Below are 57,513 nucleotides of genomic sequence, written 5' to 3' on the forward strand. Positions count from 1 at the left end.
GTCAGGGCATTAACGCCGCCTTTTGCAGCCGAATACGGCACGCGATTCACCCCGCCGGTCGCCACTGAAGAGATATTGACGATGCTGCCTTTGCCCTGCGCCAGCATATACGGTAGCACCGCACGGCACCCCCACAGCGTCGGGAAAAGCGATCGGCGCACTTCCGCTTCAATTTGCGCGGGTTGATACTCGGCGAAGGGGCGTGCCCAGATGGTACCGCCGACATTGTTCACCAGCACATCAATCCGGCCAAAATGCGCGACGCCGGCGGCAAATACCTGTTCCGTACTTTCCCACTGTTCAAGATCCGCTTCCAGCGCCAGCACGTGGTGCCCGGTAGTAGACAATTCTGCCGCCAGTTCATGAACGTATTGCGAGCGGTCGATAAGCAGCAGCGCCGCGCCCTGTTCTGCCGCCAGCTCCGCCGTGCGGCGGCCGATACCCTGCGCCGCACCGGTAATCGCCATCACTTTATTGCTAAATCGCATGATTGCTCCTTATGCCGCCGCGCTCTGGCTGGCGATAAATTTCTCATACCAGAATCCCGCCGGGTTAACGCCCAGTGCCTGCAACGTAGAGGTGACGGCGTTCACCATCGGCGGCGGCCCGCAGAGGTAAATATCAACATCGCCCTCGTTGAGCATTTTGCTGGTAAAGTGTTCAGTCACGTAGCCTTTTTGCGGGCAGGCGCTTTCGCTGGCAGCCACCACCGGCAGCCAGCTAAAGCCCGGTAACTGCGCGGCGAAACTGTCGAGCAAGTCGCCCAGCACCAGGTCGTCGTCGCCATTCACGCCGTAAAGCAGGGTTATGTCTCGCGCGCTTTGCTGCTGCACCAGGGTATGCAGCATCGCCAGCATCGGCGCCAGCCCGGTGCCGCCCGCCAGCATCAGCAGCGGGCGTTCGCCGTTACGTAGATAAAAACTGCCCATCGGCCCGGTCAGGTTTAGTGGCGCACCTGCCACCGCTTTATGACTTAACCACTGGCTCATCAGGCCACCCGGCACGTTACGAATCAGGAAACGGCCTTCGTTACAGCCCGGTAATGAGCTAAAGGAATAAGCACGTACCTGCGGCGAACCCGGCACCTGAATATTGATGTACTGGCCTGGCAGGAAGTTCAGGTTTTCGGTAGTTTCCACCACCAGTTCAATGGCGCTGGCAGACAGTGCTGTGACGCGTTTCACCGTGGCATTAAACGAGGCGATCCCCGTTTTACACGCTGCCGACGCGACGGGCACATCGAGCACACAATCGCTGTCCGGGATCATCTGACAGGTCAGCACCTGACGCGCCTGCGCTTCGTTTTCATCCAGCGCCTCTTCCAGATAATCCTCGCCCAGCGAATAGTTGCCGCTTGGACAATGACACTTACAGGTGCCGCACACACCGTCGGAACAATCCATCGGCAGATTAACTTTCTGGCGATACGCGGCGTCGAGCACCTTCTCCCCGGCGTTACATTGAATAAATCGGGTGACGCCGTCTTCAAAATTGAGCGCTATGGTATAGCTCATAAGCACCTCTTAAATATGGTAAACATCGATAACCTGACGGATGTAATCGTTATTAAGTTGTACGGTTTTGCGCACAATTTGTGGCTGACCGTCGCCCGCCACCAGCGTGCAGAAAGTGGTGCCGAAATAACAATCCGTTTGCTGATAGCGGTGGCTGTAAGTTACCCAGTTGTAGCGCACATCTACGCCCTGATCGCTCTGGCCGAGGATCTCAATATTGCTGATCATATGGGTGGTGCGCGGCTCCGGCGTACTGGCGCCAGAACGCTCAGTTTTGATGCGGTAAACCCTGTCTTCCAGCCCCTCGCGGTTCGGATAGTAAATCAGTGAAATTTCACGCTGCGGGTCGGTGGTCAGCTTGTCATCATCGCCCCAGGCGGGCATCCAGTAGACCACTTTTGGGCTGTAGCAGGCGATCCACTCATCCCATTGACGGTCGTCCAGCAGCCTGGCCTCGTGATACAAAAATTGTTTTACCTGATCACACGTCAGCATCGGCCACCTCCACACGCTGGGTAATTGACGCATCGTAGCGCTGCTGTTCTTTCTCCAGCGCGGCCAGCATCACCGTTTGCCAGTGATGATGATGAGCGATATACAGCGCCTCATCTTCCGATTTCACGCCGCTTAAAATGGGTTTGAAACCTGACTCGCTGGCGTGCTCATCGGGGCCATCAACCCAGTGCAGCGCACCGCGGCTGAGGTCGCTCCAGGCCAGATTTTCCCCCAGATACCCGCGCTGGCAGGCGCTGAACTCTTCGAGGTCGTCCGGTGTGCCCATGCCGCTGACGTTGAAAAAATCTTCGTACTGACGAATACGCAGCGCACGGGCCTGATCCGGCTCGCCTTTCGGGCCGAAACACCAGATAGTGACTTCTGTTTTATCGACGGAAATGGGCCGAATCACGCGGATCTGCGTGGAGAACTGATCCATCAAATAAACATTCGGGTAAATACAGAGATTGCGCGTTTCGTTGACCATCTGCCCGGCACGGTTGTCACCGAATTCTGCTTTAAGACGCTCGTAATGCGCAAAGACCGGACGCACTTCCGGGTTCAGGGCGCGCGTCCACAGCAGCATATGGCCGTTTTCAAAGCCGTAACCACCGCCTACGCTTTTCGACCAGCCGTTCGCATCCACCGCGTGCGTCCCTTCCGCTTCGTAATTTCGGCGTGACATGGTAGAGGCATAGTTCCAGTGCACGACGCTCACGTGATAACCGTCGGCACCGTTTTCAGCGCCCAGTTTCCAGTTGCCTTCGTACACATAGCTTGAAGAGCCTTTCAGCACTTCCAGGCCTTCCGGGGCCTGGTCAACGATCAAGTCGATAATTTTCAGCGTTTCGCCCATGTAATCGGCCAGCGGTTGTACATCGTCACTCAGGCTGCCAAACAGGAATCCGCGATACGACTCAAAACGCGGCAGTTTTTTCAGGTCGTGCGAACCTTCATGTTTGAACGTCTCCGGATAACCGCCGGTACTCTCATCTTTCGCTTTCAGCAGCTTGCCGTTATTGCTGAAAGTCCAGCCGTGGAACGGACAGGTGAAGGAGCTCTTGTTACCTGTTTTACGGCGGCACAGCATCGCGCCACGGTGAGCGCAGCTGTTGATCATCGCATGCAGCTCGTTTTTCTTGTCGCGGGTAATAATCACCGGCTGGCGGCCCAGCGTTAAAGTGTAATAATCACCCGGCTCCGGGATCTGGCTTTCATGCGCCAAAAATACCCATTTACCTTCAAAGATATGTTTCATTTCAAAATCGAACAAAGCCTGGTCGGTAAATATAGACCGATGGCAGCGATAAATATGATTTTCACGATCGACAATCAGTGCATTGCTGATTTTATTTTTTAGCGATGTCAGTGTTTTTTGCATAACGGTTTCTCCCGTAATTGCAAGGATAAAAATAGTGCAGGTGAACAGCGAGCGTTAAATATTATTCTTTTGCACGCGAGCGAGTAATTCGACCTTCTTCATCGGCAGATAACGCTTTGCAGATTGTAAAATCAAAGCGGATTTCCGTATGTGGGCCTTCGAGGTCACGCTCGCGAATTTTCTGTTCATCATTAACTTTAATCGGGTCAGCAATTAAGCCATCGCGCGTGGCGAAAGCAAAGTCATCCCACAAATATTCATCACCGTTAAAGTTAATCTGGCTGGTTAAATGTTTATGACCCGGTGCGGAAACAAAGAAATGAATATGCGCAGGGCGGTTGCCGTGGCGACCTAACAGATCCAGCAATTTTTGGGTTGGGCCATCTGGCGGGCAGCCATAGCCTGAAGGCATGATGGTACGCACGCTGTAGCGCCCGTCCGCGCCAGTTTGAATACGACGGCGCAGGTTGTATTCGCTCTGACTCTGATCGAAGAAGGAATAGTTGCCCAGCGTATTGGCGTGCCAGATATCAACAATGGCATTCGCAACCGGCTGGCCTTTGGTGTCGGTGACCACGCCGTGTAGCCACAGAGTTTCACCGGGATCTTTACCATCGTCCATTCGGTCATATCCCTGCGCCAGCGGTGCGTTAGCCACATACAGCGGGCCTTCAATGGTACGTGGCGTGCCGCCAGTTTCACGCTGCTGCGCGGCATCAATGGCGTCCTGGCGTAAATCGAGGAAATGCTCCAGACCCAGGCCCGCCGCTAATAATGCCGCTTCCTGACGACCGCCCAGTTCATGCAGATAATTAATGGCGTGCCAGAACTCTTCCTGGGTGACATTGTAGTCATCAATTAAACCACAAATATTTTCCAGCAGACGGTGGGTAATTGCCTTAAAACGTTCATTGCCCTCAGGGGAATTTAAACCGGCACTTTCACGTAATAAAGCCTGTACTTCGTCTTGTTGTACGAATGAGTTAGTCATATTGTTATCTCACTTGTTATTGCTTGCAGGGTAAAGAGAATGCCGGGGAATTACCCCGACATGAGGTTATAATTTTATTTATCGTCGTCGCGAATGGATGAAGGATGACGACACAGTGCATCAACCTGAATATCCATAAATGGATATAGCGGTAAACCCATTAAAATTTGATGCAATTCATCAGCATCCTGTACATCGAAAATACTGACGTTGGAATATAAACCGGCTACGCGCCAGATGTGTCGCCATTTGCCATCACGCTGTAATTGCTGCGAGTAGGCTTTTTCTTTTTTCTTAATTTCATCCGCCTGCTCTACCGGAAAGTCCAGCGGAATATTAACGGTCATTTCAACTTTAAATAACATGCTCTACCTCATCCTTTACGCGTATAAAAACGCAATTTATCTTCATCCAGTTCAATGCCCAACCCAGGCGTCTGCGGCAGCGTAACGTGCCCATCGGCAAAGGTCAGCGGTACGCTGATGACGTCGTCTTTTAGCAGCAGTGGGCCAAACATTTCGCTACCCCAGGCCAGCGGAAGCGTTGACCAGGCATGCAGCGACGCCACCGTCCCGACGCTGCCTTCCAGCATCGTTCCGCCATACAAACCAATGCCCGCCGCCTGGGCCACGTGCGCCAGCTTAAGGACGCTTTGCGGTCCGCCCGCTTTGGCAATTTTCAGCGCATAAGCCCCGGTAAAACCCTGCTGCGCCAGCTGATAGCCGTCGAAATGCGTGGACACCGCTTCGTCGGCCAGAATCGCCGTCTCGATGGTCTGGCTTAAACGTACCAGCGCGGCGTTATCGCGCGCTGAAACCGGCTGTTCAATCAGGTCAACGCCCATCGCCGCCAGCTCACGGCAGCCTTTCGCCCCGGTTGTCGCATCCCAGGCCTGGTTTACATCGACGCGAATACTGGCGCGATCGCCCAGTGCATCAACAATCGCCGCAGTATGTTTAAGATCGGTCGCCAGCTCACGCGCCCCGATTTTCAGCTTAAACGCCTGATGACGACGTGAAGCCAGCAGGTTTTCCCCTTCAGCAATGTCTTTTGCCGTATCACCGCTCGCCAGCGTCCACAGCACCGGAATAGACGTTTGCAATGCGCCGCCCAGCAGCGCCGACACCGGTACGCCCAGTGATTTACCCTGCGCATCCAGCAGCGCGGTTTCTATCGCTGATTTGGCAAAGGTATTGCCCTTGACGCTCTTTTCAATGCGATAGAGCAGCGCCTGCAAATTGTCCGCTGGCTGCCCCTGTAATAAGGGGGCAAGGTAGCCATCAATAGTGAGTTTGATCGCCTCCGGGCTCTCTACGCCGTAGCTCAGCCCACCAATGGTGGTCGCTTCACCTATCCCGGTAATGCCGTCTGATCGGGTAATGCGAATGATCACCAGCGTCTGGCAGCCCATGGTGGTCATCGATAATTTGTGCGGGCGAATAGTCGGAACATCCACCAGCCAGCTTCCAATATGTTCAATCGTGGCGCTCATCTCTCTTCCTTTTACTTCTTATTGTTTTGGTCTAATCCCCACAGGGTGGCGATAACCTTGCTTTTGACAATAGATTTTCATAACAGGGGTGGTCAACGACGATAATCGAAATGTTGTGCGATTATCGACACGTTTGTTATAAGGCAGTTAATAATGTGATCTTCGTGGGATATTGGGGAGATTCCTGCCTGCCGTTGCACCCACAAGGTATAGTGACGCAGTGAGCATCGTTACCCCTGAATGGAGCGGGTTAAAATGAGCAATGAAATCAATGACTCCCTTACGGCCAGGCAGGCTGAGCGGGACCCCAACTTTATGTTGTCTCTGGCCCGTGGCCTGGAGGTGCTGAGTGCCTTCACCCCACAACGTCAGCGATTAACAATCTCACAACTTAGTCAGAAAACCCAGATCTCCCGCGCGGCCGTTCGCCGCTGTTTGTATACCCTTGCGGCGCTGGGCATGGTGCATACGCCAGATGGCCGCAGCTACGAGCTTTTACCCCGCGTGCTGGCGGTCGGTCATGCATACCTCGCCGGAACACCGCTGGCGAAAGCGGCTCAGCAATCTCTCGACACGCTCGGTCAGCAACTCAATGAATCCTGCTCAGCCGCGACGCTTGATGGTGATAATGTGCTGTACATTGCGCGAACCGCTGTAAATAACCTGCTAAGCATTGATTTAGGGCGCGGCAGTCGTTTGCCCGCCTGGGCGACCTCTATGGGCCGCGTGCTGCTGAGTGCGCTGCCGGAAGAGCAACTAGAGGTGACACTGTCACGTGCAACATTAATTCGCTACACGCCGCATACACTGTGCAATATAGAGTCCCTGCGCACGGAGATTGCCAAAGTGCGTATTCAGGGTTATGCCCTTGCTGATCGGCAGATAGAGGTGGGGCTTTGCTCGCTGGCGGTTCCTTTGCTGTCGCGCAGTGGTCAAATCGTGGCGGCGATGAATGTTGGTGTCCCGGCCTCCAGCATGGACGCCCAGGCGTTGAAGGAGAAAGCACTGGCTCCCTTAAGGCGGGCGGCGATGGAGCTGTCGTTGCAGTTGTGAGAAGAGCGCCCCTCTCCCTGGCCCTCTCCCACAGGGAGAGGGTACAGGTTGTGCACATCCTAAATCTGGGCGCTTGTTTTCTCCCTCTCCCTGTGGGAGAGGGCCGGGCTGAGGGCATCCCAACCAATACTTTAGTTTCCCTGACGTTTCCAGAATCCCCCGAAAAAACCGCGCATGAACAACCAAACATTAACTTAATCGTTACATTTAGTAACAATTGTTATCCCTGATAATACCCATGTCCTTCTCGTGGCGGGCTTTTCTTATCTATCCTTCATTCGAGACTCCAATAATACCGATTATTTGACGGCGCCCTGATTTGTGGAAATCAGCCGCCGTTATTGCTTGTTTTTCATTAATTACTGGCGCGTCGAGGGTAATATGTCACAACAAAATGAGAAAAATAATCATTATCTTTTAACTACGTGGAAACCGGAAAATGCGGCGTTTTGGGAGAATAAAGGGCATAAGATAGCACGAAAAAACCTCGTCATTTCAGTAAGTTGTTTATTACTCGCCTTCTGTGTCTGGATGCTCTTCAGTGCCGTTGCGGTCAATCTCAATAAAGTCGGCTTTAATTTCACCACCGATCAGCTCTTTTTATTAACTGCGTTACCTTCTCTCTCCGGGGCTATTTTACGCGTCCCCTACTCCTTTATGGTGCCTATATTGGGTGGGCGTTACTGGACGGTATTAAGCACGGTAATTCTCATTATTCCCTGCGTTTGGCTGGGCATTGCCATTCAGAACACCAATACTCCTTTCGAAGTATTTATCATTATTTCACTACTGTGTGGATTCGCAGGTGCGAACTTCGCCTCCAGCATGGGAAACATCAGTTTCTTTTATCCAAAAGCGAAGCAAGGTAGCGCACTGGGCATCAACGGCGGCTTAGGGAATCTGGGCGTTAGCGTCATGCAGTTGGCTGCGCCGCTGGTGATTTTCCTGCCAATATTTACCTTCCTGGGAGTTCATGGTGTCACGCAGGAAGACGGCTCTTCAATGTGGCTCACCAACGCCGCGTGGATCTGGGCTCCCCTGTTATTCATCGCGACCGTTGCCGCCTGGTTTGGCATGAATGATATCGCAAGCTCGAAGGCCTCGATAGCCGAGCAACTGCCCGTGCTGAAAAGCGGGCATATGTGGCTGTTAAGTCTGCTGTATCTCGCCACCTTCGGCTCATTCATCGGCTTCTCGGCAGGCTTTGCGATGCTGGCGAAAACGCAGTTCCCGGATGTGAACATCCTGAAGCTCGCCTTCTTCGGGCCGTTTATCGGCGCGCTGGCGCGTTCCTTTGGTGGCGTTATCTCTGACCGTCTCGGCGGCGTGCGCGTCACGCTGGTGAATTTTATCCTCATGGCAGTGTTCAGCGCCCTATTGTTCCTTACCCTTCCCGGTTCCGGGTTGGGTAGTTTCCTGGCATTTTATGTAGTCTTTATGGGACTGTTCCTGACCGCCGGATTAGGCAGTGGATCAACTTTTCAGATGATCGCCGTTCTCTTCCGTCAACTGACGATCGATAAAATCAAAAAACGCGGCGGCAGCGATGAAGAGGCCCAACATGCTGCGGTTACTGATACCGCCGCTGCGCTGGGCTTTATCTCTGCCATCGGTGCTGTCGGTGGTTTCTTCATACCGAAAGCCTTTGGCACCTCGCTGGCCCTTACCGGTTCCCCGGTCGGCGCGATGAAGGTATTCCTCGTCTTTTACATCGTTTGTGTGCTGGTGACCTGGCTGGTTTATGGTCGCCGTAAAGCGTCATCTCAATAATCAAAAATACCTGAGCAGTGCAACCACGGGGAAGCCGCTTTCCCCGTCAGGAGAAATGTCATGAGTAAGTTGCTGGATCGCTTTCGTTATTTCAAACAAAAAGGCGAAACCTTCGCCAATGGCCACGGCCAGGAGTTTCATACCAACCGTGACTGGGAAGACAGCTATCGCCAGCGTTGGCAATTCGACAAAATTGTGCGGTCTACCCACGGCGTCAACTGTACTGGCTCCTGTAGCTGGAAAATCTACGTAAAGAATGGCCTGGTCACGTGGGAGACCCAACAGACTGACTATCCACGAACCCGTCCTGATCTGCCGAATCATGAACCGCGCGGCTGCCCGCGTGGCGCGAGTTACTCATGGTATCTCTACAGTGCCAACCGCCTGAAATATCCGCTGGCGCGTAAAAAGCTGATTGAACTGTGGCGCGAGTCGTTAAACCAGCACAGTGACCCGGTCCTGGCCTGGGATGCCATCATGTCTGATAAGCAAAAATGCCTGAGCTACAAGCAGGCGCGCGGCAAAGGCGGATTTGTTCGCTCATCGTGGAAAGAGTTGAACCAGCTTATCGCCGCCGCCAACGTGTGGACCATCAAAAACTACGGCCCGGACCGCGTGGCGGGCTTCTCGCCGATTCCGGCGATGTCGATGGTGTCTTACGCTGCGGGGACGCGTTATCTCTCACTGATTGGCGGCACCTGTCTGAGTTTCTATGACTGGTACTGTGACCTTCCTCCGGCATCGCCGATGACCTGGGGTGAGCAAACGGATGTGCCGGAATCCGCTGACTGGTACAACTCCAGCTATATCATCGCCTGGGGCTCTAACGTGCCGCAGACGCGTACACCTGACGCCCACTTCTTTACTGAAGTACGCTACAAGGGCACTAAAACCATTGCGATTACCCCGGACTATTCGGAAGTTGCCAAACTCTGCGACCACTGGCTGGCGCCAAAACAGGGCACCGATAGCGCCCTGGCGATGGCGATGGGCCATGTGATCCTCAAAGAGTTTCATCTCGATAACCCAAGCGAATACTTCCTTAACTACTGTCGTCGCTACAGTGATATGCCGATGCTGGTGATGCTCGACGCGCGTGAAGATGGTTCGTACAGCGCAGGCCGAATGCTGCGCGCCTCCGACCTCGTGGATGGTCTGGGTGAAAGCAATAATCCGGAATGGAAAACCGTGGCCTACAACACCACAGGCGAACTGGTGGTGCCGAACGGCTCAATTGGCTTTCGCTGGGGCGAGAAAGGCAAATGGAATCTGGAATCACTGGCAGCCGGTCAGGAGACCGAACTGACGCTGTCGCTGATGGACACCCGTGATACGGTGGCAGGCGTGGCGTTCCCCTACTTTGGCGGCAATGAAAACCCGCATTTCCGCAGCGTCAAACAGGAACCGATTCTGGTACGCCAGCTTCCGGCAAAACAGTTGACCTTCGCCGATGGTCACAGTGGCCTGGTGGTGAGCGTCTATGACCTGATCCTGGCAAACTACGGCCTCGATCGCGGTCTGAATGACGAGCACGCCGCCACAGACTATGATGATGTCAAAGCCTACAGCCCGGCCTGGGCCGAGCAGATCACCGGCGTACCGCGCAGAAACATTGAGCTGATTGCTCGCGAGTTTGCCGACACCGCCAACAAAACGCACGGTCGTTCAATGATTATTCTCGGTGCCGGGGTCAACCACTGGTACCACATGGATATGAACTACCGTGGGATGATCAACATGCTGGTGTTCTGCGGCTGTGTGGGGCAAAGTGGCGGCGGCTGGGCGCACTATGTCGGCCAGGAGAAACTGCGTCCGCAAACCGGTTGGCTGCCGCTGGCCTTCGCGCTGGACTGGAACCGTCCGCCGCGCCATATGAACAGCACCTCGTACTTCTATAATCACGCCAGCCAGTGGCGCTATGAGAAACTCACCGCGCAGGAACTGCTCTCCCCGCTGGCCGATCCAGGGAAATACACCGGTCATCTGATCGACTTTAATGTTCGCGCCGAGCGTATGGGGTGGCTGCCGTCTGCCCCGCAGCTCAATCTGAATCCACTGCACATCAAAGGCATGGCGGAAGCCGCAGGCGTGTCGCCAACGGACTATACCGCACAGTCCCTGAAATCCGGCGATATTCGCATGGCCAGCGAGCAGCCGGACAGCGGTAAAAACCACCCGCGAAACCTGTTTATCTGGCGCTCTAACCTGCTGGGCTCTTCCGGTAAAGGACATGAGTATATGCTCAAGTATCTACTGGGCACGGATAGCGGTATACAGGGTGAAGAGCTGGGCTCCACCAATGACGTAAAACCGGAAGAAGTGGAGTGGCAAACCGCCGCCATTGAGGGCAAGCTGGATCTGCTGGTCACGCTCGATTTCCGTATGTCCAGCACCTGTTTGTTCTCCGATATCGTCCTGCCAACCGCGACCTGGTATGAAAAAGACGATATGAACACCTCGGATATGCATCCGTTTATCCACCCGCTCTCCGCCGCGGTCGATCCGGCCTGGGAATCGAAAAGCGACTGGGAGATCTACAAAGGTATCGCCAAATCCTTCTCCGACGTATGTCAGGGCCACCTGGGTCAGGAAACAGATATCGTCCTGCTGCCGCTGCAACATGACTCTCCGGCAGAGTTATCGCAACCGTTTGATATTAAAGACTGGCGTAAAGGCGAATGTGATCTGATTCCCGGCAAAACCGCCCCAAACATTATTGCCGTGGAACGTGACTATCCGGCAACTTACGAACGCTTTACTTCCCTTGGCCCGTTAATGGACAAACTCGGTAACGGCGGGAAAGGCATCAGCTGGAAGACGCAGCAGGAAGTCGATTTCCTCGGCAAGCTGAACTACGTCAAGCTGGATGGCCCGGCCAAAGGTCGCCCGAAAATCGAAACCGCGCTGGACGCCTCGGAAGTGATTCTTTCTCTGGCCCCGGAAACCAACGGCCAGGTGGCGGTAAAAGCCTGGGAAGCGCTGGGCGAATTTACCGGGCGCGATCACACCCATCTGGCCTTGAATAAAGAGGATGAGAAGATCCGCTTCCGCGATATTCAGGCCCAGCCGCGCAAAATTATCTCCAGCCCAACCTGGTCTGGACTGGAGAGTGAACATGTTTCCTATAACGCCGGTTACACCAACGTGCATGAATTGATCCCATGGCGCACGGTTTCCGGGCGACAACAGTTGTATCAGGACCACGCCTGGATGCGCGATTTCGGTGAGGCTCTGGTGGCTTATCGTCCGCCAATTGATACCCGCAGCGTCACCCACATGAAGGAAGTGCCACCCAACGGTTTCCCGGAGAAAGCGCTTAACTTCCTGACGCCGCACCAGAAATGGGGCATCCACTCTACTTATAGTGAAAACCTGCTGATGCTGACCATGTCACGCGGCGGGCCGATTGTGTGGATAAGCGAAACCGACGCCAAAGAGCTCGGCATCGCCGATAACGATTGGATTGAAGCCTTCAACGCCAACGGCGCACTCACCGCTCGTGCTGTCGTCAGCCAGCGTGTTCCACCGGGCATGACCATGATGTACCACGCTCAGGAACGCATTATGAACATCCCGGGCTCGGAAGTGACCGGGCTGCGCGGCGGTATTCACAACTCGGTCACCCGCGTCTGCCCGAAACCGACACACATGATAGGCGGCTATGCGCAACTGGCCTATGGCTTTAACTATTACGGAACGGTCGGTTCAAACCGTGATGAATTCATCATGATCCGCAAAATGAAAAACATTGACTGGCTGGATGGCGAAGGTCAGGACCAGGTACAGGAGGCGAAAAAATGAAAATACGTTCGCAAGTTGGGATGGTACTGAATCTTGATAAATGCATCGGCTGTCACACCTGCTCGGTGACCTGTAAAAACGTCTGGAGCAGCCGAGAAGGCATGGAGTACGCGTGGTTTAATAACGTGGAGACCAAACCCGGCATTGGCTATCCGAAAAACTGGGAAGATCAGGATAAATGGCAAGGCGGCTGGGTGCGCGGTATCAGCGGCAAACTCACGCCGCGCCTGGGCGGCAAGCTCGGGCTGTTATCGAAAATCTTCGCCAACCCGGTGCTGCCGGCTATTGACGAGTATTACGAACCCTTCACCTACGATTACCAAAGTCTGCACAACGCGCCGGAAGGAAAACATTTACCCACCGCGCGGCCGCGTTCACTGATAAGCGGCCAACGCATGAACAAAATCGAATGGGGCCCAAACTGGGAAGAGTTGCTGGGCGGTGAATTCGATAAGCGTGCGCATGACCGTAACTTCGAATCGATGCAGAAAGAGATGTATGGCGCGTTTGAAAATACTTTCATGATGTATCTCCCACGACTGTGTGAGCACTGTCTGAACCCCAGTTGCGTGGCAACCTGCCCGAGCGGTGCGATCTATAAGCGTGAAGAAGATGGGATTGTGCTTATCGACCAGGACAAATGCCGCGGCTGGAGGATGTGCATCAGCGGCTGTCCGTATAAAAAAATCTACTTCAACTGGAAGAGCGGCAAGTCAGAAAAATGCATTTTCTGTTATCCGCGCATTGAGTCCGGTCAGCCGACCGTGTGCTCGGAAACCTGCGTCGGGCGCATCCGCTACCTTGGCGTGCTGCTCTATGATGCGGATCGTATCGAAGAAGCGGCGAGCACCGAGCATGAAACGGATCTCTATGAGCGTCAGTGCGATGTGTTCCTGAATCCGAACGACCCGGCGGTCATTGAAGAAGCGCTGAAACAAGGCATTCCGCAAAACGTTATCGACGCTGCCCAGCGCTCCCCGGTCTATAAAATGGCGATGGACTGGAAGCTGGCCCTGCCGCTGCACCCGGAATATCGCACTCTGCCGATGGTCTGGTACGTACCACCGCTGTCACCGATTCAGTCCGTGGCCGACGCCGGTGGCCTTCCGCGCAATGGCGGCGTGTTGCCTGCCGTAGAAACCCTGCGTATACCGGTGCAATACCTTGCCAATATGTTGAGCGCAGGCGATACCGGCCCGGTGCTGCGCGCCCTGAAACGCATGATGGCGATGCGCCATTACAAACGTTCGCAAACCGTCGAAGGCGTGACCGATACCCGTGCGATTGAGGAAGTGGGCCTTAGCGTGGAACAGGTTGAAGAGATGTACCGTTATCTGGCTATCGCTAATTACGAAGATCGTTTCGTGATCCCCACCAGCCACCGAGAACTGGCGGAAGATGCCTTCCCGGAACGTAACGGTTGTGGCTTTACCTTTGGCGATGGTTGTCACGGTTCAGACACCAAATTCAACCTGTTCAACAGCCAGCGTATCGATGCCATCAACATCACGGAAGTGCGCGAAAAAGCGGAGGGAGAGTGATGCAAATATTGAAGGTGATCGGCTTACTGCTGGAGTATCCGGATGAGGTGTGTTGGGAGAATCGTGACGAGCTGATTAATCTGGTGGAACGTGATGCACCAATGCTGCTGCCGTTTGTGATGAAACACCTCAGCGTACCGCTACTCGATAAACAGGCGGAATGGTGCGAGTTTTTTGAACGCGGTCGCGCCACATCGCTTCTGCTGTTTGAACACGTGCATGCGGAATCACGCGATCGCGGCCAGGCGATGGTCGATTTAATGGCGCAGTATGAAAAAGCCGGGCTGCAGATCGACTGTCGCGAACTGCCGGATTATCTGCCGCTGTATCTGGAATATCTCAGCATTCTTCCGCCTCACGACGCGCAGGATGGATTACAGAACGTCGCGCCCATCCTGGCGCTGCTGGGTGGGCGATTAAAACAGCGAGAAGCACCGTGGTATCACATTTTTGATGCCCTGCTGATTATTGCCAACACCTCCCTTTCAAGTGACAGTGTCACACAACAGGTGGCGGGTGAACCGCGTGACGACACCCGACAGGCGCTAGATGCAGTATGGGAAGAGGAACAGGTGAAATTTATCGAAGATAATGCCACCAGTTGTGACAGTTCCCCATTGCAAAGCTATCAACGACGCTTTAGCCAGGACGTTGCGCCACAGTACGTCGACGTCCGTGCCGGAGGCCCGAAATGATGCAATTTCTCAACGTCTTCTTTTATGACATCTACCCCTATATTTGCGGTACGGTGTTTCTACTCGGTAGCTGGGTGCGTTATGACTACGGTCAGTATACGTGGCGCGCCTCGTCCAGCCAGATGCTCGACAAGCGCGGAATGGTGTTGTGGTCGAATCTGTTCCACGTCGGCATTCTGGGGATCTTCTTCGGCCACCTGTTCGGCATGCTAACGCCTCACTGGATGTACGCCTGGTTCCTGCCGATTGCGGTAAAACAGCAAATGGCAATGATTCTGGGCGGCGTGTGCGGCGTGCTCACGCTGGTGGGCGGCGCGGGCCTTCTGGTGCGTCGTCTGACCAACCCACGCGTACGCGCCACCTCCAGCACCGCCGATATCCTAATCCTCAGCGTTTTGCTGATTCAGTGTATTCTCGGGCTGACCACCATTCCGTTCTCGGCGCAACATCCGGACGGCAGCGAAATGCTCAAACTGGTGGGCTGGGCACAGAGCGTGGTGACCTTCCAGGGCGGCGCATCCACGCATCTGGATGGCGTGGCTATCATCTACCGTGTTCATCTGGTGCTGGGGATGACCATCTTCCTGCTCTTCCCGTTCACCCGACTGGTACACGTGTGGAGTGCGCCAATTGAATATGTCACGCGGCGCTATCAGGTGGTACGGTCACGTCGATAACTTTTAGAAATGCCCGGTGACGCTTACGCTTACCGGGCCTGTTTTTTGTAATCGCACGCTTATTTCGCTACCGCGTTCACTCTTACCCGTGCAAAGACAATCACCATCGCGCTCAACAGTAATACCCCACTCCCCAGAAATACCCCGCTGGCGCCGTTAAGATCAAACACCAGGCCACCGCCCGCCGCGCCCGCGCTAATCGCCAGTTGAATGGAGGCCACCAGTAATCCTCCTGCGCTCTCGGCTTCATCGGGAATAGTCGTGGCCAGCCACGTCGACCAGCCTACCGGCACCAGGCCGAACGCAAAGCCCCACATTGCCACCAGCAGTGCGTCGAGTAATACCATATGACCAAATATCACCATCAGCAGAGCCAGGAAGCTCATCACAAACGGTACCAGTGCCAGCGTTAAATGTAAGTTGCGGCTCAGCAGATAACCGGCCACGGATGTCCCAATAAAGTTAGCAACACCGAAACCAAGTAAGATCAGCGAAACACCCTCCACGCTGGTTTGCGCTACAGTTTCCAGAAACGGCCGTAGATAGGTGAAAAAGGCAAAATGACCGCTAAAAATTAAAATAGTGGCAAACATTCCGCCTAACATACCGGGGCGAGCCAACACCTTAAACAGCGTGGCAAAGCTGCCCACGCTTTGCGGACGCATTGAGGGCAACACCCAAAGTTGCCAGAACAGCGCCACAACGCTCGGGGCCGCACAGAGAATGAATACATTACGCCAGCCAATGAGTCCGCCAAGGTAGCTGCCCAGCGGTGCTGCTACGACGGTAGCGATAGAAACTGCACTGAAAATGATCGCCAATGCCTTCGGTACCATCGCTGCCGGTACCAGCCGCATCGCGGTCGCTGTCGACATTGACCAGAAGCCCCCAATCGCAATCCCCAGCAGCAAACGACCTAATAACAAAACGTTAAGCGACGGAGCAAAGGCCACCATCAGGCTGGAGATAATCTGTAAAACAGAGAAGAACATTAACACCCAGCGGCGATCGATATTTTTAGTCGCAGGCGTGATCAATAACCCCGTTACCAGCGCAATTAAGGCGGTGGCCGTCACCGCTTGCCCGGCCATCCCCTCGCTCACGTTCAGGCTTGCCGCCATGGGCGTCAATAGGCTGGCAGGTAGAAACTCCGCCACGATCAAGCCAAAGACACCCAGCGCCAGTGCATAGACCGCCCGCCAGGCCGGTTTGGTTTTGTCCAGACCGGTTTCCGCTGCAATGCATGTGCTCATAAACATCTCTCCAGAATAATTAACAAATTTTCGACAAGATTAGGAAATCCTCATCAGACGATCTATGATGGAAACCCCTTTACTCTTGATAATTCGTCCGGGAGTGGTGTTATGACGCTTCAGCATCTCGACCTCACCAGCGAACTGCTGGCAGGCATGCGGCTCTCAGGCGTGAGCTACCGCCGTATTGAGAGCGGCCGACCGTTTGGCGTAGAGTTCAGCGCCGTCGCGGGGAAAGCACAATTTCATTTCATCAGTCGTGGCCCGGTGCTGCTACGCACGGCAAGCGGGCAACAGTTAAATCTGGAAAGCGGCGATGCGATGTTTATTCCGAATGGTTCCGGTCATTTCCTGCTCTCAGATGACCGCGCCACATCAATGAATGTTCTGGATCTGCCGACAACACCCGTCTGCTCCACCGTATGCTGTGTCAAAAATGGCTGTGAAACGGCGGCGGATGAAAGCGCGATTATCTTCAGCGGCTGCATGGATTTTGAACTTGGCGGCATGCAACCGCTGGTAAAAGCCATGCCGGAAGTGATGCTGGTAAGCCGCCTGCTGTCGACATGGCCGGAAATTCACCCCTTACTCATCGCTATGGAGCGCGAGTCCCTGACACGTCAGGCGGGATACGCCGGCATCCTTGCGCGTCTTGCCGATGTGGTGGCCGCGCTTATCGTGCGCGGTTGGGTGGAAAGCGGCTGCGGAAGTGCAACCGGGTGGGTGCAGGTGCTGCGCGATCCGAAGCTGGGGCGCGCGATCCATGCGATGCATACGCAGCCGGGTAACAACTGGAAAGTAGAAGATTTGGCGCGGGAAGCAGGCATTTCACGCTCAATTTTTGCCGAGCGCTTTCTGGCCGCTACCGGAATAACGCCCGCCCGCTATCTGACAGAACTGCGGATGCGGCTGGCAATACAGTTTATCGCCAATGAGGGCGTTGCCCTGGAGCAAGTTGCTTTTCGGCTTGGCTACAGTTCACTCGCTGCGTTCAGCCGCGCGTTTAAGCGTATCACCGGAAAAGCGCCGGGCGCGGTACGCCAGACTCCGCGAGGAGAAGCCGCATAACCCCTACTTCCCGGCCTCCGGATGCGTATCAAACGCCGCCATCACCGCCGCCAGCTCGGCTTCACTAAATCCATGACGCGGGTCGTCCACACCCAGACCAAATCGAGTTTCTAGCGTTTCATAAAGCGCGGAGACATCGGCAAGCCGCGTTTTCTCAACCACGTGCCCCTTATCCCAATGGGTGAAACTGAAATTGGTTAAGGTGAGTTTCCCGCCCTCAGGCAGGTGGCGGCACATCAGCAGATGGTGACGGAAATGCGACTGCGGCCAGTGTGCGGACCAGAAATTGCCCATGACATGATCGGCAAAATACTGTTTATCCAGCGTGAAAATATACATTGACTGCCAGTGTTCATGATGGCGGAACTGGAGTGTCCAGTTAACACCTTCGCGCAACAAACGATAATCACCGTGAGGCGTGACTTGCTCAAGGTCGGCTTGCAAACGAATCGGCGCGGTTAAAGTCTGGCCGCCGAAACCCACATCGGCAATCCAGCGCTCGCCTTCCACATCAACCAGCAATAAGCGATGCGTTCTCGGAGGAAGCTGCGGTGGATTTGCCAGTACGACACGCCCAAGCAGGCTGCGAACAGTAAAGCCGAGTTCATGCAGCGCACGTTCCAGCAGACCATTCTGCTCAAAGCAATACCCGCCACGGCGGGCGGTAATCAGTTTGTCCTGTAATGATTGATCGTCCAACTGCATTTCACGCGGCAGCAGAACGTCAATGTTTTCAAAAGGAATGGCGCAGTTATGCAGCAGATGCAGTTTACGCAGCGTCTCGACGGTGGTTTCAGGGGTTCCTTCCCAGCCAACTCGGGAAAAATAAGCGTGCAAAAATGGCGTCATAAGTTATTCCTTATCATTCAGTGCAGTACTTATAACCCATTTTTACCTCTCTATTGGCGTTTTTGTGCGGTGCTCTGCGTCACTTCGATGGAATTGAGCCACTTTTTATCGACAGTGGCGATTCACCCGGTATGCACTTGCTTTATGCGGGAGATACGCCATTACTATTATGATGTATAACCGTTTATTGGACACCCTATGAGCCATTTCCGCCCTGTTGAGTTAAGACATGCCAGCCGTTTACTGAATCATGGCCCGACGATCCTTATCACCAGTAAGGACGAAAAAAGTGGCCGTCGCAATGTGATGGCAGCAGCGTGGTCGATGCCTGTGGAGTTTGATCCGCCGCGTATTGCTATCGTGGTGGATAAAAGTGCATGGTCACGCGAGCTTATCGAACGTAACGGCACCTTTGGCATCGTGGTGCCGGGAGTTGCCGCGACCAACTGGACTTATGCCGTTGGCAGCACGTCCGGGCGCGATGAGGATAAATTTAACAGCTACGGCATCCCGACCGTTAACGGCCCGGTCCTGGGATTGCCCATGATTGAGGAGAAGTGTCTGGCGTGGATGGAGTGTCGCCTGCTGCCGGAAATCAATGCCGCCGAAAGATACGACACATTATTTGGCGAAGTTGTCTCTGCCGCCGCTGATGGTAACGCATTTATCGAAGGGCGCTGGCTGTTTGACGATGACAAGCGTAATACGCTGCATCACCTTGGGGCGGGAACGTTCGTCACCAGCGGGAAGCTGGTACGCGCGCTGGAGTAAATGTCATAACGCTGCCGGGTCGCCACTGCCACCCGGCGAAACATTACATGCTGTAGCCCGGCTTTTTAATCAACTCATTCAGGTGCGGACCAATCTGGCTGTCCCAGACTTCTTTCCAGGCTTCCGGCTGAACCTGCGTCCAGGCAACACTTACGGAACTGTTTTTACTGTGCAGATGACGGATGATCACCTCGGTAATATCCGCAGCCAGCGCTTCGGTCTCTTCGGCGTTCAGTTCATGAGGAAAACTTTTGATATCAACGTGTGGCATAGCAGGCTCCTTATTATAAGAGGTTTAAAGCTACCACAGGTACGGCGGGCGGGTTGTTAAATTGTGCGTTTAGAGCCGCAAAAGCGGTGGTAGAAATTACAACGAGTACCCTGAAATCATCGCCAGGATATCCTGATCTTCGCTGTACTTACTGCGTAAAGCCGGAAGTTGTTTCTCCGCCTTTGAACAGTGCTCGTCGACACCAGCTTTTATCTCTTTCTGCTGTTGTTCCGGGAGTGACGGATCCCATTCTCCAGCCAAATGCTGACAGATTTCAGCCTCATCGATAAATCGCTGAACATCCTGAGGAACTGCCGTTTCGCTTTGCGCATTGAAGGCGGCCAGTAGCATAACGGCAAGAGAGAGTGAACGGTATAATTCCATTGTTGTGACATCCTGTCCTGAATGAATAGGCTGCTCAATGACGCGAGCATCTACCTTAACCTCACTCTCGCTTAAGCGTTTATGATTTAGATTAATTTATTATCACGCAGCACCTGCTGGAGATCGCCTCTCTGGTAGACGGCCTCGGCTACCGACACCAACCCTGGCGTGTTGAGTTCAAACCACGGACGTCTCGGCCCCCATGTCACCATCACCGCGATATAGCAATCAAGTAATGTGATCTCACAGCCCAGCGCGTAAGGCTGAGCGCGGAGCCGTGTTTCCAGCCAGCGATAAAGTGACTTGCGGTATTCAATACAGTTTTCTTTTAACTGCTCCGAGGCATCGGCTGCCCAACGTTCGGGATAATCAGCATAAGTGAAAGTGGGATACACATTGGTGACCAGCCAGATAAGCAACCGTTGAAACTGTTGCCTTTCAGCTCGCCCTATCGGCGGCGCAAGATCAGGGCAACGATCGAGAATCATCAGGGCGATAGCCGCCGTTTCGGTCATGATTTCGCCATTTTCCAGTTCCAGCGTTGGCACCTGACAAAGCGGATTGCGCGCCTTGAGTAAGGCCCGATTTGGCCCCGGCTGGTCGAAACCCTCAACATCAACAAACGTATAGGGAATTTTCGCGAGTGTCAGCATCAGTTCGCTGATGGCGGAACCCCAGCCCGGTACACCGTAGAGCGTTATCATGCTGCCTCCACTTTTGGGGGAAGTGGTAAGTGTAGTGCAACAGGTGAAAGTGATGATAAACGATGTCTACGCCGACTCTCGCTCAATGAGTTCGAACCCTAAATCCAGAATCGTTTCATCGCGCGTGACATGCTCGATACGATCGGCCAACAGTATCGCCGCATGTTCACCGATCCCGCGTCGGTCAACGCTTACCGTGGTGATTGCCGGACGATTAAACGCAGCAAAATCAAGATCGCCGAAGCCTATCACTGCGAGATCCTGAGGCACACGTAACCCGCGAGATTCCGCCTCCATAATGGCCCCCTGCGCCAGGGTGTCAGAACTACACACAATAATATCGAATTCGCTTTCGCCCAACAGCTGACTAAGCCCGCTGCGCCCGAGCGCAAGTGAAGCGGGAAGCGGCACATCAATTTGCGGCGGTTCGTCGATGTCATAACGTTTCAAAACATCGCACAGACCATGCTTACGTTGAGCGGCGCGGCGATCGGCAGTCCATAACAAACCAGGACGTCGGTAACCTTTTTTTATCAGATATTCCCCCGTCGCCTGACCAACCTTTTCATGGGAAAAACCCACCAGCATATCCAGCGGTGTCGGTGTGAGATCCCAGATCTCTACCACCGGAATTGCGGCATTAAGAATCACCTTTTTAAGTTCCGTGGTGTGATGGATTCCGGTAAGCACCACACCATCCGGACGACGAGAAAGCAGCGTTGCCACCAGTTCAGCTTCCGTTTGCTGCGTATAACCCGCTACGCATAGCAGAATGTGATAGCCACGCTGGGCAAGGGTATCGCTTAAGGATTGAATGGTATCAACAAACATATTGTTGTTGATTTGTGGCACCACAACGGCAATGAGTTTGCTACGCCGTGATGCCAGCCCACCAGCAAGTGCATTCGGGATATACCCGGTCGCACGCACCGCCTGCATCACTTTTTCAACCGTTTTTGGCCTCACCAGTTGCGGCGTGTTGAGCGCCCGGCTGACCGTCATTGAAGACAGTCCGGCTGCACGCGCGACGTCTTCGAGCGTTGGCGCACGAGGGGTTTCGGGACGTTTCAATGTGGTTAGTCCTGCCTCAGATATGAAGTTGAACAGGTATTATTCATGATGTTCCCCGCTATTACCAGACGAGCGCCACGCTTACTCAGTAAAAACAATTGCTTAGAGAATGATATCAATCACCTAATGTTAGCGATATCATTATTCATTGTGCAGTTCCCCAAACCCACCTGGAATGTGACATCCACTACACTATATTGCCTTTTTAGTCATGCAATTGTGATCATTTGTTCAGATTTAAATCAATCCCCTGGTCTGTTGAAATAGGCCAGGGTACAAATGTTAGCGCAAACATTTGATTATCAGGAGACAGATATGACCTTTAGCGCAAATTCCGATTCGGTGACCTACGCGAAAGCGGCCAACAGTAAAACAGCAGCAGAAACCGGCGACCGTATTGAGTGGGTGAAGCTTTCTCTCGCCTTCTTGCCGCTCGCCACCCCAGTAAGCGACGCAAAAGTACTTACCGGGCGCCAGAAGCCGCTGACCGAGGTGGCAATCATTATCGCCGAAATTCGCAGTCGCGATGGTTTCGAGGGCGTCGGCTTTAGCTACTCCAAACGCGCAGGCGGCCAGGGTATTTACGCGCATGCCAAAGAAATTGCCGACAACCTGTTGGGCGAAGATCCCAATGATATCGATAAGATTTACACCAAACTATTGTGGGCCGGAGCATCCGTTGGCCGAAGTGGCATGGCCGTTCAGGCTATCTCCCCTATCGATATTGCGCTGTGGGATATGAAAGCGAAACGTGCGGGTTTACCACTGGCGAAACTTTTGGGCGCACATCGTGATTCAGTGCAGTGCTACAACACCTCGGGCGGCTTCCTCCATACGCCCCTGGATCAGGTCCTTAAAAACGTGGTCATTTCACGCGAAAACGGCATTGGCGGCATCAAGCTGAAAGTCGGTCAGCCAAACTGCGCGGAGGATATTCGCCGCCTGACCGCCGTGCGTGAAGCGCTGGGCGATGATTTTCCGCTCATGGTCGATGCCAACCAGCAATGGGATCGCGAAACCGCCATTCGCATGGGCCGCAAAATGGAACAATTCAATTTAATCTGGATTGAAGAGCCGCTCGATGCCTATGACGTGGAAGGCCACGCGCAGCTCGCCGCCGCACTGGATACGCCAATCGCCACCGGTGAAATGTTGACCAGTTTCCGCGAGCATGAACAGTTGATTTTGGGCAACGCCAGTGACTTCGTTCAGCCCGATGCGCCGCGCGTTGGTGGGATTTCTCCATTCCTGAAGATTATGGATCTCGCCGCCAAACATGGTCGTAAGCTGGCACCGCATTTCGCGATGGAAGTGCATTTACATCTTTCCGCGGCCTATCCACTGGAGCCATGGCTGGAGCATTTCGAGTGGCTGAATCCACTGTTTAATGAACAACTTGAACTGCGTGATGGTCGGATGTGGATTTCCGATCGCCACGGCCTGGGTTTCAGCCTCAGCGAGCAGGCCCGTCGATGGACGCAGCTCTCCTGCGAATTCGGTAAACGTCCGTAGTCTTCGGGCGGGTTCTCCCGCCCTCTTACCCTATACCATTCTCTCGCAACCCTGAAACAGGAGTGGGTGATGAATACAATAATAAAACGTACCAATGTCCGTTACAGCATTCTGATATTTCTGTTTTTAGCCACTGTATTTAATTACGCCGATCGCGCAACGTTATCCGTTGTTGCGCCGATCATGAGTAAAGAGCTGGGATTCGACCCGGAGGCCATGGGTCTCGCTTTTTCCGTGTTTGGAATTTCCTACGTCATTATGCAACTGCCCGGCGGCTGGCTGTTAGATCGCTACGGTTCACGTATGGTGTACGGTTGCGCATTAATCGGCTGGTCTTTGGTGACGATGTTTCAGGGCACCATTTATCTTTATGCCAGTCCACTTATTGTTCTGGTGGTGCTGCGTTTAATGATGGGTGCAATTGAAGCACCAGCCTTCCCTGCAAACAGTCGGTTAAGCGTGCAGTGGTTCCCAAACAATGAACGCGGGTTCGTCACCTCGGTGTATCAGGCGGCACAGTATATTTCGTTGGGTATTATTACGCCGTTGATGACCATCATTTTGCACAACCTGAGCTGGCATTATGTTTTCTATTACATTGGCGCGATTGGCGTTTTGCTGGGCATATTCTGGTTGGTAAAAGTAAAAGATCCGCTGCAACATCCAAAGGTAAATCAGCAGGAACTCGATTATATTCGCGAAGGCGGCGGTGAGCCGACTCTGGGTAGTAAGAAAGAGCAGCACAAACTGACGCTGTCGCAAATCAAAAGCGTCTGCGTAAACCGTATGATGATTGGTGTTTACATTGGACAGTTCTGCGTAACATCCATTACCTGGTTTTTCCTGACGTGGTTTCCGACCTATTTGTATCAGGCGAAGGGAATGTCGATTCTAAAAGTTGGGTTTGTTGCCAGCATCCCCGCGATCGCAGGGTTCATCGGCGGATTAATGGGTGGTGTCTTCTCAGACTGGCTACTTAAACGCGGTTACAGCCTGACGACTGCGCGGAAATTCCCGGTTATCTGCGGCATGCTGCTTTCGTGCGTCATTATTATCGCCAACTACACGTCTTCCGAATTCGTGGTGATTGCGGCCATGAGCCTGGCCTTCTTTGCCAAAGGATTCGGTAATCTGGGCTGGTGCGTCTTAAGCGATACCTCGCCCAAAGAGGTGTTAGGTATTGCGGGCGGCGTTTTCAATATGTGTGGTAATCTCGCGAGCATTGTGACGCCACTGGTGATTGGCATAATCCTCGCGAACACCCAATCTTTTGATTATGCGATTCTGTATGTTGGCTCAATGGGGCTTATTGGCCTGGCTTCTTATTTGTTTATTGTCGGGCCACTGGATCGTATTACCCTGACGCCGTCTGCGGCGTAACCGAAACTGGCGATTCATCGCCCCCGCTGCTCCGGTATGATTGTACTCCGCCGGAGTGGCGGTTTTTTGATGATCAATCCCCCTCTTCACCAAAACTTATAATGCCTACCAGATCTAATCTTACATCTGACAGTGAAATGTTCGCGGAAATCCAATGAGATACATGGGGAGTTGTAAAATAACAAAGCATTACCTTCATTTGTAAACACACTCACACCCCACAATACCCCTCCATCTCAACCCGCTTCTCAAAATCTTTCATTTTAATCACCATCACAAACTTATAATCACTTCCCTCATCGTCTGCTGTTTCAGGGTGAATTCGTGTTTGTTGCGTATTCAGAGTGATATCGCCGTTGGAATATATCGCCGAGTGTTCACTTGACATGACTTGCTTTAGCCTTGTTTCTACACCGTTTAACTTCATCACGGCGTAGTAGTCACATTCTTTTGCACCCAATGGGCAGTGCGCACCCTCCAGATATTCTACATTCCCGTCATCGGTTTTTCCTGAACGACTCAGCATACACGTCGTATGCGCAAGGTCATTTCCCTCATCCGGGCCCAGGGTGCCAATGGTGATATTTTCGTTTTGTTTGGTCTCAGTACGCGTCGCGCTACAGGGTATTACTACCGTCGTCATCAGCACCGATGCGATCGTCATTTGTTTCAACATCTCTATATCCTTTTTATCTATCCATTAGGTTAATCACAGCAAAATACTTTCCTGGAAGGAAGGCCCTCCCGGCATTCACCGAAGAAAAATAGCATCCGCTGTTAATAATCATCCTTTTTATTACTACGAATCATACGCACGAAAAATATTTGCGCATCAAATCATGTCCATTGATTGGATATTTGTGTGCTATCGCCCTGATTATGATTATCTGCGCGCCTGAAGAGTATACTTCTCCCCTCAGGCTTTAAACCCACAGGCAAAAATTCAGAATTCATTCATTTCAGAGAAGATAGGGAAATAAAAAAGCGAGCTACGCGTAGGATGGCTCGCTTGAGAGTGATACAAACGCAAAATTGCCTGATGCGCTACGCTTATCAGGCCTACAGGATTCCTGCAACTTATTGAATATCATTTATTTTGTAGGCCGAATAAGGCGTTTACGCCGCATCCGGCAAGAACAAAGTGCACTTTGTCAGTAATCTGAATAACTCAGGCTAACATTAACACTCTTTATACTGTTCCTCTGTCACCTGCTCAAGCCAGGTGACCGGGCTGCCGTTTTCAGCTTCGGCTATAGCGATATGGGTCATTGCCGTTTCGGCACACGCGCCGTGCCAGTGTTTTACCTCCGGTGGTATCCACGCGATATCCCCCTGATTTAACACTTCCGGGGCTTTCCCCCACTCCTGTAACCAACCGCGCCCCTGCGTCACAATTAACGTCTGGCCCAATGGGTGGGTATGCCAGGCGGTACGAGCGCCGGGTTCAAACGTCACCGTTGCACCACCCACTTTCGCGGGATCTTCAGCCTGAAAAGGCGCATCGATTCTGACCGTACCGGTAAACCAACTGTCCGGGCCTTTCACTGACGGCAGCGACCCACTACGAATAATTTTCATCTGACTCTCCTTACGTTGTGCTTACTACCGTAACGCAAACGGGCGATAAGTATTAGCCAGGTAAATGTGAAAGGAGCAATGAACAGAATTCATAAATCGTGAGATTTGCTGAATCGACGTTAGACGCGTTGTTCGCGGACCTCAGATCCATCATCTATATTTTGCGTCAATTTGGCGTTTTGTGTAGGATGCAGCGCCATGTTTGTCTTATCTCTGCATCAGAAACGTGAGAAAGACAGCATAATTTGCTATCCACGCAATCGTTTGTCATTGCGCGGGGTAACAGGACATCCGTGAAGGATTTAGACAGGTAAGCAGGAATAAAATTAATGAATACAAAGCACAATACGACCGAGGAGCAGCGCGCGGCGAAACGCCGTTGGCTGAACTCCCACGAAGAGGGTTATCACAAAGCGATGGGCAATCGTCAGATCCAGATGATTGCTATCGGCGGTGCGATTGGTACCGGCCTGTTTCTCGGCGCGGGCGCACGTTTACAGATGGCGGGGCCGTCGCTGGCTATTGTCTATCTGGTGTGTGGGATCTTCTCTTTCTTTATACTGCGCGCATTGGGTGAGCTGGTATTACACCGCCCTTCCAGCGGCAGTTTCGTTTCTTATGCCCGCGAATTTTTGGGTGAAAAAGCCGCGTACGTCGCAGGCTGGATGTATTTCGTCAACTGGGCGATGACCGGGATCGTCGACATCACCGCCGTCGCGCTCTATATGCACTATTGGGGCGCGTTTGGCGATGTGCCGCAATGGGTGTTTGCGCTGGGCGCGCTGGCGATCGTCGGCACCATGAACATGATCGGCGTGAAATGGTTTGCTGAAATGGAGTTCTGGTTCGCGCTGGTGAAAGTGCTGGCCATTGTCGCCTTCCTGGTTGTCGGCACGATTTTCCTCGGTAGCGGCAAACCGCTTGACGGGAACGCCACCGGTTTCCACCTCATCACCGATAATGGCGGTTTCTTCCCGCATGGTCTCCTGCCTGCGCTGGTGTTGGTTCAGGGCGTCGTTTTTGCGTTTGCGTCGATTGAGCTGGTCGGCACCGCTGCCGGTGAAGCGAAAGATCCTGAGAACACAGTGCCGCGCGCGATCAACAGCGTTATCTGGCGTATCGGCCTGTTCTATGTCGGTTCGGTTGTGCTGCTGGTGCTGCTGCTGCCGTGGAACGCTTATCAGGCCGGCCAGAGCCCGTTTGTCACCTTCTTCTCAAAACTTGGCGTGCCGTATATGGGCGACGTGATGAACGTAGTGGTCCTGACGGCGGCGCTCTCCAGCCTGAACTCCGGCCTCTATTCAACCGGGCGTATTCTACGTTCGATGTCGATGGGCGGTTCCGCACCGAAGTTTATGTCCAAAATGAGCCGCCAGCACGTGCCTTACGCGGGGATACTGGCGACGCTCGGCGTCTATGTCATTGGCGTATTCCTGAACTATCTGGTGCCGTCCCAGGTGTTTGAAATTGTTCTGAATGTGGCATCATTGGGGATTATTGCATCCTGGGCCTTTATCGTGGTCTGCCAGATGCGTCTGCGCAAAGCCATTAAAGAAGGTAAAGCGGCGGATATCAGCTTCAAGCTGCCGGGCGCACCGTTCACCTCCTGGCTGACGCTGCTGTTCCTGTTCAGCGTGCTGGTGCTGATGGCGTTTGACTATCCAAACGGTACCTACACCATAGGCTCAATTCCGGTGATTGCCGTGCTGCTGGTTGCGGGTTGGTTTGGCGTACGTAAGCGCGTGCATGAGATTCATCGCTCAGCGCCGTAATTGGTATAAGAGAATAAAAAAAAGCGGCTGATTAGCCGCTTTTTTTATATTACAGCGCGATACGAATCACGTCGTCCGGCTGTGTTGCTTCTTTCTCGCGAGTTGATTCCTGCTTCACGCTAACGTACAGCGTCTTACCGTCGCCAGAAAGCGCCAGGCTGTTCGGGAAGGTTGGCGTTTTGATGGTTTTGGTCACCTTGTAGGTTTTCGCATCAATCACCGTCACGGTACCCGCTTTACGTTGCGTCACGTAAACTTCATCACGGGCTGGGTTGTAAATTACGCCCAGGGATTCCGGCGTATCGATAGTCGCCAGTACTTTGCCAGATTTCAGGTCAACCGCCAGCACCTGCGGTGCTTTAGAGTCGGTGATAAACGCACGCTGACCTGCGGTATCCAGGCTGATGTTGATATAGAAGTGTTCTTTGCCATCGTCCTGAAGTTTCTTACGCTCCAGCACTTTGTTGCTCGCGGTGTCGATAGTCACCAGCTCACCGTCACCGTTGGTCACATACAGACGCTGCTTGTCCGCATCCACAGCCAGGCCAGTGCCCATTTTACCGGTATTTTCGATGGTCGCTTTCAGCGCCAGTTTCTCGCCGTCAATCGCCCAAACAACGCTCTCTTTACCTAGCCCGGTCACGTAAACGGTGTTGGTTTTCTCATCCACAGCCAGTTCACGCGTTGCCAGCGGGCGCACGGTTTCGCTGCGTTTGCGGTTATCAAGAACCAGACGGCCTTTCACATCGCCCGTTTTGGCGTCAATCGCCGTCACAGTGCTGTTGGTGGCATTGCCAAACCACAGGGTCTGGGTCTGGTTATTAATCGTGGCGCCAAACGGTTTTAAATCGTTATGGATAATCTGAGTAACTTCCAGCGTCACCGGGTCGAGACGGTAAACGATGCCGCCTTTATCGAGTTTACGGCTCTGTGATGTAGCCAGCCAGAGCGCATTTTCCTGCTGGCTATAGGCCATTTCATAAGCCCCTTTGCCGACCGCTTTGCGCAGCATCTCGTCGGCGGCATGGGCGCTAAAGCTGCCCGCCAGTAACAGAGTGCTCAGTAATAACGAACGACGCAGACGCGGTGCGGACAATTGACGTAATGACATGACGACTCCCTTTGATGGACCAATATGTTACTGCTTCACAAGGCTTCTTAACTTCATCGCGTCATTGCACGACGTTTTATAGATGCGAATAGTAATCATTAATTGACGCAAAGTGGAGCCTTAATTCCCTGTCCCCGGCAAAAAATTTCACCTTTCGACATCATGTTTAACGCAAAGTGCCACTAAAGTTTTCAATATGTTTACATAAGTATTAACATGATTAGGATATGTTCCATTTGGTTCGTCTTTCGGGTTTCTAATGAAAATCATAAATGTACATTCAGCATCGCTTCCGGCGCTTATCATACCGCTCGTTTTCTCGCCGGCCCTTTTGGCAGCCGATGAGCAAACGATTATTGTCACCGCGGCTCCACAAACCTTGTCAGAACTGGACACTCCAGCCGCAGTGAGCGTGGTCGATGGCGAGGAGATGCGTCATGCCGCCCCGCGCGTTAATCTCTCGGAGTCCCTTGGCGCAGTACCGGGTTTGCAAGTGCAAAATCGCCAGAACTACGCGCAGGATCTTCAGCTGTCGATTCGCGGCTTTGGTGCGCGTTCGACATTTGGCGTGCGCGGGCTGCGTCTCTACGTTGACGGTATTCCTGCCACGATGCCTGATGGTCAGGGACAAACCTCTAATATTGATATCAACAGCGTCGAAAGCATCGATGTCCTGCGAGGGCCCTTCTCGGCGCTGTACGGTAACTCTTCCGGCGGCGTTATCAACGTCGACACGCAAACCGGACAGCAGCCAGGCACTATTGAAGCCAGCAGCTATTACGGCAGTTTTGGTAGCTGGCGATATGGCCTGAAAGCCTCCGGTGCCGTGGGTGACGGCACGCAGGCAGGCGACGTCGATTACACCGTCTCCACCAGCCGTTTTTCGACGCATGGTTACCGCGATCGCAGCGGCGCACAGAAAAATCTCGCCAACGCCAAACTGGGTGTACGCATCGATGACGCCAGCAAACTGACATTACTGTTTAACAGCGTCGATATTAAAGCCGATGATGCAGGCGGTCTCACCGAAAGCGAATGGCGCGATAACCCGCAACAGTCACCTCGCGCCGAGCAGTACCACACCCGTAAAACCATCAAGCAAACTCAGGCGGGCCTACGCTACGATCGTCAGCTAACGGAAAACGATGATCTGAGCATGATGCTTTATGCCGGCGAGCGCGAAACCACACAGTATCAGTCGATCCCACGCGCACCGCAGCTTAATCCAACTCACGCCGGTGGCGTAATTGAACTAACCCGCCATTATCAGGGGATCGATACTCGCTGGACGCATCGGGGTGAGTTGCTGGTGCCAGTGACTTTCACCACCGGGCTCGATTACGAAAACATGAGCGAACAGCGTAAAGGTTATGAAAACTTTGTGATGAATGGCAGCACGCCGGAGTACGGTCAGAAAGGCGATTTACGCCGCAACGAACGTAACCTGATGTGGAACCTTGACCCCTATCTGCAAACCCAGTGGCAATTGACGGATAAACTGAGTCTGGATGCCGGGGTACGCTACAGCTCCGTATGGTTTGATTCTAACGATCACTACGTTACCCCGCGTAATGGCAACGACAGCGGCGATGCGAATTATCACAAATGGTTGCCAGCCGGTTCTCTGAAGTACGCCATTACCGACGCGTGGAACGTCTATCTTTCTGCCGGGCGCGGTTTCGAAACGCCAACCATCAACGAGCTATCTTATCGCTCAGACGGGAAAAGCGGCTTGAATTTCGATCTTAAACCCTCGACCAATGACACCGTTGAAATTGGCAGTAAAACCCGCATTGGCAACGGGTTGCTCTCGGTTGCCCTCTTCCAGACCAACACCGACAACGAGATTGTCACCGATGCCAGCAGTGGCGGGCGCACCAGCTATAAAAATGCCGGTAAAACACGCCGTCAGGGTGCAGAATTGTCGCTTGATCAACGCTTTGCCGATAACTGGCGCGCGAAAGCTGCGTGGACGTATATGGATGCAACCTATCGCACCAACGTCTGCGACGATACTAACTGTAACGGAAACCGGATGCCGGGCATCGCGCGTAATATGGGATTTGCCTCACTGGGATATGAACCAGAAAGCGGCTGGTATGCAGGGGGCGATATTCGTTATCTGAGCGATATCATGGCGAATGATGAAAATACCGCCAAAGCGCCATCGTGGACGGTTGTCGGTTTGAACACCGGCTATAAATTCAACATAGGCAAGGTGAACATGGACGTCTTTGGTCGCGTGGACAACCTGTTTGACCGTGAATATGTTGGTTCTGTCATCGTTAACGAATCGAATGGCCGCTATTATGAGCCCGCACCGGGGCGTAACTATGGTGTGGGCTTGAACGTGGGCTGGACCTTCGAGTAAAAACAACACTCCCCTCGTCCCGTTGGGATGAGGGTTCTTTAGTACGATTTTTAATATCCGCTAAAATGAATAATTAATATTAATCAACACTAATTAATACCTGAAATTAATTAATGTATTGCTGCTGCAATAGCACCCCGCTTTCGTCAATAATCTCACACATGGCCTCGTAACTTTCAGCCTGTGCGCCTTTCGCTAACGCCAATAGTAATGAGCGATAAAACTCACGTTGATAGAATTGCTCATCCGCATGCGGGTATAAATAATTGAAACTGGGCCCCACACGCACCCACAACTGCTCAATTAGGGCAGTGAGTGTTGGCATCTCAGCAAACTCATAAAGACAAAAACGAAACTGATAATTTGCCTGTAACGTTTTAGCAATATCGCCGCTGCTTTTAATTGAGTGAAACGCTTCGACTAATTGCTGCAATTGGCTTACTCTTTCTGCGGTCATCTTTTGAGATGCCGCCGCTGCCGCCATACCTTCCAGCTTTTTACGGATTATCTGAATTTCATTATAACGCTGTAGATTAAGTTCAGGGACTAAAAAAGCCTGCGCAGGTGCCGCGTACAGCGCACCAGACGAGACCAATCGCAACAAGGCTTCTCGCACAGGCGTAATACTAATCCCCTGACTTTCGGCAATATCTTTCGTCACCAGACGCGCGCCAGGTTTTAGCGCACCGATAATTAATGCATTTTTTAAATTTTGTTCTACCTGTTGAGTCAAACTCAATCTTTGCGCTTTGGCAAAATCAAACATAATAATGGTCGCTCTCATCGTCATGACCCAGCACAAGGCCATATATCAAATACGGTTATTGACTACCTGATGGTGTTGCATTTCCTGATGATGGCGAGAAGAACAATTACGTAAAAATCATACTTTTTGCTGAGCGTTTTATATCAACGCTTCTGTTACTCTATATTAAAGCGGTTTATGATATTTTTGCACGAAAAAAAACGGCGTATTGACTACGCCGTTACACACTTTACTTATCGTCGGCGAGACTAATAACGACTTTGCCGAAATTTTCCCCTTTTAACAACCCGATTAACGCCGCAGGTGCATTCTCCAGGCCATCAATAATTTGTTCACGGTATTTTATTTTTCCTTCCTGTACCCAGCGGCCCATCTCCTCCTGAAACTCACCAATCCGATGACCATAGTCCTGGCCAATAATAAAGCCCTGCATGCGGATCCGTTTTTTCAACAAGGTGCCCATCAGCAGCGGCAACCTGTCCGGGCCGGCTGGAAGATCGGTGGCGTTATAGCCACTCACAAGACCGCAAATTGGTATACGTGCCGAGGTATTCAGCAGCGGCAATACGGCATCAAAGACCTTACCGCCGACGTTTTCGTAGTATACGTCAATCCCTGCCGGACACGCATTGGCGAGCTGTTCAGTAAAATCCTCCGCCCGGTGATCGATACAGAGATCAAATCCTAATACCTCTACCGCATGACGGCATTTCTCAGGCCCACCCGCCACACCCACCACGCGGCAGCCTTTGAGCTTACCGATTTGCCCCACAGTTGCCCCAACCGGGCCCGTGGCGGCAGCCACCACCAGCGTTTCACCCGCCTTAGGCTTACCAATATCGAGCAACCCCATATAAGCAGTAAAGCCCGGCATGCCGAGAATACCGAGCGACCAGGAAGGATGTTCCGGCGCCTCGCCAAGTTTCACTAACCCGTCACCGTTGGAAACGTCATAAACCTGCCAACCGCTGTAACCCAGCACCCATTCCCCTGTTTTAAAGTTCGGATGACGCGACTGCTCTACACGGCTGACGGTGCCGCCCACCATCACCGCCCCCAGTTCGACCGGCGGTGAGTAAGACGGCGCATCACTCATTCGGCCACGCATGTAGGGGTCAAGTGAAAGATAGATTGTGCGAAGCAGCACTTCGCCCTCTGCAACGTCAGGAACACTTCCCTCTTCGAAGCGGAAATTATCAGCCACCGGCTCACCGTGCGGACGTGATGCCAGAACCCAGCGACGCTGACGTAATGTGTCTTTGGTCATAACCTGTGCCTTTGTTTGAAAACCTGTTAAGAGCGTAGCGTTGATTCACACTATACGTTTAACAATATGCGGCGCATCAGGCTGGAGGCGTGTTAAGCCTGACCACCAAATAGGTACAGGCTTCTTTCGTCTCATTAATAAAGCGGCAGTCGTTTGGCGGGCCCAGTTCAAGGCAATCACCCGCCTTCATCTCATGGCGCGTATCGCCCTCGACAAAAACCAGCTCGCCTTTGGTCAGCCAAATCAATTGCCGCGCCAGGGCATAAGCCGAGGCGGGCATTGGGATATCGCTCCCTGCAGGTAGCTCAATTTGAACGAGGTCAATCGGCATATCGCTTCGTGGTGAAACATGACGACGTAAATAATCCGTTTGCGGATCGTGCCAGACGGGCTGATCGGCAAAGCGCAGCAGTTTGCCCTCCTGCATTTCGGCTCGCGCGATCAGAGTCGACATGCTAATACCGAAAGCACCAGACAAACGTGCCAACAGCGTCGCCGTCGGGCTGCTCTCGCCGCGTTCGATTTTATGGATCATGCCGCGAGAGACGCCCGCACGCTCGGTGAGGTCGCTCAATGACCATCCGCGTGATTCACGTTCGATACGAATTCTTGCACCGATCCGTTGATTTAAATTGTCTTCAATAGTATTCATATCGTAATACTATAGTGAACATCCTCTGAGGTTCAAGTTATGAGCATTCGTTTTGCGACGAAAGAAGATTGCGCGGCGATCGCCGAAATCTATAACCACGCCGTCGTGCATACCGCGGCTATCTGGAACGACAAAACCGTGGATACCGACAACCGTGTCGCCTGGTTTGAAGCCCGTCAGTTTGCCCATTTCCCGGTGCTGGTGAGCGAAGAAAACGGCGTGGTGACCGGCTATGCTTCCTATGGCGACTGGCGGGCTTTCGATGGCTTCCGCCATACGGTGGAGCATTCAGTGTACGTTCATCCGGACCACCAGGGAAAAGGTCTTGGCCGCGCGCTGCTGACAGCGTTGATTGAAGAAGCGCGTTGTCGCGGTAAGCACGTGATGGTGGCGGGTATTGAGGCGCAAAATTCGGCGTCTTTACATCTGCATGAAACCTTAGGTTTTATCACCACCGGGCAGATGCCCCAGGTCGGCACCAAATTTGGCCGCTGGTTGGATCTCACCTTCATGCAGCTACAGCTCGATACCCGTACCGATCCGGATGGAAAAGCATGAACAGCACCCTCACCTTAGCGTTTCTGGTTGCCGCTGGCATTGGCCTGGTGATTCAAAATACGCTCATGGTGCGCATCACTCAGAGCTCCTCGACTATTCTGATCGCCATGCTGCTGAATTCGCTGGTCGGCATCGTGCTGTTTGTCAGTATTCTGTTGGTGAAGTACGGGCTGGCGGGCGCGAGTGAGCTGGTATCTGCGGTAAAATGGTGGACATTGATTCCGGGCCTGCTGGGGTCGTTTTTTGTTTTTGCCAGTATCAGCGGCTATCAATACGTGGGCGCGGCGACGACTATTGCTGTGCTGGTCGCCAGCCAGTTAATTGGTGGGCTGGTGATGGATATTGTGAAAAGTGAAGGGATTGCATGGCGAGCGCTTGTCGGCCCGGTCTGCGGCGCGATAATGCTGGTGATCGGCGCCTGGCTGGTAGCCAGACGCCAGTTTTGAGCCTTACAGAATGGTGCCGCTACGGGTGAGCTGGTCGCGACGCGCCTCCTCATCCTCTTTATGCTGACGACCATGATGCGCAATCGCTGTACGCAAGCGCTGCTGCTGCGTATAGCGATCGTCCCGGTTAAGCTCGGCGTCATCGCTGAGCACCACCAGCAGTTCATTCATATGAGCGATCACACTCTCATCGATCGCGGCGTCAACCCGCGCAATGACGTCATCCAGATGTGACATACACACTCCTTAATTGATTTTCGTTTTCGAAAAATCACTGCCCATCAGGCTGACGCTGTACCCCGTCACATTACTGCGCGTAGCGTAAAACGTTTTGCCGTTCGCCAGCGCGATCCACGGTGCTTGCTGGAAGTAAATCGCCTGCGCCTGACCATAAAGCGCAGCACGTTTCGCAGGATCGCTGGCAAGCAGTGCTTTTTTCACGACCCCATCATACTCTTTATTACACCAGCGCGCGGCATTGGAGCCGGATTTAATACTGCCGCAGCCCAGCAACGTGCCGGCGAAGTTGTCCGGATCGCCGTTGTCCGACATCCAACCAAACAGCGCGGTATCATGCTCGCCTTTGCGCATCCCTGAAAGATATTCGCCCCACTCATACGACACAATGTTGGCTTTTACGCCCACTTTCGCCCAATCGCTTTGGATCATCTCCGCAATACGCCGCGAATTTGGGTTATACGGCCGCTGTACCGGCATCGACCATAACGTCGCTTCAAAGCCCTTCTCCAGCCCTGCCTGTTTCAGCAGCGCTTTTGCTTTTTCCGGGTCGTATGTGTAGTCCTTCAAATTTTTATCAAAGCCCAGCATATTCGGCGGGATCGGCGACTTCGCGACCGTACCAGAATCCAAAAATACGGCCTTGATAATAGCCTGCTTGTCGGTAGCGTAGTTCAGCGCCTGACGCACCAGCACATTATCAAACGGTTTCTTTTCAGTGTTAAATGCCAGATAACCCACGTTCAGCGCATCAACTTTATGCAGGGTCAGATCTTTATTCTTGTTAATTTCGGCAAACTGGACCGGCGACGGTGCCGGGATAATCTGGCACTCGTTGGTTTGCAGTTTTGCCAGACGGGTCTGAACATTTGGCGTGATAGAGAAAATAAGGTGTTTCGTTGGCACTTCGCCATCCCAATAGTTCGGGTTGGCGATGTAGCGAATGAGCGAGTCAACTTTGTACTGTTGCAACGCATATGGCCCGGTGCCAATCGGCCAGTTATCGACGTTATCCGGGGTGCCCTTTTTCAGCATTGCATCAGCATATTCAGCGGACAGTATCGATGCGAAATCCATTCCCCAGTCAGCCAGAAACGCGGCGTTCGGTTCATTAAGGACAAACTGAACGTGATAATCATCGACCTTTTTCACCTCTTTAATGAGCGAATCCAGGCCAACATCGTGGAAATATTCATAGCTGCCCTGCGAGACATTATGGTACGGATGATCGGCGTCTTTCTGACGCAGGACAGAAAACACCACATCATCGGCGTTAAAGTCGCGGGTAGGTTTGAAGAATTTATTACTGTTGAATTTCACCCCCTGACGCAGGGTAAAGGTATAGGTCAGCCCGTCAGGTGAAATTTTCCACTCGGTTGCCAGCGACGGTATCGGCGTATTTTTCACCGGATCAAAATTGATCAAACGGTTATACAGCACCTGTGAACTGGCGACGAATGACGGGCCGGAACTGGCAATTTGCGGGTTAAAAGATTCAGGTGACGCTTCTGAACAGTAAATCAGCGTGTCGTTGTTCGCGGACCACGCCGCGCTTGTCGGTAATAATGCACTCAGCGCCAGCGCGAGAAGTGTTTTCCCTGTAGACATGGTTATAAGCCTTTCGATTTTATTATATGGGGTTTAATAACAGCACAGGGGGCGCGAACTGGCAAATAACCAGAAACCATAAGGCATAAACTTTCAAACTATCAATGCGTTAATGTACCAATGAGGCAATGCGCGGCAGATTTTACCCTATACCGCACATTCGCATTTTAATATTTATTTTTCAATGGATTACCCATCTTCTTGAGATACCGTTCAGCAAATATACCGGTCGCATAATCGTTAAGATGTCCGACATCACGGTACAAAGGAATACCGTCAATTTCAGTCTCACAACGCTGACCGTCACACTGTACCTTTTTCGGATCAATGATGATGAGTTGTGGAAACGCCTGCTGCAATGAGTCAAACATTTTAGTTGTCCACCACTGAGCATCATTTACCTGTGCATGCGGATTGCACTCATTCGCTGAATAAGGTCGGCGTGTTTTAAAGTGCTCATAGAAACAGGTCAAAAAGCCTGCCGGCATTGGCGCCATAGATTTAACTATGACAGGTGTAGCGCCAGAGGCAATGATTCGCTTAATCCCCTCCCGTGCAGCCTTGTTGATGCGTTCAATCGATAAATCACGTGACTTTTTATCATCCGGATGTTCGTAAATATTAAAACTGGCATAGTTTTCCCATACTTCGGAAATGACGACAAACTTGTATTTCTTTGAATCAATCGCCTTATAGTATTCGTTAACATTATCGTGGCATTGCTGGTAGGCCATACCCGGATAATTCCAAAAGTCATATTGATAAATGCCGGGAAGTGCGAGACACAAGGAGGTCGATTTAATATCAACTGCAAGATTGGCATCTTTCGCCAGGCGATCGAAGAAATTCCAGTATTGATTGGAATGAGAGTCCCCCATCAATAAAACACTATTCGTTGATGTTTTATCGCCAACAACACATTTTGCATCCGTACCCTTCACGTTTACATTCATGCAATCTTCTCGTTGTTTTAAACGTGATTCTGCGAGAGTCTTATTGACTCTTGTCATTTCAGAACCAAATCGTAAACCACTGAACTGGTCGTTATGTTTTCCAATGGTATAAATACTATAAACAAGCAAATAAGGAACAATAACCAGCAATAAAAGCGATTTTAATAACGGGGTCTTACTCCTACGATACGGCATCTCGATATAAAAATAAGTGAGAGATGCCAGCGTAAAGGCTAACGCCACTGCCAATGCTCGGGCAGGCATACTCTCATAACCGACATAATGCAGGGCAGCCAGTAGCGGCCAATGAAAGAGATACAGGGAGTAAGATATTTCGCCGGTATAAACCAGCGGCTTAGACGAAATTAATTTTGTGTAAAGTGTATCTTTTTCTTTTGCACCCCAGGCAAGTAACACGGCGGAACTGATGGCAACAGCCCATGTCCAATAATTAGGATATGCCTTAAGGATATCATTTTGAGTAGCAACAAAAATAATAATTATCAGCGCTACTACTGTAACAATTTTCTGCCACTGAGCCTTGAGGATGTTTTTCTTGTTAGAAATCTCAAAGGCCAATACTCCCAACATAAACTCAAACACACGAGAAAGAAAGGCATAGTATGTTTGAACCGGATGCTTTATTCCGAAAAACAGTGAATAAGCAATGGTGACCAGGGTAAATAAGCCGACAAATAAAAACAACTTCTGCTTATTTAAAAACCTTGCGCCAACAGTATAGATTACAGGAAAAAACAGATACCATTGCCATTCAATTGATAATGACCACATGTGCAGCAACAACATTTTATCTGCATCTGGCGCTGCGTACCCTGTGGTTTCATGAGCAAAATATTGATTTGCTGTGGCCTGAATAACTTTACGTCCACTTTTCAGGAAGTCGGCATAATCGTCAGGCAAATAAAAAATTGATGCCACCAGGAGTGACAACAATAGCATTGTGAGCATTGCTGGCTGCAAACGCCAGAGACGTCGGGCATAAAACTGGCTAAATGAGAACGTGTTATTAACAATGGCTGTCTGTATAACGCCTGATATTAAAAAACCGGATATCACAAAGAAAACATCAACGCCCACAAAACCTGACGGGAAAAGCGTCACTCCAGCATGAAAGAGAATGACTAATAAAACAGCAACCCCTCTCAACCCAACAATATCTGCTCGATAGTTCATAATGTGCCTGAAAAATGAATTTGCAGGCTAGATCATAACATACTACAAATACTTTTTGAGTTGTTATCACCCCGAGAAATAGCTCGGCGTGGCGTTACCCGCACTGGCTAATTTCCCACCGACTTCGCAGCGGATTTTACTTAGGATGCCGAGGTTCAATACGCTGAGAATTGCCCCTTTTAGCCCTCTCATTCAGCGTTTGTTGTCATATCCCATTGCGTAAAGTAATGCCGTGAAGAAGTCTAAAGGGCAATAACGTGGCAAAAATTCTCTTACGCAGCGGAAATCTTGATGATTTTCAGGCGGTGGGTGGCGGCGGGCAAGCCGTGTTTGATTCGGCAAATCAGGTGCGCGAAACCCTTCGCCTGCGTAAAAAATTCGCCGTATGTGACAGCCTGGCGATTCCGCAGTTAAATGATGAAGGCGATCGCGTTGACTGGTATTCGCCTGTTGAAGGCAGCGTAGTCAGCTGGAACGCCGCCAGCGCGGCTCAGCGCGACGCTGCCCTGCGCTATCTTGACGCTCTCCAGCAAACGGTGTGGACACTCTCCGGCAACTGTCAGCAATCAGGTAAACCTGCGCAACAGCTCTTCGGCGCGTTGCTGGAAAACACATTGCAGTTCCCGGGCGAGAACCATCTTTTTCTGGTCAATGACAAACCCGTTATTTGCTTCTGGGGATTTGTTAATCTCAACGAAAGCCCACGTAGTGATGCTTTTGCTTGCCTGCGTATCGCTGAGGCAGCGCCGCTCATTGAACATCTTCCTGTCGATGACTCCCCCACTGAACCGATAGTAGCCTTCGCTCAGGCGGATGTTCCGCTGCTTTACGAACAGGAATCGGCTTCCAGCGCCGCCCCTATCATTCACCGTGCCGCCACTGCGCAAGGACGCTGGCGTTGGGCGCTACCCTTCGCGGCTGCGATCATGATTGCGATAGCTGCAACGCTGTTCTGGCCATCAGCGCCAACGCCCGCCGTGGCGCAACCCACGGCGGTTATTTTCCCCACATTGCCGACACTAACCCGCACACTGCCCCTACAGCTTGCCAGCCATACGGAACAACCAGCCCCGGTTAAAGACATTGTACTGGCTCCCATTGCTAAAGATGCGCTGGTGATGGAACCCAACCAACTGCGCGCCGGAACGACACGTTTCCTGAATGGCAACTGGCGGCTGTTGCTTGAAATGAAAAATGCCCCATCGTTGCGCTATCAGATTGAAAACAACAAAGGCACGGCGCGTCTGGTACACGGCGACAACATTATCTGCCGGGTGCCACTGTTCTCCGGGCTGCATCAGAACGGTGAACTGCTGATTAAAAGCCGGGGTACGGCGCGTTGTAGCGATGGTTCTCGCTTCCCAATGCCAGAAATTAGCTGTAAAGCGAACAGCTTTGATGTTGCCGCCTGTACGGCGCGCTATAGCGCAGAAAAGATTGTGCCTGTCACCTTTAAGAAGATCGGAGCCTGACGATGCTTGTCACTCTTTGCGATTATAAACAAAGCGTTACGCTTATTGCCGACAGCGGCGTGCAGTTTCTTGATTTTGGTTTAACGCCGCAAAGTTCACCGGCCGTTGGCCGCTTTGTGCGTAAAACCGCCAATGGCCCCCTGCTGCGATTGAGCTGGGATGCCGCGCATCTGCGCTATACGCTGGCGGTCGAGGGTACGAATCAACCGGAGGTAGTCAAACCGGAGAGCACGCTGGATTTGCATCACTCGCTCAGCTTGCTGGACGGCGTATGGCTTCCCCTGCCTTTTTTCCGCTTCAACCCGCCGCGCACCTTCGTTGAGGGGCCTGATAACTGGGCGCGCGTTCAAATTCGTAAGCTTGAAACGCCCGACAGCGCTGGTAATAGCCATCGCGTGACGATAGCGTTTGATAGCCAGACCCGAAGTAACGACTCTGCAACACTTGCGCCAGTCGAAAATGACGTTCTGAACGGCACGCGCTTTGCGCTGGCCTGGCATGATGATGAACTGACCGATTTTCTCGATCAGACATGGATCGATGGCTGGCTACGCGAGGCTTTTATCCAGTCACTCTATCAACATGAAGCGCGCAACGAACAGGATCTGGCCCACGCTATGCGGATGTTTGAATATCAGGGTCACTGGTTAAACATTGTCGCGATGCTCGGCGAACAGCTAGTCATTCCGGAAGTAAAGTTAGTCACTACTACGCTCAGTACCCCCGCTATCCCTGTTGATCTGATTCTGGATGTCGGCAACACGCACACCTGCGGCGTCTTGATTGAAGATCATGGTGACGCCAATGATGGACTGCGGCAGACAGCTGAAGTCCTGGTTCGCTCGCTGAGCCAGCCGCAATTTTTGAATGCGCCGATGTTTACCAGCCGGGTGGAGTTTGCACAGACGCGGTTTGGCAAGCAGCATTTTTCCGTTGAAAGCGGGCGAGAAAATGCGTTTATCTGGCCATCACTGGTCCGCGTTGGTGACGAAGCTCGCAAGCTGGCCATGCAGCGTACCGGTACGGAAGGCTATAGCGGCCTGTCCAGCCCACGACGCTATCTGTGGGATGAAACACCGACCGTACAAAGCTGGCGCTTCAGCCAGTTAAACGGTAAATCACAACGTGAACCGCTGGCGACGGCCTCGCCGTTAATGAATCTGATGAATGACGACGGCGAACCGCTGTTTAATCTTCCTCTGGATGAGCGGATGCCGGTGTTTACGCCGCATTACAGCCGCAGTACGCTGATGACACATATGCTCTGTGAATTACTGGCGCAGTCCCTGGGTCAGATCAACAGCGTCGCCACCCGACTACGCCTCGGTTTTCCGGCATCGCCACGCCAGTTGCGCACGCTGATCCTCACGCTCCCCTCGGCGATGCCAAAACAGGAGCGTGAAATCTTCCGCCGCCGGATTTCAGACGCGCTGGCGCTGGTGTGGAAAGCGTTAGGCTGGCATCCGCAAAGCGATGAGTTTGATGCTCGCCTGTGCCGGATTTCGCTGCCACAGATTCAAATGGCGTGGGACGAAGCCAGCTGTGGTCAGCTGGTTTGGCTGTACAACGAAGCGATTGCCCATTATTGCGGTCAAACGGAGGCGCTGTTTGCGGCGCTCGCTCGCCCGGATCGTACTGAAGATCCCGATATTGCCCGTGAGCGTACGCTACGCATTGCTTCTATCGATTTGGGCGGTGGAACCACCGACATGGCTATTACTCAGTACCAACTGGATGATGGTTCGGGCTGCAACGTCAAAATTACGCCCCAATTGCTGTTTCGCGAAGGCTTCAAAGTGGCTGGAGACGATGTCCTGCTGGATATCATTCAGCGCTGCGTTCTTCCGGCACTGCAAACACATCTGCAACGAGCCGGGGTTAACGACGCCCCTGCATTGATGGCGACACTGTTTGGTGATTCAGGGCGACTGGATGCGCTCGCTGTTCTGCGCCAGCAGACCACACTGCAGTTGTTTATCCCCATTGGGCATGCCATTCTCGCCGCCTGGGAGCAGAGCGATACCGCCGATCCATTAGCCGGGCTGCACGCGACGTTCGGTGAACTGCTTGAGCAACCGCTTACCCGCAGTGTATTGAATTACATTAATCAGGCGGTAGAGCATGCGTTACCTGCTGAAAGCAACATCTTTGATCTGATGTCAGTTCCGCTGGCGGTGACATTCCGCAACCTACAGGACGCGATGCTGGCGGGTGAATTTACCCTCGCCGCGCCGCTGCACGCCTTGTGTGAAGCCATTACCCATTATACCTGCGATGTGCTGCTGATTACCGGTCGTCCGGGTTGTTTGCCCGGTGTTCAGGCGCTGATTCGCTATTTGCAACCCGTACCGGTTAGCCGCATGGTCTGGCTCGACCGCTATCCGGTACAGGAGTGGTATCCCTTTAGCCAGCAAGGGCGCATTGGCAATCCAAAATCTACCGCTGCGGTAGGCGCAATGCTATGCAGCCTGGCACTCGATTTACGTCTGCCGCACTTTAACTTCAAGGCTGCGGATATCGGGGCCTATTCCACCGTCCGCTATCTTGGCGTACTGGATAAAACCGTGAATACCCTGAGCGATGAAAACATCTGGTATCGGGATCTTGATCTCGACAAACCTGGCGCGACGCTGGATGCACGTCTCAATTTCCCGCTACGCGGCAGTGTCACACTGGGATTCCGCCAACTGGCCAATGCGCGCTGGCCTGCCACGCCGCTGTATACCCTGAGCATCAACTCACCTGAACTTGCGAAAGTCATCGCCGGGGACGGCGTGTTGCAGGTACGGTTGGCCCTTCAGGGAGGCACCAACACGGAAGGCGCTCTCTCATTTAGCCTGAGCGATGCGTGGCTTGCCGACGGCACGCCGGTATCGCCCCAGGCCCTGACGTTGAAACTGAATACCCTGGCCGACCGCCGACATCGCGGAAGCCATTACTGGATTGATAGTGGGAGCGTTTATTTAGCATGAATACAGAACAGGCGGTAATGGCATGGCTTTCCACTGTGCGCAAAAAAGCACCAGGGCTGGACATGGATGCGGATGCGCTGCTGTTTCATCTGCTGGGTCTGAGCGCACAAAAGCAAGCACTGGAGGCATCACGGCAGCAACGCGGCACACTGGCATTATTCGGCCATTCACGGGCATCCAAAGCCTGGCTGTTGAACGCGCTGTGTGGCGAGAGTGATGCTCGCCTGCCGATTGCGATTGGCGAAAAGCGTCTCGATTATTTCAACCACATTAATCCGGGCCATCAACCTTGCCAGTTGGCACTGCGCTTTACGCGTGATACCCCCTCTCCCCACGATGAATTTCCGCTGCGTTTACGCGTACTGCGGGAGGCGCAGCTGGCGCAGGTCTTTATTACCCACGCTGAAAACTGCGCCTTTCGGGCAGAGACGTTTCGTGAACGTCTGACCTTACTGCAAAACCTGCGTCAGCCTCAGACAACGCCGACGGTTACCGCTGAAGAGGTCGCAACCGTGGTGCGTTACTGGCAATCGCGGGTACCCGCTAGCGTGCAGGAGGTCAGCGATCACGAATGGTATACGTTTGTCGAACTATTGCCATCACTGGACCTCAACGCCAGAACCCGTGCGTGGTCTCTTCTGTGGGGCGACCACCAGGATCTCACGCAGCAGTGGCAAATGCTGTCGCATGCCTTGCGGGTACTGGGAAATGCGACCGATATCTATGCCCCACTGAGTCTGTTGGTTGATACGTTCTTGCTGCCGACAGCAGGATTTTTAACCGCCGGATGCGAGGACGATCCGTCTGTTCTGGTTCAACTGCCTGGCCAACAAACCGTCAATATTTCTCGTTCCACGCTGGCGTTCCTGACCGCCGAACTGGTTTTATGCAGCCCCTGCAAGGTGCTGGACGATGTCGATATCCTCGATATTCCTGCGTCGCCGTTCGACGAGTCAGGCGCATTGTTGGCGAGCAAGTGTCATTGGTTATTAGAAGCATATCGCCAACAGCGTCAGCCTGATGTGTTGGTTGTGTGTAATGCCACTCCTCAGCGAAGCGCCATCCCACGTCTCGCCAACGCCCTGATCCAATGGGTTGAGGCTACCCAGCCACAGCAGGACACTGGCTTGCCGGGGCTGGTATGGGCTATTACCCCACAAGACGATCGCGCCACGCATGCCGTACAGCAGGATGAAGCTATCCAGCATTTAGTCGGTAAACCTGGCCAGCGCTGGGGTGCGCTACACGCCTTTGACAGCAATAGTCTGGCGCGCCTGATTGAATGGCTTTCACGCGCCACGTTACGTGCAACGCGAAATCGCCGCTTTGATACGTTAATCTCACAACACCAGCAAGCCCTTCAGATGCTCATCAGCCCAATACTCAATGGGAAGAAATATCATTCTGTGCAATGCGAATCGATGATCCGTGCTCTTCAGGGCCAGGCGGCGCATCACGGCGAGTTGCTTGCAGGCTTGCTCCCTTCTCTCGAACGTTTTAATGCCATCGCTCAAGTACAGCATTCACGTGAAGCACGCGTATTAACTCAGATCCACACTGAGTTCGATCTGTTTGCCGAACCCAAATCGCTGATATTGCCACAAAAGCAAACCCACGACGCTGGCACGCTGGCTTTCCGATTGTGGTGCCAACATGTTCGCCACTGGAGCCGCCAGCACGCCAGCGCTGCACAACTGGAAATATCTCCGGCTACGTTGCAGCAACTTTGCGATACGCTGATTGCCATCAGTTCCCAACTTAACCTGGCAGAGGAGTTGCGCCACGCGGCCACTCAACATGAGGCGCCCCCTGCGCAACTTCGCGCCATGATAGGCAATTTTATTTCCTGGCTCGGTTATGCCGGGAACAGCACCAGCGAAAGACCGGCCAGCCGGGTGGCTCCAGGTCACGCTATTTTTGCCAATCCATCTGCCCGAACCTCTCATCGCCTGACGCAACTTGCTGAACAACCTGTACACGCCGCCAGCCGCTACATTTACGACTGGCTGGTGGCGCTTTACACCCGCGCCGGCGAATGTCGGGAGGATATTTTTGAAATCCCATCACCCGACCGCCTGGCGCTTCAGCACATTCTTAAGGTGGTGTGAGCCATGTAGTAAGACAGAAAAAAAGTGTGCGAAATCCGTATGCTACATGGGCAGCCTCACAGCCGGACTCTACACTCAACGCGTCTTCCGTGCATATGAGGTCAACATGACAATAACCAGTCCCCTTTTTATTAACGGCGAAGCTTGCGCCGCTGCGGATAACGCAACTTACACGCGACTGAACCCCGTTACCGGCGACACGGCAAGCGCGGCATCGGCAGCCTCGCAACAGGACACCGAACGCGCGGCACAATCTGCTGCCGCGGCCTTCCCTGGCTGGCGCGACACCTCGCCCGGCGAGCGCCGTCGTTTACTGCTTGCCGCCGCTGATGCGCTTGAGCATCGCCGCGAACAGTTTGTCGCTACCCTGCACGCAGAGACCGGAGCCACCGAACAGTGGGCCGGGTTTAACGTCCATCTTGGCGCGGAGATCCTGCGCGAAGCAGCAGCGCTAACGACCCAGATTGAAGGCCAGGTCATTCCCTCTAACACCCCAGGTAACATTGCGCTGGCTACGCGTCAGGGAACGGGGGTGGTACTCGGCATGGCACCGTGGAATGCGCCGGTTATTCTGGCCGTACGCGCTATCGCCACGCCGCTGGCCTGCGGGAATACAGTGATCCTTAAAGGATCTGAACTATCACCCGCCACACAGGGGTTGATCATTACCGCACTGGCTGACGCTGGAATCCCACCAGGAGTGGTGAACTACCTCACTTTCACGCCAGAATCTGCCCCCGCCCGCGTCGAACAACTTATCGCTCATCCGGCAATACGCCGCGTTAACTTCACTGGATCTACCGCCGTTGGCCGAATTATCGCGCAAACCTGTGCCCGCTATCTGAAACCCGTCGTGCTTGAACTGGGCGGCAAAGCACCACTACTGGTTCTTGATGATGCCGATATTGAGCAGGCCGCCGCCGGAGCCACCTTTGGCGCATTTGCCAACGCCGGACAAATTTGTATGTCAACCGAGCGCATTATTGTTGATAACGCCATTGCGGCCCCGTTTATTGATGCGCTGGTCAACCGGGTAAACGGGCTCCCGAAAGGGCTGCTCGGCTCCGTGGTCGACATGAAAACGGTTGAGCGTTGCAATGCATTAATAGACGATGCGCTGGCAAAAGGTGCTCGTCTGCTTACCGGCGGCAAAGCGGATTCAACGTTGATGAAAGCAACCCTAATCGATGCCGTTACCCCGGACATGCGTTTATGGCATGAGGAATCCTTTGGCCCGGTAAAAGCCATTATTCGCGCGCGTGATATCGATGAGGCTGTCAGTATTGCTAACGATAGCCCCTACGGCCTCTCTTCTGCCGTGTACAGCCGCGATACCGCCCGCGCGTGGAATGTTGCGCAGAACCTGCAAACCGGCATTTGCCACATCAACGGGCCAACCGTTCATGATGAGGCGCAGATGCCCTTCGGCGGCTGCAAAGACTCGGGCTATGGGCGCTTTGGCGGCCGGGCAGGTATTCATGAATTTACTGAACTGCGCTGGATAACAATGCAAACCCAGCCACGGCAGTTACCTTTCTGATTATGCTCTTACTTCGGCCTACGGGCCGGAGTGTTTGTTCTGCGTCGCTGAGAAGATAGCATCCAGCGACTCCGCCAACAGGGACGGGTTTTCCCATGACATACAGTGCCCGGCATCAGGAATAATGTGCAACGGTATACCCGCAGCGGCTACTTCATCCGCATCCGAAGCGGGGAGTGAATGCGCACCATAAATTAGCGCTTTTGCGCACTTCAGCGCCAGAAAACGTGACATCCAGTCAGGCGATACACCGTCGACAAGGCTCTTCGCCGCACGCCATAACGCCCAGGGAGCCGTGTTCTGCACACAGCCTGCCCACGGTGTGGTTTCTGTCGCGATTAACTGGGTAAAACCGGTAGCAATAAATGCAGCTTCCGTTTGTTGAGCTATCTTGCAGCTGAACATACCGCCTCCGGGATAAAAGTTTGGCTCGGAAACCACCAGGGTACGCACCCGGTCTCCTAATAGCTGCGCCGCTTCAATCGCAATGCTGCCCCCCATACTGTGGCCATAGAGATAACAGTCATCGATATGTAAATGGGTAAGAAGCTCAGCAACAACCTGAGCCTGCGCGCTAACGCTGAACGAGTAATCCGCCGGTTTGTCACTGTAACCACTACCGGGGAGATCGATCAGCAACGCGCGACGGTTGCGGAAGGCTTCATCAGCAACAATACGGGGATATTCGTAGGAAGAAGCACAGCCGAGGCCGTGAATAAAAACGACAGGAACGCCTTGACCCGGTAAGTCATGAAAGCGAACGGTGGCACCGGCAATGATCGAGTAAAAAGACTTCATGGGTAACCTCCTGATGGATGACTGTAATTTTATACAGTACCACGCATTAGGTTACCAGCAGGTTGTCCGGAATCAGAACAATGAGAGCATCAGGGCAACGGGGAAGCTAAACGGCCAGGTCGCGCCAATCAATACGGTCGCCATCAGGCGAACGGTGGGGGTTTCTTTGGTCAGGAACCAGGTGATAAAAGCACAGAGAGTCGCCATCACGGCGTAGAAAATCAGCATATTCTGGTACAGCGTCATCCAAATTGCCCGCATAATAAATTAACAACCGCGCGCAATATGCTATTTTTTTTGATGTAGATCAAGTTCGACTAACGGAGTACAGACGGAGTATTTGCCGTTTCGTTCACCGCTTTATATACATAACCACCATTTAATAGTATTGCGAAACTGATAAATGCGGACTATAAATCCTCTGGTTAACTCACAAAGGGCATAATAATGGACGTCTCAAGCAAAACCGTTGTCTTGATTAATGTCGTCGCAGCAGTCGGTCTGGCTTCGTTGCTGCTCGCACGCTTTAGCTGGCTGTCTTAAGGGTTTAGCTGCAAAAAATCAAAAGCAGTGTGCTGTCTGCTTTTGATTTTTGCTACTTAACGCCCTGAAAAGGCAGAGGTATATACGGTTCTTGACGCGGGTTCCAGTGCGCCATTATCCGGATTGTACTGCGGAAGAGGATTCACCTTTTCCATATCCCATACCGAGGCTACGCAAGCTGCTTCAGCGCCACCCTGCTGTGTACAATCTACCGCGCGATGAGCGGAAACATGTGTTCCAACTCCAATAACTGCCATCAATGCAATGGCGCAAAATACCGTCTTATTCATAACAAATTCGAATACCAGAATTAATAACGGCGCAGATCCTCGCACGTTGTTTCTGATATGTCAAAACAGCGGTTCAAGCCTAAAAGAGTGAAAATAGCAGCGCCACAGGGAAGCTCAGCGGCCAGGTTGCGCCAATGAGCAGCGCGCAAATCAGGCGAATGCCTGGCTTATCGCGGGCCAGATACCAGGTTGTAACACCACTCACGACGCCGATCGCCAGATATACCATCATCATTTTTTCAAATACCGTCATTTTTGTTCGTGCCTCCTTGCTGACTGTCGCGCGTACTATGCGTTATTCCTTCCCATCGCAACTCCTGGACGATCACAAAACCACACAGCACGTGATAACCAGGAAAAGTGCCTGATTACTGCGCAATTAAAAGAGGAGTGGCAATGATACTTAAGCTAAATATGGACATCGCGTCAGTTTTCATGGAGCATTCACAAGACTAATGAATTGCCATAGAGCAAACCTGCACCATCGCATTACGAACTGGGTTTAATGAAGTAATGATTAGCATGAGCACTCGGTTATCTGCCAACTTGCGGAGCGTCGCTCCACGTGCGTCTGGCGGAACCGGTTATTAACGTGACACATCAACGCCGAATCAGGGAACGGAGGCGGTTAAAAGCAGCATCAATAGTACTTTTACTACTGATTGTGGTTGCGGGCGTCGCGGACCATTATCTGACCATCGCCACTGATAGCAAAAGCGCCACGACGCAGCATCAATTGCACGGTCATAGCGGGGAATAACCCCCACGCCATGATAACGCCAGCCACTATGGGCTGGCTTTTTTACGCCATTTAACGAACCTGTGCGTCGAGTTCATCGAACACCTGCTGCGCCAGGTGCATCGTGGCGTTGGCCGCTGGCAAACCGCAGTAGAGGGCAGAATGCATAATCAACTCTTTAAGTTCATCACGCGTCACGCCGTTGTTGAACGCGGCGCGAAGATGCATTTTAAGCTCGGCCTCACGGTTAAGCGCAATCAGCATGGCAATGGTTATCATACTGCGTGTGTGATGATTCAGACCTTCGCGCGTCCAGATATCACCCCATGCGTAGCGGGTAATAAAGTCCTGGAACTCACTGTTTAAGGGCTGAAGGCTCTCAAGAGAACGATTAACGTGAGCATCGCCCAGCACTTTACGCCGCACGTTCATCCCCTGGTCGTAACGTGATTTATCGTCCATTCTGCCCCCGTACAAATGCCGCCAGGGATTCTGTAAACGCCGCAGCCGCTTCGACGTTAGAGAGGTGTGATGCAGCAAGCGTGATTTCTTGTGAGCCGGAAATATGCTGATGCAGAAAATCCGCATCGGCCACGGTCGTCACCGGATCGTGCTCACCGGCGATAATCAGCATCGGCACACGAATCTCTGCCACTTCACCGCGCAAATCGGCAGCGGCCAACGCTTCACAGCATTCGGCGTAGCCTTCGGCTTCCGAGCGGGCGAGTTGATGCACCAGTTGCTCGACCGTTTCAGGTTCATGTTGGCGAAACGCGTGGGTAAACCAGCGGTCCGCTGAACCAGCCGCCACCACATCCATGCCCTCTTCCCGCACCGTACGCGCACGTGAAAGCCAGGCTGACTGTTCGCCAATTTTCGCTGCAGTATTTGCCACACTCACGGAGTAAAAACGCTCCGGCGCAAAACGCGCCAGCCAGATGCCCGTCAGGCCCCCCATTGAGATGCCGCAAAAATGGGCTTTCGCGATATTGAGATGATCGAGCAGCGATATCACGTCTTCGCCCAGTTGCGCGAGGGTCACTTTCCCGCGTTTTGTCGTCTGACCGTGACCGTGTGTATCGTAACGCAGCACGCGAAACTGTTGTGTTAAAGCGGCGAGCTGCGGCTCCCACATAGAAAGCGAGGTACCCAGGGAGTTGGAAAGGACAATCACAGGCGCATCTTGTGGCCCGTCAATTTGATAGTGAATGTTCATGACACTGCTCCTTGTAACGCGCCAGCACCTGGCGCACAAAATGGTCACTGCTGCCCAGCGCAGTGGCCGGGTCAAGCAGTTGCGCCAGCGTTGATGCAGAGAGGTGTTGGCTTATCAGTGGGTCATTTTGTAATAGCTCAATCAGCGATTGATGACGATCGATAGCCTGATGACAATGCTTTTCAACAAGATGATGCGCATCGGCTTTACCGATAAATTCAGCCAGCGCCAGCGTGACGGCTTCCGCCATAATCAGGCCATGGGTGATCTCAAGGTCAGTACGCATTTTGTCTGCATTGACCTGCATCCCGCGCAACAGGTAATCGCTTTGCGCCATCACCCCACCCGCTAGTGAAATGAGTTCAGGAAGCACTTCCCACTCCGCCTGCCAGCCGCCGAGCGCACGTTCATGCTGCTGAATCTGGCTGGCATAGAGCGTCGCCATCAGACCCGGTGTGCGCTGCGCCGCCGTCAGGATCGCCGCACAGCTTACCGGGTTACGTTTATGTGGCATCGCCGATGAGCCGCCGCGCCCTTCAGCAATGGGCTCGCTCACTTCCGCCACTTCAGTCTGCATTAATAAAGAGAAATCGTTAGCGAATTTTGCCAGCGTGCCGCAAAGCCCGGCGTACCATGCACCGACTTCCAGCAGTCTGTCGCGCTGGCTGTGCCACGGCGTGTCGGCAAGCGCCAAATCCAGTGTTTGCGCCAGCGCGTCGCCCACCTGTGGCCCCGCGGCGTTTAGCGATGCGAGCGTTCCCGCCGCACCGCCAAGCTGAAGGACCAGTACACGTGGTCGGAGCTGGGTTAACCTTTCCTGCCAGCGCAATAGCGCATCGAGGGTTCCGGCGAGCTTCAGCCCGAAAGTGATAGGAAGCGCGTGCTGCATCCAGGTGCGCCCTGGCATAATTGTGGTGCGATGGCGCTCGACCTGCTGCGCCAGAATGGCGATAAGCGCCGCGAGATCGTGGTCGGTTTGCGTTAACGCTGCACGTAATTGCAGCACCAGCCCGGTGTCAATGGCATCCTGACTGGTTGCTCCCCAGTGCACATAGCGAGCCGCATCGACGTCCTGCGTCTTCACCTTCTGAGTGAGTTGTTTAACCAGGGGAATCGCCAGATTTCCGGCATTGGCAGCGGCAGCAGCCAGCGCCGGAAAGTCGATGTTGTGGAACTGACAGGCAGTAACGATAGGCTCTACCGCGGAAGCCGGAATCACACCGCACCGGGCCTGAGCCCGCGCCAGCGCGGCCTCAAACTCCAGCATCCCCTGCACTACCTGTTCATCGCTGAAAAGACGCGTTATCGCGCCTGAGCGCAATAACGGGGTCAACAAACTCATTCCTGCTCCTTAAACGCGTTCAATGATCAGCGCAATCCCCTGACCGACACCAATACACATGGTGCACAGTGCGTAGCGCCCACCGGTACGACGCAACTGATACGCCGCAGTCATCGCCAAACGACCGCCAGATGCGCCCAGCGGGTGACCAAGCGCAATCGCGCCGCCATGCGGGTTAACGTGTGGCGCATCGTCCGGTAAACCCAGATCGCGCAGTACCGCCAGGGCCTGTGCGGCAAAAGCTTCATTCAGTTCTATCACATCCATCTGGTCAAGCGTTAACCCGGTTTGTGCGAGAACTTTACGCACCGCCGGAGCCGGGCCAAAGCCCATGATCCGTGGCGCGACGCCTGCCGTTGCCACGCCAACCACGCGAGCCAGTGGCTGTAAATCGTTCTGCGCCAGCGCCTGTTCGCTTGCCAGCAGCAGTGCACAGGCTCCGTCATTGACCCCGGAGGCATTCCCCGCCGTCACCGTACCGTCTGCGCGAACCACGCCTTTCAGTTTTGTCAGCGCCTCCAGGGAGGTACTGCGCGGATGTTCATCCTGGGTAAAACTCAGCGGCTCGCCTTTGCGCTGTGGAATGGAAACCGCAATGAGTTCGTCGGTAAAGATACCGTTCGCCTGTGACTGTGCGGTGCGCAACTGGCTGCGTAACGCGAAGGCGTCCTGATCGGCACGAGAAATACCAAACTCCGTCGCCACGTTCTCCGCCGTCTCCGGCATCGAATCGACGCCGTAAAGCGCTTTCATCTGAGCATTAATGAAGCGCCAGCCAATTGTTGTATCTTCCATTTTCATGCTGCGGCTGAACGCGCTTTCCGCCTTGCCCATTACGAAAGGCGCGCGCGACATGCTTTCTACACCCCCTGCGATCATGAGCTGCGTTTCACCACTTTTAATGGCGCGCGCCGCCACACCAATGGCGTCAAGGCTTGAGCCACACAAACGGTTAATCGTGCTGCCCGGCACTGTTTCGGGATAACCGGCCAGCAATAACGACATTCGCGCTACGTTGCGGTTATCTTCCCCCGCCTGGTTAGCACAGCCGTAAATCACATCGTCGATACGTGCCGGGTCGAGGCCACGGTTGCGCTCCAGCAGGGCTTTTAGTGGTAATGCGCCAAGATCGTCCGCACGAACGCTGGCTAACGTACCACCGAAACGACCAAACGGTGTGCGCACCGCATCGCAGATAAATGCTTGATTCATCATAGTTCCTTACGCGGTTTCCGCCACTTGTTGGTTAATCAGTTTGACCGGGGTGACGCGCTGCAGCTCGTCAAAAGAGAGGTCATTGAAAATTTCTCGTACCACCGGGCCTTTTGCGGTGATATCGATGACCGCGAGGTCGGTATAAATGCGGCTGACGCAACCAACACCGGTTAGCGGATAAGTACAGTGCTGTACCAGTTTGCACTCACCGTCGCGCGTGAGGTGATCCATCATGACGAAGACCTGACGCGCACCAATAGCCAGATCCATCGCCCCCCCTACCGCCGGAATGGCATCCGGAGCGCCGGTGCTCCAGTTCGCGAGGTCTCCGCTGGCCGAAACCTGATACGCGCCAAGTACGCAGATATCGAGGTGACCGCCGCGCATCATGGCAAACGAGTCGCCGTGATGGAAAAAGCAGCCGCCCTGCAAAAGGGTGACATACTCTTTGCCCGCATTAATCAACTCAGGATCTTCTTCACCCGGCTGCGGTTTTGGCCCCATGCCCAGCAGGCCATTTTCGCTGTGCAGGAAAATTTCTTTATCTGCCGGCAGATAGTTGGCGATACGCGTTGGCAGGCCGATACCGAGATTCACGTAAGCCCCTTCCGGGATATCCTGAGCGACGCGTTTTGCCATATCGTCACGAGACAATTTTTGCATTGAAGGCTCCTTATGCGCGCTGCGCGTGTGCGGTAAGATTTTCCAGCGAGAAGACGCGCTGAACGAAAATCCCCGGGGTGATAATGTTTTCCGGGTCCAGTTCACCGAGCGTGACCAGATTCGAGACTTCCACCACGGTGGTTTTGGCCGCCGTCGCCATAATTGGCCCGAAATTTCGCGCCGCTTTGCGATACACCAGATTGCCCCAGCGATCTGCCTGATGGGCTTTAATCAGCGCGTAGTCCGCTTTAATCGGATATTCCAGCACGTAATGACGCCCGTCGATTTCACGCGTTTCTTTGCCTTCGGCCAGCGGTGTGCCGTAACCGGTTGGGGTAAACACCGCCCCCAGACCGGAACCTGCAGCCTGAATGCGCGCCGCCAGATTGCCTTGCGGCACCAGCTCCAGTTCCACTTTGCCACGGCGATAAAGGTCATCGAAAATCTGCGAGTCGACCTGGCGCGGAAATGAGCAGATCATTTTGCGTACACGACCCGCTTTGAGCAGCGCCGCGAGGCCAATCTCACCGTTACCCGCGTTGTTGTTGATGATGGTCAGGTCGCGCGCGCCCTGTTCAATTAACGCGTCTATCAGGTAAGTCGGTTGTCCGGCGGGGCCAAAACCGCCAATCATGATGGTCGCCCCATCGGGGATCCCCGCCACGGCATCGATCAGTGTCGATACACTTTTATCAATCATCAGGTTGCTCCTTGATGTGCGGTTATCGCACTTTTATTCGTTGTTCGAACAAAATGTGACCCGGTTAACGATGTCGGTCAAGGGCGATAATCGAAATATGGTGCGATAATCGAACATCATGTATCTTTAGCGAAAGAATGTGATCGATGGCAAATACGGAGAGAAAAATGGAGAAACATCCAGACGATATTCTGACGGGCGATAGCGATCCGTTTAAGGGCGATCCGAATTTTATGGCGTCGCTGGCACGCGGCCTGGAAGTGATTCAGGCTTTTACCCCGCAGCGGCGTTTGATGTCCATTTCCCAGATTAGCCAGAAAACCGGCATTCCACGCGCCGCCGTGCGTCGTTGTTTGTATACATTGGGTAAGCTGGGGTTTGTCTATGCCGAAGATGGCAAAAACTTTCAGCTGCGTCCGCGAATTTTGTCGCTCGGCCACGCCTGGCTGGCCTCGACACCGCTGGCACGTTCAGCGCAGCCGGTGCTGAAACACTTGAGCGACATGCTCAATGAATCATGCTCCATTGCCACGCTGGACGGTGACGACATCCTTTATATCGCCAGGGCATCCAGTTCGCGCATCATGACGATTGATCTGGATATCGGCAGCCGCCTGCCCGCCTGGTCTACATCAATGGGGCGCGTGCTATTAAGCTACCAGCCCGAAGAGAAACTCAATGATATGCTGGCGCGAGTCACTATGATCCGCTATACACAGCAGACGATTTCCTCAGTGAGTAAGTTGAAAAGCGAGCTAAAACGGGTGCGCCAGCAGGGATACGCACTGAACGATCAGGAGCTGGAAATGGGGCTACGTTCGCTGGCGGTGCCACTGTTCAACCCACAAGGCCAGGTAGAAGCCGCGCTGAATGTCGGCGTGCACGCCGGACAGGTGTCAGCGGAGGAGTTATTGTCGCGCATTCTGCCGGAGCTGCAAAAAGCCGCGACAGAACTCTCCTTGCTGCTACGCTAACGGCTGCGTTTGGCGTGGCGCTCCCAGTTGTCCTGTTTCGCGGCTTCCGATTTACGCAGCGCCACATAGCACGCCCCGCTGCCGCCATGATGCGGCAGTGCGCTACAGAAGGCCTGGACGTCATCAAATTCCGTCAGCCAGCGCGCCAGATAGCTACGCACAATATTGGCGTGTGAGTTTTCTTCCTTGCCTTTACCGTGAATAATCAACAGATTACGTAGCCCCTCTTTTTGCGCTGCCAGAATAAACGCGTAAAGGTTCTGCCGGCACTGCTCTACCGGTTGGCGCAGCAGATTAAGGCTCGCTTGTTGGCTGTATTTGCCCTGGCGGAGTTTGTCGAGTACGCCAATTTGTAGCCCTTCGCGTTTGAATTCCAGCGGCGTGGAGAGCGGGACGATGTCAAGAAAGCCGGTCGTCAGAAAGTTATCAAGTTGCAGAGTATCAATGCGCTGTGGCGCTCGTGCATTGCGGGCAGGTTGCCAGTGTACATCCTGTGCGCGTTTCAGCGGCTGGACATCCTCCATGGCGTCAAGAAACAACGATTTGTCGTCAAGGTTCATGAGAATCTCCCAGTTTGCATCGGACGCCCTACTATAGCGATGCAGAACACGCCTCTCAATGCGTTTTGCCATCATGATGGCTCGGGAGCGTTTAAGTGATGATACGTTGACTGATCCGTCGAAATATCCAGCGCGGCTAAAGGAATACTTTAATGATGCTAATGTTTTGTTTTTGTTGCATATATGTGAATAAAATCACTCTAAATTAGCTCGCAATTGAGAAAAAAAACGCTATAACTAGATTATCTGCAATACGGATAAAAATGCGGAGACCGGTTGGAGACACCCGGCTGTTTACTGTGGGGTTCGAGGATGTCATCGAATCCCTGTTTTTCTTCCCCGCCCTTAGCCCCCCAACCTTTCCTGGCAATTGACAATTCAGAGGTATACCTCTCGTTCAGACCACATGATATTGTGGACTCAACTTATGCTTTAACAACAGGCAGATACCCGATGCTAACCTTGCTTGAAGATAAAATCGCCACACCGCTTGGGCCACTGTGGATCCTCTGTGATGAAACATTTCACCTGCGTGCCATTGAGTGGGAAGAACACAGCGATCGCATGGAGCAGTTGCTCGACATTCACTATCGCGCCGAAGGCTACACGCGAATTGCGGCGCAAAACCCCGGCGGGATGAGTCGTAAACTGGCAGACTATTTTGAGGGTGACCTGAGCGTCATCGAAACCTTACCCACTGCCACAGCAGGAACCGCATTTCAGCGCGAAGTGTGGCAGGCGCTACGCAGCATCCCCTGCGGCCAGGTTATGCACTATGGTCAACTGGCGGAGCAGTTAGGGCGTCCTGGCGCGGCCCGGGCGGTAGGCGCTGCCAATGGGTCGAATCCGGTCAGTATTGTGGTTCCCTGCCATCGGGTGATTGGGCGAAACGGCACCATGACCGGATATGCGGGGGGTGTTCAGCGTAAAGAGTGGCTTTTGCGCCACGAAGGCTATCTCCTTCTTTGATCTTCTGTGCCGTTTTCAGAAAGCATTAATTGCAGAAGAGCCTAAAAGCTCCAAATAACATTCTAATTATCAATAAGATAAAATGCGTAAACTATTTACCTTTTTAATATTGGGTGAATCAGGACTTCGCTACTTACCTGCTCACCAAAAAGATGTTAAAATTGACCAATATCAATTACGGCTTGAGCAGACTTATGATCCCGGAAAAGCGAATTATACGACGCAT

54 protein-coding genes (2 of these 54 running past the window's edge) are annotated in these 57,513 nt (G+C 53.1%); 22 read left to right on the plus strand and 32 right to left on the minus strand.

What is annotated here, in order from left to right; genetic code table 11:
* The 7 genes from benD to F0Q32_RS07545 form a co-directional block, all read right to left on the minus strand.
* Positions 1-488, minus strand: partial view of a benzoate diol dehydrogenase BenD gene (gene benD / locus F0Q32_RS07515; protein ID WP_149462539.1) — the 5' portion only. It extends 286 nt beyond the left edge of the window; 488 of the gene's 774 nt are visible here — the first part of the coding sequence; the start codon lies at positions 486-488; the stop codon falls past the left edge of the window.
* Positions 489-497: 9 nt separating this feature from the next.
* Positions 498-1,514 carry a benzoate 1,2-dioxygenase electron transfer component BenC gene (benC, locus tag F0Q32_RS07520; RefSeq protein WP_149462540.1) on the minus strand — a complete coding sequence of 339 codons (1,017 nt, stop codon included), beginning with the start codon at positions 1,512-1,514 and terminating at the stop codon, positions 498-500.
* A 9-nt stretch (positions 1,515-1,523) separates the two neighbouring features.
* Positions 1,524-2,009 (minus strand): benzoate 1,2-dioxygenase small subunit, encoded by a 486-nt coding sequence (gene benB / locus F0Q32_RS07525; protein ID WP_149462541.1) that lies wholly within the window; start codon positions 2,007-2,009, stop codon positions 1,524-1,526.
* Positions 1,996-3,390 carry a Rieske 2Fe-2S domain-containing protein gene (locus tag F0Q32_RS07530; protein WP_149462542.1) on the minus strand — a complete coding sequence of 465 codons (1,395 nt, stop codon included), beginning with the start codon at positions 3,388-3,390 and terminating at the stop codon, positions 1,996-1,998. The genes benB and F0Q32_RS07530 overlap by 14 nt, the downstream gene beginning before the upstream one ends.
* A 61-nt stretch (positions 3,391-3,451) precedes the next feature.
* Positions 3,452-4,381, minus strand: a complete 930-nt coding sequence (catA, locus tag F0Q32_RS07535; RefSeq protein WP_149462543.1) for a catechol 1,2-dioxygenase — start codon at positions 4,379-4,381, stop codon at positions 3,452-3,454.
* Between the two features lie 74 nt (positions 4,382-4,455).
* Complete coding sequence (gene catC / locus F0Q32_RS07540) at positions 4,456-4,746, minus strand: muconolactone Delta-isomerase (RefSeq protein WP_015964357.1); 291 nt, start codon at positions 4,744-4,746, stop codon at positions 4,456-4,458.
* Positions 4,747-4,754: 8 nt separating this feature from the next.
* Entirely contained in the window at positions 4,755-5,873 is a 1,119-nt protein-coding gene (locus tag F0Q32_RS07545; RefSeq protein WP_149462544.1) for a muconate cycloisomerase family protein, read from the minus strand.
* Positions 5,874-6,113: 240 nt separating this feature from the next.
* Here F0Q32_RS07545 and F0Q32_RS07550 point away from each other — a divergent pair, with 240 nt between their 5' ends.
* The 6 genes from F0Q32_RS07550 to narI all read left to right on the plus strand — a co-directional run bounded on the left by F0Q32_RS07550 (position 6,114) and on the right by narI (position 15,410).
* Complete coding sequence (locus F0Q32_RS07550) at positions 6,114-6,926, plus strand: IclR family transcriptional regulator C-terminal domain-containing protein (protein WP_370516872.1); 813 nt, start codon at positions 6,114-6,116, stop codon at positions 6,924-6,926.
* Between the two features lie 381 nt (positions 6,927-7,307).
* Positions 7,308-8,696: a NarK family nitrate/nitrite MFS transporter gene (locus tag F0Q32_RS07555; protein WP_149462546.1), complete on the plus strand. Its 1,389-nt coding sequence runs from the start codon at positions 7,308-7,310 to the stop codon at positions 8,694-8,696.
* Positions 8,697-8,756: 60 nt separating this feature from the next.
* Complete coding sequence (locus F0Q32_RS07560; protein WP_149462547.1) at positions 8,757-12,497, plus strand: nitrate reductase subunit alpha; 3,741 nt, start codon at positions 8,757-8,759, stop codon at positions 12,495-12,497.
* Positions 12,494-14,038, plus strand: a complete 1,545-nt coding sequence (narH, locus tag F0Q32_RS07565; protein ID WP_149462548.1) for a nitrate reductase subunit beta — start codon at positions 12,494-12,496, stop codon at positions 14,036-14,038. The genes F0Q32_RS07560 and narH overlap by 4 nt, the downstream gene beginning before the upstream one ends.
* Complete coding sequence (gene narW, locus F0Q32_RS07570) at positions 14,038-14,733, plus strand: nitrate reductase molybdenum cofactor assembly chaperone (RefSeq protein ID WP_149462549.1); 696 nt, start codon at positions 14,038-14,040, stop codon at positions 14,731-14,733. Before narH ends, narW begins: the two co-directional genes overlap by 1 nt.
* Entirely contained in the window at positions 14,730-15,410 is a 681-nt protein-coding gene (gene narI, locus F0Q32_RS07575; protein WP_149462550.1) for a respiratory nitrate reductase subunit gamma, read from the plus strand. The genes narW and narI overlap by 4 nt, the downstream gene beginning before the upstream one ends.
* 59 nt (positions 15,411-15,469) lie before the next feature.
* On the opposite strand, the gene F0Q32_RS07580 is transcribed toward narI, so the two are convergent.
* A complete protein-coding gene (locus F0Q32_RS07580) occupies positions 15,470-16,663 on the minus strand; it encodes an MFS transporter (RefSeq protein WP_149462551.1) in 1,194 nt (397 codons plus the stop codon).
* Positions 16,664-16,774: 111 nt separating this feature from the next.
* Here F0Q32_RS07580 and F0Q32_RS07585 point away from each other — a divergent pair, with 111 nt between their 5' ends.
* Positions 16,775-17,731, plus strand: a complete 957-nt coding sequence (locus tag F0Q32_RS07585) for an AraC family transcriptional regulator (RefSeq protein ID WP_149462552.1) — start codon at positions 16,775-16,777, stop codon at positions 17,729-17,731.
* A gap of 3 nt (positions 17,732-17,734) precedes the next feature.
* On the opposite strand, the gene nhoA is transcribed toward F0Q32_RS07585, so the two are convergent.
* Positions 17,735-18,580, minus strand: a complete 846-nt coding sequence (gene nhoA / locus F0Q32_RS07590) for an N-hydroxyarylamine O-acetyltransferase (RefSeq protein WP_149462553.1) — start codon at positions 18,578-18,580, stop codon at positions 17,735-17,737.
* A 198-nt stretch (positions 18,581-18,778) separates the two neighbouring features.
* Here nhoA and F0Q32_RS07595 point away from each other — a divergent pair, with 198 nt between their 5' ends.
* Positions 18,779-19,351 carry a flavin reductase family protein gene (locus F0Q32_RS07595; RefSeq protein ID WP_149462554.1) on the plus strand — a complete coding sequence of 191 codons (573 nt, stop codon included), beginning with the start codon at positions 18,779-18,781 and terminating at the stop codon, positions 19,349-19,351.
* 43 nt (positions 19,352-19,394) lie between these two features.
* On the opposite strand, the gene pptA is transcribed toward F0Q32_RS07595, so the two are convergent.
* The 4 genes from pptA to F0Q32_RS07615 form a co-directional block, all read right to left on the minus strand.
* Positions 19,395-19,622, minus strand: a complete 228-nt coding sequence (gene pptA, locus F0Q32_RS07600; RefSeq protein ID WP_149462555.1) for a tautomerase PptA — start codon at positions 19,620-19,622, stop codon at positions 19,395-19,397.
* A 96-nt stretch (positions 19,623-19,718) separates the two neighbouring features.
* The gene (locus F0Q32_RS07605) at positions 19,719-20,006 is read right to left on the minus strand and encodes a hypothetical protein (protein WP_149462556.1); all 288 of its coding nucleotides are present in this window, start codon (positions 20,004-20,006) and stop codon (positions 19,719-19,721) included.
* An 86-nt stretch (positions 20,007-20,092) separates the two neighbouring features.
* Positions 20,093-20,710 (minus strand): glutathione S-transferase family protein, encoded by a 618-nt coding sequence (locus F0Q32_RS07610; RefSeq protein ID WP_149462557.1) that lies wholly within the window; start codon positions 20,708-20,710, stop codon positions 20,093-20,095.
* A gap of 66 nt (positions 20,711-20,776) precedes the next feature.
* A complete protein-coding gene (locus tag F0Q32_RS07615; RefSeq protein WP_149462558.1) occupies positions 20,777-21,781 on the minus strand; it encodes a LacI family DNA-binding transcriptional regulator in 1,005 nt (334 codons plus the stop codon).
* 315 nt (positions 21,782-22,096) lie between these two features.
* Here F0Q32_RS07615 and F0Q32_RS07620 point away from each other — a divergent pair, with 315 nt between their 5' ends.
* Together F0Q32_RS07620 and F0Q32_RS07625 are read left to right on the plus strand one after the other, a co-directional pair.
* Entirely contained in the window at positions 22,097-23,293 is a 1,197-nt protein-coding gene (locus F0Q32_RS07620) for an L-talarate/galactarate dehydratase (RefSeq protein ID WP_149462559.1), read from the plus strand.
* A gap of 69 nt (positions 23,294-23,362) precedes the next feature.
* The gene (locus F0Q32_RS07625) at positions 23,363-24,673 is read left to right on the plus strand and encodes an MFS transporter (protein WP_149462560.1); all 1,311 of its coding nucleotides are present in this window, start codon (positions 23,363-23,365) and stop codon (positions 24,671-24,673) included.
* Between the two features lie 211 nt (positions 24,674-24,884).
* Here the strand turns inward: F0Q32_RS07625 and F0Q32_RS07630 are convergent, their stop codons facing one another.
* Entirely contained in the window at positions 24,885-25,349 is a 465-nt protein-coding gene (locus F0Q32_RS07630; RefSeq protein ID WP_149462561.1) for an adhesin, read from the minus strand.
* 503 nt (positions 25,350-25,852) lie between these two features.
* Positions 25,853-26,251, minus strand: coding sequence for a cupin domain-containing protein (locus tag F0Q32_RS07635; RefSeq protein WP_149462562.1), 399 nt, complete (start codon positions 26,249-26,251; stop codon positions 25,853-25,855).
* A gap of 329 nt (positions 26,252-26,580) precedes the next feature.
* On the opposite strand from F0Q32_RS07635, the gene ansP reads away from it, so the two are divergent.
* Positions 26,581-28,023 (plus strand): L-asparagine permease, encoded by a 1,443-nt coding sequence (ansP, locus tag F0Q32_RS07640; RefSeq protein WP_149462563.1) that lies wholly within the window; start codon positions 26,581-26,583, stop codon positions 28,021-28,023.
* 49 nt (positions 28,024-28,072) lie between these two features.
* On the opposite strand, the gene F0Q32_RS07645 is transcribed toward ansP, so the two are convergent.
* Positions 28,073-29,134 (minus strand): YncE family protein, encoded by a 1,062-nt coding sequence (locus F0Q32_RS07645; protein ID WP_149462564.1) that lies wholly within the window; start codon positions 29,132-29,134, stop codon positions 28,073-28,075.
* A gap of 259 nt (positions 29,135-29,393) precedes the next feature.
* Here F0Q32_RS07645 and pqqU point away from each other — a divergent pair, with 259 nt between their 5' ends.
* Positions 29,394-31,505, plus strand: a complete 2,112-nt coding sequence (pqqU, locus tag F0Q32_RS07650; protein WP_149462565.1) for a TonB-dependent receptor PqqU — start codon at positions 29,394-29,396, stop codon at positions 31,503-31,505.
* A 106-nt stretch (positions 31,506-31,611) separates the two neighbouring features.
* Here the strand turns inward: pqqU and F0Q32_RS07655 are convergent, their stop codons facing one another.
* The 3 genes from F0Q32_RS07655 to F0Q32_RS07665 form a co-directional block, all read right to left on the minus strand.
* Positions 31,612-32,271 carry a GntR family transcriptional regulator gene (locus F0Q32_RS07655; protein ID WP_149462865.1) on the minus strand — a complete coding sequence of 220 codons (660 nt, stop codon included), beginning with the start codon at positions 32,269-32,271 and terminating at the stop codon, positions 31,612-31,614.
* A gap of 229 nt (positions 32,272-32,500) precedes the next feature.
* The gene (locus F0Q32_RS07660; RefSeq protein WP_149462566.1) at positions 32,501-33,538 is read right to left on the minus strand and encodes an NADP-dependent oxidoreductase; all 1,038 of its coding nucleotides are present in this window, start codon (positions 33,536-33,538) and stop codon (positions 32,501-32,503) included.
* Between the two features lie 76 nt (positions 33,539-33,614).
* Positions 33,615-34,190 (minus strand): XRE family transcriptional regulator, encoded by a 576-nt coding sequence (locus F0Q32_RS07665; protein ID WP_149462567.1) that lies wholly within the window; start codon positions 34,188-34,190, stop codon positions 33,615-33,617.
* 39 nt (positions 34,191-34,229) lie between these two features.
* Between F0Q32_RS07665 and F0Q32_RS07670 the strand changes: the two genes are divergently transcribed.
* Positions 34,230-34,748 (plus strand): GNAT family N-acetyltransferase, encoded by a 519-nt coding sequence (locus tag F0Q32_RS07670; RefSeq protein ID WP_149462568.1) that lies wholly within the window; start codon positions 34,230-34,232, stop codon positions 34,746-34,748.
* Entirely contained in the window at positions 34,745-35,194 is a 450-nt protein-coding gene (locus tag F0Q32_RS07675; RefSeq protein ID WP_149462569.1) for a DMT family transporter, read from the plus strand. Before F0Q32_RS07670 ends, F0Q32_RS07675 begins: the two co-directional genes overlap by 4 nt.
* Before the next feature lie 3 nt (positions 35,195-35,197).
* Here the strand turns inward: F0Q32_RS07675 and F0Q32_RS07680 are convergent, their stop codons facing one another.
* The 3 genes from F0Q32_RS07680 to F0Q32_RS07690 all read right to left on the minus strand — a co-directional run bounded on the left by F0Q32_RS07680 (position 35,198) and on the right by F0Q32_RS07690 (position 39,186).
* Entirely contained in the window at positions 35,198-35,431 is a 234-nt protein-coding gene (locus F0Q32_RS07680) for a YdcY family protein (RefSeq protein WP_149462570.1), read from the minus strand.
* Positions 35,432-35,440: 9 nt separating this feature from the next.
* A complete protein-coding gene (locus F0Q32_RS07685) occupies positions 35,441-37,039 on the minus strand; it encodes an ABC transporter substrate-binding protein (RefSeq protein WP_149462571.1) in 1,599 nt (532 codons plus the stop codon).
* 167 nt (positions 37,040-37,206) lie between these two features.
* A complete protein-coding gene (locus tag F0Q32_RS07690; protein WP_149462572.1) occupies positions 37,207-39,186 on the minus strand; it encodes an acyltransferase family protein in 1,980 nt (659 codons plus the stop codon).
* 257 nt (positions 39,187-39,443) lie between these two features.
* On the opposite strand from F0Q32_RS07690, the gene F0Q32_RS07695 reads away from it, so the two are divergent.
* The 4 genes from F0Q32_RS07695 to F0Q32_RS07710 all read left to right on the plus strand — a co-directional run bounded on the left by F0Q32_RS07695 (position 39,444) and on the right by F0Q32_RS07710 (position 47,278).
* Positions 39,444-40,658 carry an SrfA family protein gene (locus F0Q32_RS07695; RefSeq protein ID WP_149462573.1) on the plus strand — a complete coding sequence of 405 codons (1,215 nt, stop codon included), beginning with the start codon at positions 39,444-39,446 and terminating at the stop codon, positions 40,656-40,658.
* 2 nt (positions 40,659-40,660) lie between these two features.
* Complete coding sequence (locus F0Q32_RS07700) at positions 40,661-43,630, plus strand: virulence factor SrfB (RefSeq protein ID WP_149462574.1); 2,970 nt, start codon at positions 40,661-40,663, stop codon at positions 43,628-43,630.
* Entirely contained in the window at positions 43,627-45,738 is a 2,112-nt protein-coding gene (locus F0Q32_RS07705; protein WP_149462575.1) for a virulence factor SrfC family protein, read from the plus strand. The genes F0Q32_RS07700 and F0Q32_RS07705 overlap by 4 nt, the downstream gene beginning before the upstream one ends.
* A 106-nt stretch (positions 45,739-45,844) precedes the next feature.
* Positions 45,845-47,278, plus strand: coding sequence for an aldehyde dehydrogenase (locus F0Q32_RS07710; protein ID WP_149462576.1), 1,434 nt, complete (start codon positions 45,845-45,847; stop codon positions 47,276-47,278).
* A gap of 18 nt (positions 47,279-47,296) precedes the next feature.
* Here the strand turns inward: F0Q32_RS07710 and F0Q32_RS07715 are convergent, their stop codons facing one another.
* Entirely contained in the window at positions 47,297-48,076 is a 780-nt protein-coding gene (locus tag F0Q32_RS07715; RefSeq protein ID WP_149462577.1) for an alpha/beta fold hydrolase, read from the minus strand.
* Positions 48,077-48,148: 72 nt separating this feature from the next.
* On the minus strand, positions 48,149-48,322 hold the full coding sequence (locus F0Q32_RS07720; protein WP_071843511.1) for a GhoT/OrtT family toxin: 174 nt from the start codon (positions 48,320-48,322) through the stop codon (positions 48,149-48,151).
* A gap of 201 nt (positions 48,323-48,523) precedes the next feature.
* On the opposite strand from F0Q32_RS07720, the gene yncL reads away from it, so the two are divergent.
* Positions 48,524-48,619 carry a stress response membrane protein YncL gene (yncL, locus tag F0Q32_RS07725; protein WP_015964321.1) on the plus strand — a complete coding sequence of 32 codons (96 nt, stop codon included), beginning with the start codon at positions 48,524-48,526 and terminating at the stop codon, positions 48,617-48,619.
* A gap of 369 nt (positions 48,620-48,988) precedes the next feature.
* Here yncL and F0Q32_RS07730 read toward each other — a convergent pair whose 3' ends face one another.
* The 7 genes from F0Q32_RS07730 to F0Q32_RS07760 all read right to left on the minus strand — a co-directional run bounded on the left by F0Q32_RS07730 (position 48,989) and on the right by F0Q32_RS07760 (position 54,784).
* Positions 48,989-49,162, minus strand: a complete 174-nt coding sequence (locus tag F0Q32_RS07730) for a GhoT/OrtT family toxin (protein WP_149462578.1) — start codon at positions 49,160-49,162, stop codon at positions 48,989-48,991.
* 558 nt (positions 49,163-49,720) lie between these two features.
* Positions 49,721-50,110: a 4-carboxymuconolactone decarboxylase gene (pcaC, locus tag F0Q32_RS07735; protein WP_149462579.1), complete on the minus strand. Its 390-nt coding sequence runs from the start codon at positions 50,108-50,110 to the stop codon at positions 49,721-49,723.
* Positions 50,100-50,864 carry a 3-oxoadipate enol-lactonase gene (pcaD, locus tag F0Q32_RS07740; RefSeq protein WP_149462580.1) on the minus strand — a complete coding sequence of 255 codons (765 nt, stop codon included), beginning with the start codon at positions 50,862-50,864 and terminating at the stop codon, positions 50,100-50,102. Before pcaD ends, pcaC begins: the two co-directional genes overlap by 11 nt.
* Positions 50,842-52,206, minus strand: coding sequence for a 3-carboxy-cis,cis-muconate cycloisomerase (locus F0Q32_RS07745; RefSeq protein ID WP_149462581.1), 1,365 nt, complete (start codon positions 52,204-52,206; stop codon positions 50,842-50,844). The genes pcaD and F0Q32_RS07745 overlap by 23 nt, the downstream gene beginning before the upstream one ends.
* Before the next feature lie 9 nt (positions 52,207-52,215).
* Entirely contained in the window at positions 52,216-53,418 is a 1,203-nt protein-coding gene (gene pcaF / locus F0Q32_RS07750; RefSeq protein ID WP_149462582.1) for a 3-oxoadipyl-CoA thiolase, read from the minus strand.
* 9 nt (positions 53,419-53,427) lie between these two features.
* Entirely contained in the window at positions 53,428-54,084 is a 657-nt protein-coding gene (locus F0Q32_RS07755) for a 3-oxoacid CoA-transferase subunit B (RefSeq protein ID WP_015964314.1), read from the minus strand.
* 10 nt (positions 54,085-54,094) lie between these two features.
* Positions 54,095-54,784, minus strand: coding sequence for a 3-oxoacid CoA-transferase subunit A (locus F0Q32_RS07760; RefSeq protein ID WP_149462583.1), 690 nt, complete (start codon positions 54,782-54,784; stop codon positions 54,095-54,097).
* A gap of 167 nt (positions 54,785-54,951) precedes the next feature.
* Here F0Q32_RS07760 and F0Q32_RS07765 point away from each other — a divergent pair, with 167 nt between their 5' ends.
* The gene (locus tag F0Q32_RS07765) at positions 54,952-55,758 is read left to right on the plus strand and encodes an IclR family transcriptional regulator C-terminal domain-containing protein (protein ID WP_149462584.1); all 807 of its coding nucleotides are present in this window, start codon (positions 54,952-54,954) and stop codon (positions 55,756-55,758) included.
* Here the strand turns inward: F0Q32_RS07765 and smrA are convergent.
* Positions 55,755-56,318 (minus strand): DNA endonuclease SmrA, encoded by a 564-nt coding sequence (gene smrA, locus F0Q32_RS07770; protein ID WP_149462585.1) that lies wholly within the window; start codon positions 56,316-56,318, stop codon positions 55,755-55,757. The two genes, F0Q32_RS07765 and smrA, sit on opposite strands and share 4 nt — an antisense overlap.
* A gap of 453 nt (positions 56,319-56,771) precedes the next feature.
* Between smrA and ogt the strand changes: the two genes are divergently transcribed.
* Positions 56,772-57,287, plus strand: coding sequence for a methylated-DNA--[protein]-cysteine S-methyltransferase (gene ogt, locus F0Q32_RS07775; protein ID WP_149462586.1), 516 nt, complete (start codon positions 56,772-56,774; stop codon positions 57,285-57,287).
* 194 nt (positions 57,288-57,481) lie between these two features.
* Positions 57,482-57,513: the beginning of a fumarate/nitrate reduction transcriptional regulator Fnr gene (gene fnr, locus F0Q32_RS07780; RefSeq protein ID WP_015964308.1), read on the plus strand. 721 nt of this gene lie beyond the right edge of the window; only the first 32 of its 753 coding nucleotides appear in the window; it begins with the start codon at positions 57,482-57,484; the stop codon falls past the right edge of the window.

The organism is Pseudocitrobacter sp. 73, from assembly GCF_008369545.1.
GTDB classification, from domain to species: Bacteria; Pseudomonadota; Gammaproteobacteria; order Enterobacterales; family Enterobacteriaceae; genus Pseudocitrobacter; species Pseudocitrobacter vendiensis.

What these genes read in the sequence shown, in the direction of transcription:
- F0Q32_RS07655 (WP_149462865.1), bottom strand. Translation starts at nt 32,271, where the DNA reads ATGTTTGATTTTGCCAAAGCGCAAAGATTGAGTTTGACTCAACAGGTA.
- F0Q32_RS07685 (WP_149462571.1), bottom strand. Translation starts at nt 37,039, where the DNA reads ATGTCTACAGGGAAAACACTTCTCGCGCTGGCGCTGAGTGCATTATTA.
- F0Q32_RS07610 (WP_149462557.1), bottom strand. Translation starts at nt 20,710, where the DNA reads ATGATAACGCTCTACGGTGTACCGGGCTGGGGTTCCGCCATCAGCGAA.
- F0Q32_RS07720 (WP_071843511.1), bottom strand. Translation starts at nt 48,322, where the DNA reads ATGACGCTGTACCAGAATATGCTGATTTTCTACGCCGTGATGGCGACT.
- yncL (WP_015964321.1), top strand. Translation starts at nt 48,524, where the DNA reads ATGGACGTCTCAAGCAAAACCGTTGTCTTGATTAATGTCGTCGCAGCA.
- F0Q32_RS07585 (WP_149462552.1), top strand. Translation starts at nt 16,775, where the DNA reads ATGACGCTTCAGCATCTCGACCTCACCAGCGAACTGCTGGCAGGCATG.
- pcaC (WP_149462579.1), bottom strand. Translation starts at nt 50,110, where the DNA reads ATGGACGATAAATCACGTTACGACCAGGGGATGAACGTGCGGCGTAAA.
- F0Q32_RS07645 (WP_149462564.1), bottom strand. Translation starts at nt 29,134, where the DNA reads ATGTCATTACGTCAATTGTCCGCACCGCGTCTGCGTCGTTCGTTATTA.
- F0Q32_RS07715 (WP_149462577.1), bottom strand. Translation starts at nt 48,076, where the DNA reads ATGAAGTCTTTTTACTCGATCATTGCCGGTGCCACCGTTCGCTTTCAT.
- F0Q32_RS07580 (WP_149462551.1), bottom strand. Translation starts at nt 16,663, where the DNA reads ATGAGCACATGCATTGCAGCGGAAACCGGTCTGGACAAAACCAAACCG.
- F0Q32_RS07605 (WP_149462556.1), bottom strand. Translation starts at nt 20,006, where the DNA reads ATGGAATTATACCGTTCACTCTCTCTTGCCGTTATGCTACTGGCCGCC.
- pqqU (WP_149462565.1), top strand. Translation starts at nt 29,394, where the DNA reads ATGAAAATCATAAATGTACATTCAGCATCGCTTCCGGCGCTTATCATA.
- F0Q32_RS07595 (WP_149462554.1), top strand. Translation starts at nt 18,779, where the DNA reads ATGAGCCATTTCCGCCCTGTTGAGTTAAGACATGCCAGCCGTTTACTG.
- F0Q32_RS07620 (WP_149462559.1), top strand. Translation starts at nt 22,097, where the DNA reads ATGACCTTTAGCGCAAATTCCGATTCGGTGACCTACGCGAAAGCGGCC.
- ansP (WP_149462563.1), top strand. Translation starts at nt 26,581, where the DNA reads ATGAATACAAAGCACAATACGACCGAGGAGCAGCGCGCGGCGAAACGC.
- F0Q32_RS07710 (WP_149462576.1), top strand. Translation starts at nt 45,845, where the DNA reads ATGACAATAACCAGTCCCCTTTTTATTAACGGCGAAGCTTGCGCCGCT.
- F0Q32_RS07635 (WP_149462562.1), bottom strand. Translation starts at nt 26,251, where the DNA reads ATGAAAATTATTCGTAGTGGGTCGCTGCCGTCAGTGAAAGGCCCGGAC.
- pcaD (WP_149462580.1), bottom strand. Translation starts at nt 50,864, where the DNA reads ATGAACATTCACTATCAAATTGACGGGCCACAAGATGCGCCTGTGATT.
- F0Q32_RS07755 (WP_015964314.1), bottom strand. Translation starts at nt 54,084, where the DNA reads ATGCAAAAATTGTCTCGTGACGATATGGCAAAACGCGTCGCTCAGGAT.
- F0Q32_RS07560 (WP_149462547.1), top strand. Translation starts at nt 8,757, where the DNA reads ATGAGTAAGTTGCTGGATCGCTTTCGTTATTTCAAACAAAAAGGCGAA.
- F0Q32_RS07665 (WP_149462567.1), bottom strand. Translation starts at nt 34,190, where the DNA reads ATGAATACTATTGAAGACAATTTAAATCAACGGATCGGTGCAAGAATT.
- nhoA (WP_149462553.1), bottom strand. Translation starts at nt 18,580, where the DNA reads ATGACGCCATTTTTGCACGCTTATTTTTCCCGAGTTGGCTGGGAAGGA.
- F0Q32_RS07705 (WP_149462575.1), top strand. Translation starts at nt 43,627, where the DNA reads ATGAATACAGAACAGGCGGTAATGGCATGGCTTTCCACTGTGCGCAAA.
- benB (WP_149462541.1), bottom strand. Translation starts at nt 2,009, where the DNA reads ATGCTGACGTGTGATCAGGTAAAACAATTTTTGTATCACGAGGCCAGG.
- catC (WP_015964357.1), bottom strand. Translation starts at nt 4,746, where the DNA reads ATGTTATTTAAAGTTGAAATGACCGTTAATATTCCGCTGGACTTTCCG.
- narH (WP_149462548.1), top strand. Translation starts at nt 12,494, where the DNA reads ATGAAAATACGTTCGCAAGTTGGGATGGTACTGAATCTTGATAAATGC.
- F0Q32_RS07745 (WP_149462581.1), bottom strand. Translation starts at nt 52,206, where the DNA reads ATGAGTTTGTTGACCCCGTTATTGCGCTCAGGCGCGATAACGCGTCTT.
- pcaF (WP_149462582.1), bottom strand. Translation starts at nt 53,418, where the DNA reads ATGAATCAAGCATTTATCTGCGATGCGGTGCGCACACCGTTTGGTCGT.
- F0Q32_RS07670 (WP_149462568.1), top strand. Translation starts at nt 34,230, where the DNA reads ATGAGCATTCGTTTTGCGACGAAAGAAGATTGCGCGGCGATCGCCGAA.
- F0Q32_RS07765 (WP_149462584.1), top strand. Translation starts at nt 54,952, where the DNA reads ATGGAGAAACATCCAGACGATATTCTGACGGGCGATAGCGATCCGTTT.
- F0Q32_RS07660 (WP_149462566.1), bottom strand. Translation starts at nt 33,538, where the DNA reads ATGACCAAAGACACATTACGTCAGCGTCGCTGGGTTCTGGCATCACGT.
- F0Q32_RS07550 (WP_370516872.1), top strand. Translation starts at nt 6,114, where the DNA reads ATGGAGCGGGTTAAAATGAGCAATGAAATCAATGACTCCCTTACGGCC.
- F0Q32_RS07730 (WP_149462578.1), bottom strand. Translation starts at nt 49,162, where the DNA reads ATGACGGTATTTGAAAAAATGATGATGGTATATCTGGCGATCGGCGTC.
- F0Q32_RS07530 (WP_149462542.1), bottom strand. Translation starts at nt 3,390, where the DNA reads ATGCAAAAAACACTGACATCGCTAAAAAATAAAATCAGCAATGCACTG.
- F0Q32_RS07680 (WP_149462570.1), bottom strand. Translation starts at nt 35,431, where the DNA reads ATGTCACATCTGGATGACGTCATTGCGCGGGTTGACGCCGCGATCGAT.
- F0Q32_RS07690 (WP_149462572.1), bottom strand. Translation starts at nt 39,186, where the DNA reads ATGAACTATCGAGCAGATATTGTTGGGTTGAGAGGGGTTGCTGTTTTA.
- F0Q32_RS07760 (WP_149462583.1), bottom strand. Translation starts at nt 54,784, where the DNA reads ATGATTGATAAAAGTGTATCGACACTGATCGATGCCGTGGCGGGGATC.
- F0Q32_RS07625 (WP_149462560.1), top strand. Translation starts at nt 23,363, where the DNA reads ATGAATACAATAATAAAACGTACCAATGTCCGTTACAGCATTCTGATA.
- F0Q32_RS07555 (WP_149462546.1), top strand. Translation starts at nt 7,308, where the DNA reads ATGTCACAACAAAATGAGAAAAATAATCATTATCTTTTAACTACGTGG.
- F0Q32_RS07675 (WP_149462569.1), top strand. Translation starts at nt 34,745, where the DNA reads ATGAACAGCACCCTCACCTTAGCGTTTCTGGTTGCCGCTGGCATTGGC.
- F0Q32_RS07545 (WP_149462544.1), bottom strand. Translation starts at nt 5,873, where the DNA reads ATGAGCGCCACGATTGAACATATTGGAAGCTGGCTGGTGGATGTTCCG.
- narW (WP_149462549.1), top strand. Translation starts at nt 14,038, where the DNA reads ATGCAAATATTGAAGGTGATCGGCTTACTGCTGGAGTATCCGGATGAG.
- catA (WP_149462543.1), bottom strand. Translation starts at nt 4,381, where the DNA reads ATGACTAACTCATTCGTACAACAAGACGAAGTACAGGCTTTATTACGT.
- smrA (WP_149462585.1), bottom strand. Translation starts at nt 56,318, where the DNA reads ATGAACCTTGACGACAAATCGTTGTTTCTTGACGCCATGGAGGATGTC.
- benC (WP_149462540.1), bottom strand. Translation starts at nt 1,514, where the DNA reads ATGAGCTATACCATAGCGCTCAATTTTGAAGACGGCGTCACCCGATTT.
- narI (WP_149462550.1), top strand. Translation starts at nt 14,730, where the DNA reads ATGATGCAATTTCTCAACGTCTTCTTTTATGACATCTACCCCTATATT.
- F0Q32_RS07700 (WP_149462574.1), top strand. Translation starts at nt 40,661, where the DNA reads ATGCTTGTCACTCTTTGCGATTATAAACAAAGCGTTACGCTTATTGCC.
- F0Q32_RS07630 (WP_149462561.1), bottom strand. Translation starts at nt 25,349, where the DNA reads ATGTTGAAACAAATGACGATCGCATCGGTGCTGATGACGACGGTAGTA.
- ogt (WP_149462586.1), top strand. Translation starts at nt 56,772, where the DNA reads ATGCTAACCTTGCTTGAAGATAAAATCGCCACACCGCTTGGGCCACTG.
- pptA (WP_149462555.1), bottom strand. Translation starts at nt 19,622, where the DNA reads ATGCCACACGTTGATATCAAAAGTTTTCCTCATGAACTGAACGCCGAA.